Here is a 57,671-nt window from a genome sequence, read left to right on the forward strand (position 1 = left end):
CGTCCGTGACGCGTGCGGCCGTGCGGCCACCCTCGGCGTCCTGGCTCGACGCGGTCGCGGGCTTCTTCGCGGCCAGGTCGGCCGCCCCGTCCGGGCCGTAGGCGTGGAACGCGTACATCGAGTACCCGTAGGTCGCGTTGCCACGGATGCCCTTCATCCGCACGTAGCGGGCCTGGACCTGGTCGAACGGCAGGTCGTCGACGCGCGCCGCGTTGGCGTCGGCCGGGTCCGTGGCCGGGACGACGGGGTTGGCCGCGGTGACCTCTCCGTCGGACGTCGTGTAGGTGCGCGACCCGTCGAGCCCGTCGTACCCGCCCATGTCGAGGTTGCGGACCGTCACGGTCCCGTCGGTGGGACCCGCGCCCGTCGAGGCGTAGATCGCCGACCCCGTCGGGAGCGTCACCTGGCCCGCGTACCCGTCCCCGATCCGGAAGACCGAGGCGGTCCCGTCGAACCCGTCCCTGGCAGCGGTCGAGACGTCGACCGACCGGGCGCTCACCTGGGCCGATGCGTTCGGGTAGAGGAAGGGCGAGCTGCCCGAGAGGTGGAAGAGCCACGAGTCCTGCTCGGGGACCCAGGGGAACTTGACGAAGCCCTGGCGGCTGACCGCGCCGGCCCAGGCGTTCGCGGACTGCTGGACGACGAGGCCTGGGCCCGCGCCGAAGTCGCGGACTCCCGCGAGGCGCTCGAAGAGCTCGTCGGAAGGGGTCGGGACGACCGGACCCTCGGGGGACTCGGCGCTCGCGACGTGCAGGAGGTAGGAGATCGCGATCTCGGCGCGCGCCTCGGGCTCGTACTTGGCCTCGCCCGAGAACTTCGTCAGGCGGTAGACCGGCGCGTACATCTGGTAGTCCGCGAGAGCGTCCGCGAGGCTCGCCTCGGCGCGTGCCGCGTCAGGGTCACGCAGGACCTGACCGAGGAACGCCACGGGCAGCACGTCGCGGCCGTAGAGGAACTCGCGGTCGTTGACCATGGGCATGAACGGCTCGCCCTGCTCCGACATGACGAGCTGGATGGACCGCCACAGCTCCGCGGAGTTGGGCTGCTCGAGCAGGATCTCCGGGATCGGCTCGCCGGCCAGGAGGAAGTGGATCGCGTTGCGCGCCCCCGAGCGCCACACGTCCGACTGGTAGTGCGGCCCGAACGACCCGTGGTTCTCCACGATGTAGGTGTCGTAGATGTTCTGCATCGTGTTGTCCGAGACAGGAGCGCCCGCCACGACCGCGGGGTTGTTCTTGTCGGCCGTCGGCTGGCCCGCGGCGTTGCGCCCCCAGGTCGCGAGCTGGTCGGCCCAGCGGCCGGCGTCGGGGTCGTCGGGCGCCCAGGCGAGGCCCGGTGCGAGGGCCTGCGTGTAGACGCCGACCTCCTCCTGCGCGGTGTCGCCCTTGTACCCGCCCGTGGGCCAGTGGGCGTTCCAGCCACCCGACAGCGGGTCCTGGGCGAAGTTCAGGTCGGCCGCGTAGCGCGACTGCTCGGTCGCGATCGTCGTGAGGTTCGCACGCGTCGTCGCGTCGAGGTCGTCCCACAGGAGGCGGCCCGCGGCGAGGAAGTACGACTGGAAGGTCGACTCCCAGAACAGCTTGCGCCCCCAGGTGCCCTGGGGGTTCACGAGGCGGTTCGACGCCGCGTAGTGCGTGATCGTCGAGAGCGTGTGCGCCTTGAGGTCCTCGCGCGAGATGCCGGCGAGCTCGGCGTCGTACTCGCCCTGGGTCACGAGCACGGCGTTGCCGAGCACGACGGCGAAGTTCATGTCCTTGAGCTGGTAGACGCCTGCGGCAGGGTCGTAGACCGACTCGACCCAGCGGGTGTGGCGCAGCAGCGCCTCGTAGTACTTGGCGGCCGTCTCGTCGGGGGCGCCGTAGGCCGGGGCCGTGGATGCGGTGCTCGCGCCGGCGGTCGCGGGCACCCCGGTCGCGGATGCCGTGGTCGTGAGGCCCGCGAGGAGGAGCGAGCCCGAGGTCAGGGCGACGACGGCGGTCCGGAGCGCGCGTCGACCGGGTCGGCGCGAGGGCCGTGGCTCGGGAGCGCGGTCCGCCCGGGGACGGAGGGGCGTGCGGTGCATGGTCGGCTGCTTCCTGCGTCGTCGTCGACGCATCGGAGGGGTGGAGCCCCGGGGGCGGGAGGGCGGTCCCGCCCCCAGGGTCGTGCTCACTGTCCGCAGGTCACCGCCGCGTGCTCGACGTCGGTGACGGTCTCGCGCACGTCCTGCGCGTCGCTCGGCCGCGCGGTCACGGTGACGCTCCCGGCCTCGACGTCCGCGGACCGGGTCGAGAAGGTCTGCGCGGCGGACCTGCCGGGGGCGACCTGCGAGAAGGTCTTGGTGCCCCACGCCGTCGCCACGACGACGTCGAGGGGGACCGAGTCGTCGTTGACCATGCGGACCACGACGGCCCCGGTCCGGCCCGTGCACTGCGCCCTGGCGCTCGCGACGACCTCGACCCCCCGGTCGACGATCGGCTCGGAGGTGCCGACCGCGAACAGGTGCATCACGCCCTTGTCGGTCCCCTGCGGCAGGATCACCGACTCGATCGTGCGGGTCGGGTCGACCGACACCGGCACCGTCCCGAAGACCTTGGCCTGGGTCGTGTCCTTGGTGCCGTTGGCCTTGTTGCGACCCGTCGTGGTCACGACCGGGACGTTGCCGAACTGGTAGGTGGTCCCCGGGGTCCAGTCCGTCAGCTCGACCTGGACGTCCTGCCGGGTGCCGTCGGTGTAGACGACCGTCGCCGTGCCCTTGGCCGGCCCGTTGGTGGCCAGGCCGAGGAACGAGATCTTCTCGACCCGGACGCCCATCGGGACGCTCTGGCCGTGGGGGATCCAGTTGTCGGGCGCACCCGGCGCGGCATCCGGCCAGGTGTAGGTGACTCCCGTCGTGCCCAGGGGGAGGCGAGCGCCGGGAGTCGCGCCGGCCGCGGCAAGGTCGGCGCGGGACAGGGTGTTGTCGGACGCGTCGATCGAACCCGTCGCGCCCTTGCCGTCCGTCGTCGTGCCGATGTTGTTGAAGACGTCGCTCCCGTCGGTGAACGACGGCGGGACGTCGGCCTTCCCGGTGCCCCAGGTGCCCGGGGTCGAGCGCATGGTGAGGTCGAGCGTGCCGCCCTGCTGGGTGAAGGACTCCGGGAGCCACGAGGCCGAGGACGTGACACCGTCGACCCGGAGCGAGTCCACGTAGCGCGATCCGCTCGACGCGCCGGGCGCCGTGAGCGAGATGACCCGGGGCGCACCGTCGGCGACCCGGCTCGTGATGGTGACCTGGTCGAACGCGGGCGAGGACACGAGCAGCTCGGCGCGACCGAAGATCGCCGGGTAGAGGCCGAGGTTGGACCAGACGAACCAGGACGAGAGCGAGCCCAGGTCGTCGTTGCCGGGAACGCCCGTGGGAGCGGTCGTGAAGAGCTCGGACCGAGCCCGGTCCAGGGCGTCCGTCGTCTTCGCGGGCTGCTGGAGCCAGTGGTAGACCCAGGGCGTCGAGGTGCTGGGCTGGTTGCTCATGTAGGCGTACGGGGTGTTGTAGACGCCTGCGTCGAGCCGCGTGAGGTGCTTGTCGAGATCGGCCGTGACCTTCTCCACCCCGCCACGCTTGGCGATGAGAGTGCTCATGTTCTGCGGGACGGCCCAGCCGTACTGGTAGCCGGTCGCCTGGTCGAACTGGTTGCCCCGCTCACCGAGGTTGAACGCGCGGTCGAAGCCGTTGCGACCGCGGGGACGGATCTCGCGGGTGACGGGGTCGAACACGTTCTGCCAGTTCTGTGCGCGCTGCATGAACCGGTCGTACGCCGCGTCGTCGCCCAGACGCTGGGCGAGCTGGGCGATCGAGAAGTCGTTGGTCGCGTACTCGAGCGTCGTCGAGGTCGAGACGGCGTTCTTCGCGTTCTCGACGAACCCGAGGCCCGCGAACTGGTACCCGTTGTCGCGCTTGTTCCGCGCGGGGTCGAGAGGAAGGGCCTGCGAGGAGACGAGGTGCGCGAGCGCCGCCTCGCGGTCGTAGTCGGTGCTGCCGAACGCGTCGATGACCGAGAGGACGGTCGGCAGGGAGTCTCCGCTCATCTTCTGCTGCGCCACGCCGAGGTGCGGCCAGTTGGGCCAGTAGCCCGACTGGTCCACCAGGTCGACGATCGACTGGTTGATGTCGGACGCGACGTCGGGGAAGAGCATCGCGACGAGCTGTGCCTGGCCGCGGTACATGTCCCAGCCGGAGTACGTCGCGTAGTGGTGGCGCCCGGGTTCCACCTGGCGGACCGTGCCGTCGTAGCCGAAGTACTCGCCGTTGACGTCGTCGTAGGTGTTCGGGTGCAGCAGCGAGTGGTAGAGCGCCGTGTAGAGGGTCACCTGCTCGGCCTCGGTGCCCCCCGCGACGTCGATCGTGCTCAGGGCGTCGCGCCAGGTGGTCTCCGCCGAGGTGCGCGCCTCGTCGAACGTCACGTGGCCCGCCTCCGTGGTGGCGTTCTCCGCGGCGTTCTCGATGCTCACGTAGGACAGGCCCGCCTTGACCGTGACCTCGGCCCCGTCGGGGAAGGTCACGAAGACGCCCGCGCCGTGCCGCTTCTGTGCGGACGCGCTGGTCGAGCCGACCGTGACGTCCCCGCCGGTCCAGGTGCCGGACGAGACGATCGGCTGGTCGAACGTCGCCGAGTAGTACGCCTTGTAGCGCCCGCCGCCCTCGCAGACCGGCGCGGTCTCGACCCAGCCGGAGATCGTGCTGCCCTCGATGGTCACCCCGCTGCCGAAGACGCTGTTGTTCGAACCCGTGGTGTTGAAGATCAGGGTCGACGAGTCGGCGTCCGCGGGGAAGTCGAAGCGGCTGATCGCGGTGCGGGTCGTCGCGGTGAGCTCGGTGGACACGCCGTTCGCGAGGTCGACCGAGTAGTACCCGGGCTCGCCGACCTCGTCCGCGTGGTCGAACGCGAGGTAGTAGGGCTTGACGTCGGTGCCGGGGGAGGACGGGAGAGCACCCTGGGAGGTGAGGGGGCCCGCGTAGGGCAGGACGGGAAAGTCGAACGCGCCGTTGCGGTTGACGCATCCCGTCCCGGACAGGCGGTTCATGCCGAACCCGCGGATCTTGTCGGCGCTGTACTCGTAGCCGCCACGCATGTCGCCGTCGCGGCTGCGGAAGGTCGTGGGGCTCGACTGCACCATGCCGAAGGGCACCGTCGCGCCCGGCCAGGTGTTGCCGTACGCCGCGTTCCCCTTGTTCTGGGAGAAGTCCTCGGCGGTACCGATCCAGGGATCGACGGCAGCGAAGGGGTCGAGGTTCACGAGGTCGGCGCCGGCGGCGGGCTGGGCCGTGGCGGCGCTCGGGGCCGTGAGGCCGAGGCCCGTGACGAGGGCCGCCGCCGCGACCAGCGCGGGCAGACGGCCGCGGGTGCGGGAGGGGGAGGCTGGGACGGGCAAGGGACGTGTCCTCTCGGGGGTGCTGCCCACCCCGGGGCGCGCCCGGGAGCGGCGTCGCGCGTGGGGTGCGCGGCGCCGTCGGGCAGGTTCGGGGGTGAGGCAGGTGGTGCGAGGGTCGGGCGGGTGTCGGGTCTGTCGCCGCGGGTTGGGCGGCGGGCTGGTCCGCTGTCCTGTCTGTGTGCTCGTCTCGACTTGACAGCGCTGTCATGGTCGGGTGTACTCACCCTATACACACCGGGGTCGTCCTGACCAGCCCCTCGTTGCGACGAGTCGGTCAGGTGGCACTCCGGGCCGGGGCGCGCTGGGGTGTGGAAGAATCCCCGCCAGTCAATCGTGCGGGGGTGGATGTGGTGGCCAAGGACGGCCGAGCTGCACGCGGTGGAGGTCGACCGACCCTCGCCGCGGTGGCCGAGGCCGCAGGAGTGAGTCTCAAGACCGCCTCCCGCGTGCTCAACAACGAACCCAGCGTCTCCGAGTCGACCCGGCTCAAGGTCCGCGCAGCGGCCGACGCGCTCGGCTTCCGTCGCAACGCCGTGGCGGCCGACCTCGCGCGCGGAGGCGTCTCGCGGCTCGTCGGCTTCGTCACCGGTGACATCGCCAACCCGTTCTACTCGGACCTCGCGAGCGGGATCGAGCGCGAGCTGCGCAAGCACGGGCTCCAGCTCATCACGGCGAGCTCCGACGAGGACGTGGACCGTGAGCGCGAGCTGATCGACGCGCTCATCGAGCGCCGGGTCGCGGCTCTCTTCATCGCCCCGACGGCCGACGACCACTCGTACCTGCGCTCCGAGCTCGCCGACGGCGTGCCGATCGTCTTCCTCGACCGCCCGCCGGGCGGGATCGACGCTGACACCGTGGTGCTCGACAACCGGGCCGGGGCCGCGGCCGCCGCGCGCCACCTCGTCGACCAGGGGCACCGCAGGATCGCGCTCGCGGGGGACCTCCCGCGGCTCTGGACGTTCCGCGAGCGTCGTGAAGGCTTCGTCAACGCCCTGCGGGACGCGGGCATCGACGACCCCGAGCGCTACGTGCGCGACGGGCTGCACGACGCCGAGACGGCACGCGTCGCGGTCGAGGAGCTGCTGGCGCTCGACGAGCCGCCCACCGCGATCCTGACGGCCAACAACAAGATCACCCAGGGAGCGCTCCGGGCGCTGCACCCCGCGGCTCGTGGGGCGCGGCGCGACGTCGCGCTCGTCGGGTTCGACGACTTCGAGCTCGCGGACATCCTCGAGGTCAGCGTCGTCGGCTACGAGGTCTCCGCGATGGGCCAGGAGGCCGCGCGGCTCGCCGTGGCGCGCATCGAGTCGCCCGGGGAGCCCGCGCACCTGCGCGTCGTGCCCACGGTCCTCATCCCGCGCGGGTCGGGCGAGATCGCCCTGGCGGCGCCCCTGGAGGGCGTGCCGGCAGTCGGCTGAGGCGCACCCGTCGGCGGTGGCGTCTCGATCCTCGGGCGCCCGTGCGACCCGTGCTCCCGCAGGGCGCCGCGTCCGCGCGGTGCCCTGCGGCGCCGCCCCCCGGCACCGCTGCCCGCTCCCGTGCCCGCCCGTGCCCGCCGGTGCCCGCCAGTGCCTGCTCCCGCGGCGCATTCACGCCCTGGTGCCTGGTGGAGGTCGTGCGCGGCGGCGTCGGCTGAGCGGGACTGGGTCCCGCCCAGCGCAACGTGGATTCGATCAGCGCAACCCGTGCTGTCGGGAGTCAGGGGCGCCACCGGGTGATCCACGGAGCCTGCCCTGCCGCCCCTCGGGCGGTGAGGAACCGCGGGATGTCGGGGTTCGTGGGGGAGGCCGCTTTGTCGCCGACGTCCTCTTCGGGCCGCCCTGAGGTCTCCCCCAGGTAACGATTCGGCGCAGCTCTTTGACAAGTGCCGTCGGGCCGCCGTACGTTCGTCCTGTTCCTGACAGCGCTGTCAACACGAAAGTAGGATCCCATGCGTAACGGATTGCGTGTCGCTGGGGCACTGGTGGGCACCGCTGCCCTCCTGGCCCTCGCAGCTTGCAGCGGAGACACCGGCAACGACTCGACCGAAGGTGGCACGGACGCCGCCTCGGGCGGCAACGTCGAGGTCTTCACCTGGTGGGCAGCCGGTTCGGAGAAGGCAGGGCTCGACGCCCTCGTCACCGTCTTCGACGAGCAGCACCCCGACTTCACCTTCGAGAACGGCGCGGTCGCCGGCGGTGCCGGTTCGGCCGCGAAGGACCTCCTCCAGACCCGCCTCCAGGCCAACGACCCGCCGGACACGTTCCAGGCGCACGCCGGCAAGGAGCTCACGGACTACATCGACGCCGCACAGCTCGAGGACATCTCGGACCTGTACGACGAGTACGGCGTCAAGGACGTCTTCCCCGCGGACCTGATCGACCTCCTCACGGTGGACGGCAAGATCTACTCGATGCCCTCCAACATCCACCGCTCCAACATGGTCTGGGCCAACCCTGCCGTGCTGACGGAGGCGGGCCTCGACCCGGCCGCCACGTACGAGACCATGGACGACTGGTTCGTCGCCCTCGACGCCGTCAAGGCCACGGGCAAGACCCCGCTCTCGGTCGCCACGACGTGGACCCAGGTCAACCTGCTCGAGACGGTCCTCATGGCCGACCTGGGCGCCGAGGCATACAACGGCCTGTGGGACGGTTCGACCGACTGGGAGAGCCCCGAGGTCACGGCTGCTCTCGAGGACTTCGAGAAGCTCATGAGCTACACCAACACCGACCGTGACGGTCTGGACTGGCCCGAGGCGACGCAGCTCGTCATGGACGGCCAGGCAGCGTTCAACGTCATGGGCGACTGGGCCGTGGCGGCGTTCGAAGAGGCCGGCAAGACCGCCGGCACCGACTTCACGTACTTCCCGGTCCCCGGGACGGACGGCATGTTCGGCTTCCTCGCCGACTCGTTCACGCTCCCCGTGGGGGCCAAGAACGCCGACGGCGCCAAGGCCTGGATCGAGACCGTGTCCAGCCTCGAGGGCCAGACCGCGTTCAACAAGGCCAAGGGCTCCATCCCGGCCCGTACCGACGCGAACCCTGCTGACTTCTCCGAGTACCAGCAGACCGCCATCACGTCCTTCGCGGACGACACGATCGTCCCGTCGCTCGCTCACGGTGCGGCTGCCTCGATCGCCGTCCTGAACGGCATCTCGGACGCGACGAGCAAGTTCACCTCCGGCGCCTCCGACCTCGCGCAGTACCAGGCCGACCTGGCCGCCGCTGCAGCCGAGTAAGGACGCCTGACCCGGCCGACCGGGGTCGTCCGTCGCGGAGCTGCTCGCGCAGCTCCGCGACGGGCCCCGGACGGTCCGCCCCACCCCGCCGTACCCGCAGCTCGTTTCCACCGCACCGTCCCGGCAGGGCCCCGTCGCACCTCCGTGCGCCGTGAGAGCCGTCGGGAGGTGCCCACACCTTGGGAGGATCACCGGTGATCCAGTCCGCTCGACGATGGGGCCCGCCACTGCTCCTCGTCGCCCCGTCACTGATCTTGGTGGGGGTCTTCGTCTACGGCCTCATCGGGATCAACTTCTCCACCTCGACCACGGACATGCACAAGGCCGCGCAGTCCACGGGGCAGGCCCCCGTCTCGCGGGTCGGCTTCCAGAACTACCTCGACCTGCTCGCGAGCCCGGAGTTCCAGCACTCGCTGATGAACCTCCTGATCTACACCGTGGTCTTCCTGGTCGGCACCATGGTCGTCGGCTTCGTCTGGGCCTGGCTCCTCGACAAGCCCATCAAGGGCGAGGGCTTCTTCCGCGCCGTCTACCTCTTCCCCATGGCGGTCTCGTTCGTCGCCTCGGGTGTCGTGTGGCGCTGGCTCCTCAACTCCAACCAGGGCGAGAACGCGAGCGGCCTCAACCGGCTGTTCCAGATGATCGGTCTGGACGCCCTCCAGAACAACTGGTGGAACAACGTCACGTTCGGCATCGCGGCCATCGCGATCCCCGCGATCTGGCAGCTCTCGGGCTACGTCATGGCACTGTTCCTCGCCGGCTTCCGCGGGATCCCCGAGGAGCTGCGCGAGGCGGCCCGCATGGACGGCGCCAACGAGTGGAAGCTGTACCGCCACGTGCTGTTCCCGCAGCTCACGCCGATCGCCCTCTCGGCCCTCATCATCGTGGGCCACATGTCCCTCAAGGCGTTCGACCTCATCATGTCGATCTCCAAGCCCTCGAACTACCAGACCAAGGTTCCGGCCGTCGACATGTACGTCTTCAAGTCCAGCTTCGACTACGCGAACGCTGCGGCCGTCGGTGCGATCCTGCTGGTCATCGTGGCCTTCGTGATCGTGCCCTACCTGATCTCCCTGAACCGCAAGGAGAAGATCCGATGACCGCCGTCGCCACGCCCGTCGAGGCGCAGACCCCCGGCTCGGGATCGGGCTCCGGAGCGGCAGGCTCGCGCCGGCAGAAGAAGCCCGTCCAGCGCTTCTCCGTGGGGCGCACGCTCCGCTACGCGATCCTCATCCTGTTCGTGCTGATCGTCCTCGTGCCCGTCTACGTCCTGTTCGTGACGAGCTTCAAGGGGGCGGGCGACGCGGCCCCGAGCCGCGCGTGGAACCTTCCCCAGGTGTGGACCACGGAGAACTGGCAGGCGGCCTGGACCGCGTTGTCGCCGGCGATCCTGCGCACGCTGCAGATGGTGATCCCCTCGGCGATCATCGCGGCGTTCCTCGGGTCGCTCAACGGGTTCGTGCTCTCGCGCTGGACCTTCCGCGGGGCGAACCTCGTCTTCACGCTCATCCTGTTCGGCATGTTCATCCCGTACCAGGCGGTGATCATCCCGCTCAACCAGCTGGTCCAGGACCTCAACCTGCCGAGCGGCATCCCCACGCTGATCCTGCTGCACGTGATCTACGGCCTGCCGATCACGACCCTGATCTTCCGCAACTACTACCAGACCGTCCCGAACGAGCTCATCGAGGCCGCCCGCGTCGACGGCGCGGGCATGCTGCGCACGTACTGGTCGATCGTCCTGCCGATCTCGATCCCGAGCTTCGTGGTCGTGCTCATCTGGCAGTTCACCTCGGCGTGGAACGACTTCCTCTTCGCGGTGTTCTTCTCCTCGAGCCAGAACGGCCCGGTCACGCTCGCGCTCAACAACCTCGCGAACGGTGCCCTGCTCCAGAACTACGGCGTCTCGATGGCGGGGGCCCTGTTCGCCTCGCTCCCGACGCTCATCGTCTACATCCTGCTCGGCAAGTACTTCATGGGCGGCCTCATGTCCGGCTCCGTGAAGGGCTGACGCCTGGCTGCCGGTCCGTCCCGGGGAACCCCCGGGGCGGACCGGCAGCCGCGCCGAGCCCCAGACTTCCGGTGTCCGACGCTGTGCACCGGGGAACGGCGCTCCCTCGTCGACCCTCTGAGAAGGGTCGACGAGGGAGTTGCTTGCACCAACTTGACAGCGCTGTCGGCTTCCCGGGGGGACGGGAGGCCGAGACCCGCGGACCACCACCCGGTGGCCCGCACCGCACGGAAGAAGACCCCGCTGCACCAACTGTGGCCGGAACGATCGAAGGAGATCGCACGACATGAGCTGGTACCCACCCACGCACGAACGCCCGACGGCGGATGCGCCGTCGGGCAGCAAGCCCACCTCTCCCGGCACACCCGCGGGCAAGGGCCGGCGCCGCATCGCGGGCGTCCTCGCGGCCGGCCTCGCCCTGCCCATGCTCCCGCTCGGCGTCGGGACGGCCTCGGCCGCACCCGAGCCCGGAGACTTCTCGACGTCGTTCGAGACCGGTGACGCCGCCGCGCTCGACACGACCGTCGCCCAGCGCGACGGCGCCCCCTGGCAGTCCAACGTCACCGGACCCGTCAGCACGCTGCCCGGCAGCGCGCTCGGCAAGCTCGCGGGCGTGACCGCGAGCGGCGAGAACCTCCCCAACGAGGGCGCGGCCAAGCTCGCCGACGACAACTCCGGCACCAAGTGGCTCACCCGGACCACGACCGGCTGGGTCGCCTACGCGTTCACCGAGCCCGTGCGGATCACGGGCTACTCGATGACGTCGGGCGACGACGCCGAGGGGCGCGACCCCAAGAGCTGGACCCTGGAGGGGTCCACGGACGGCACCACGTGGGTCCCGCTCGACCAGCGGACCAACGAGGACTTCCCCCAGCGCAAGCAGGCCCGGGTCTTCGAGGTCGCGACGCCCGGCACCTACCAGCACTACCGCCTCAACGTCACCGCGAACTCGGGCGAGCCGCTCCTCCAGCTCGCGGACTGGAACCTCTCGACCGACCTGAACGCTGCGCCCGCGCAGACGCCCATGGTCACCAAGGTCGGTGCCGGCCCGTCGAGCGGCCCGACCATCAAGACCAACGTCGGCTTCACGGGCACCAAGGCCCTGCGCTACGCGGGCAGCCAGCTCGCCGACGGGCCGTCGAGCGCGACCAACATCCTGTACGACGACGTCGACGTCGCCGTGGGCGAGGACACGCGCCTGAGCTACACGATCTTCCCCGAGCTCCTCAACGACCTCGCCTACCCCTCGACGTACGCGTCGGTCGACGTGCGGTTCACCGACGGGACGTACCTGTCCGAGCTCGGCGCGCGCGACCAGCACGACACCCCGTTCTCGCCCGAGGGCCAGGGCACGGGCAAGATCCTCTACGCCAACCAGTGGAACTCCATCCAGGTGGACCTGGGCGGCATCGCGACCGGCAAGACGGTCGACGAGGTCCTGCTCGGCTACGACAACCCCACGGGCAAGGCCGGCACGCGCTTCCAGGGCTGGGTCGACGACATCGCGTTCACCGCGAGCCCCGAGCGGATCGACGGGTCGAGCCTGACCAACTACGTCGACACGCGCCGCGGCACGTTCGCGACCGGCGGGTTCTCGCGCGGCAACAACATCCCCGCGTCCGCGGTGCCCAACGGCTTCAACTTCTGGACGCCCATGACCGACGCGGCGTCCCAGAGCTGGCTCTACGCTTACCAGCAGCAGAACAACGCGAACAACAAGCCCCAGCTCCAGGGCATCGGGGTCTCGCACGAGCCCAGCCCCTGGATGGGTGACCGCAACCAGCTCGCGTTCCTGCCCGCGGCCGGCGGCGGCACGCCCAACGCCACGCTCGGCACGCGCGCGCTCGAGTTCACGCACGACGACGAGACCGCGCAGCCCGACTACTACGGCGTGAGGTTCACCAACGGCATCCAGGCCGAGGTGACCCCGACCGACCACGGCGCGGTGCTCCGCTTCTCCTACGCGACCGACCAGGGCCAGGTCCTCGTCGACAGCGTGAGCGGCGACGCCAAGCTCGCCTACGACGCCGCGAGCGGCACGCTCTCCGGCTGGGTCGACGGCGGCAGCGGACTCTCCGCCGGACGCTCGCGCATGTTCATCTCCGGGACGTTCGACCGCCTGCCCAGCGCGGTCGGGACGGCCGCGGGCAACCGCGCCAACGCCCGGTTCGCGACGTTCGACACCTCGTCGGACAAGACCGTCGAGCTCCGCGTGGCCACGTCCTTCATCAGCCAGGCGCAGGCCCGCAAGAACCTCGACCTCGAGGTCACGGGCAGGTCCTTCGAGGACGTGCGCTCCGCGGCGCAGTCCGCCTGGAACGACCGACTGAAGGTCGTCGAGGTCGAGGGTGCCAACGAGGACAAGCTCACGACGCTCTACTCCAACCTCTACCGCCTCAACCTCTACCCCAACTCGCAGTTCGAGAACACGGGCACGGCCGAGGCGCCGAAGTTCCAGTACGCGAGCCCCGTCGCCGCCAAGACGGGCAGCGCGAGCGACACCACGACGAACGCCAAGATCGTCGACGGCAAGATCTACGTCAACAACGGTTTCTGGGACACCTACCGCACGGCCTGGCCCGCCTACTCGCTCCTGTACCCGGAGCTGGCGGCCGAGCTCGTCGACGGGTTCGTCCAGCAGTACCGTGACGGCGGCTGGGTCGCCCGCTGGTCCTCCCCGGGCTACGCGGACCTCATGACCGGCACCAGCTCGGACGTGGCCTTCGCCGACGCGTACCTCAAGGGCGTGCCGCTCGCGGACCCGCTCGCGACGTACGACGCCGCGCTCAAGAACGCGACCGTCCTGCCGCCGAACAACGCCGTGGGCCGCAAGGGCCTCGACACGTCGCAGTTCCTCGGCTACACCCAGGCGTCCACGCACGAGTCCGTGTCGTGGGGCCTCGAGGGACTCATCAACGACTTCGGCATCGGCAACATGGCCGCGGCCCTCGCCGAGGACCCCGCCACGCCCGACGAGCGCCGCGAGCAGCTGCGCGAGGAGTCCGAGTACTTCCTCGAGCGTGCGACGCACTACGTCAACCTGTTCGACCCGGCCACGGGCTTCTTCCAGGGCCGCAACGCCGACGGGACGTTCGAGAAGTCGCCCGAGACGTTCAACCCCGAGGACTGGGGCGGTCCCTTCACCGAGACCAGCGGCTGGAACTTCGCGTTCCACGCCCCCCAGGACGGTCAGGGCCTCGCCAACCTCTACGGCGGTCAGGACGGCCTCGAGGCCAAGCTCGACCTGTTCTTCAGCACCCCGGAGAAGGCCCCCAACGGCGGCATCCACGAGCGTCTCGAGGCACGTGACGTCCGCATGGGCCAGTGGGGCATGAGCAACCAGGTCTCGCACCACATCCCCTACCTCTACGACGCGGCCGGCGCCCCGTCCAAGGCGCAGGAGAAGGTCCGCGAGTCGCTGCGCCGCCTGTTCGTGGGCAGCGACATCGGCCAGGGCTACCCCGGCGACGAGGACAACGGCGAGATGTCGTCGTGGTGGATCCTGTCCTCGCTCGGCATCTACCCCTTGCAGGTCGGCTCGGAGGAGTACGCGATCGGCTCGCCGCAGTTCACCAAGGCGACCGTGCACCTCGAGAGCGGCGACCTGGTCGTCAACGCCCCGCAGAACAGCGTCGACAACGTCTACGTCCAGTCGCTCACGGTCGACGGCGAGGCACACACCTCGACGTCGATCAAGCACTCCGACCTGGTCGGCGGCACCACGCTCGACTTCGAGATGGGCCCCGAGCCATCCGCGTGGGGCACGGGCGAGGACGACGCACCGCCGTCCTTGACCACCGGTGACGAGGCGCCCGAGTCCGACACGGACGTGACGACGTCGGGCCTGGGGACGGTGACCGTCTCCGACGGCACGCCGGCCGCCCAGCTCGCGTCGCTCACCGACAACACGTCGCAGACCCGCACGACCTTCACGACGGGCACGCCCGTCGTCACCTGGAAGGCCGCAGGCCTCCAGCCGACGGTCACGTCCTACACCCTGACCTCGGGCGCGACCGGCACGGCCGCACCCAAGGCCTGGAAGGTCGAGGGCTCGAACGACGGCCAGACCTGGACGACGCTCGACGAGCGCACCGACCAGCAGTTCCGCTGGGCAGTCCAGACGCGGCCGTTCACGCTCGCCGAGCCCGCCGCGTACTCGCAGTACCGCGTGGCGATCACGGCGACCTCGGGCGAGGGGGCGCTCGCGCTCGCCGAGCTCGAGCTGCTCGCCGACCCCAAGGCCTCGACCGGCGCCGAGCTCACGCTCACGGCCGGCCAGGACGTGGCGACCACCACCGGCACCGAGGTCAAGGCGTCGCTCGCGACGCTCGTCGGGGTCACGCCCGAGGAGATCGCCGCAGGCGACGTCTCCACGACCGTGACCTTCGGGGACGGCAGCGAGCCCGCCACCGGGATCCTCACCAAGGTCCAGCTCGGCGGGTACACCGTCACCGCACCGCACACCTTCGCCGCACCGGGCGTCTACCCGGTCACGGTCACGGTCACGCGCGGCGACAAGACCGTCACGGCCTCGCTCGACGTGTCCGTCGAGCTGGTCCGGGAGGGCTCGCTCCTCGCGGCCTACGACAACGTGTGCATCGGCGACGTCGGGACCACGTTCGGCAGCTGCGACGGCCAGGGCGTGTTCTTCGACCGGGCCCAGCTCGCGGCGAAGGGCTTCGTGCAGGGCCAGCGCGGCACGGTGCCGGGCACGGACCTCGCGTTCGACGTCCCGGCGGTCCCGGTGGCGCAGCCCGACAACGCGACGGGCGACGGCCAGACCATCGAGATCGACGTCCCCGCGGACGCCGAGCAGCTCTCGGTGATCGGTACGGGCACGGAGAAGAACCAGGTGGCCTCCGGGACGCTGACGTTCGACGACGGCTCGTCGCAGCCCATCGACCTGAGCTTCGGCGACTGGTCGGGCGCTGCCCGCAACCCGGTGTACGGCAACATCCCCGTCGCGGTGACCGACCACCGCCTGCGCGGTGGCAGCCCGCAGACCGGCACCCCCGCCGCGATCTTCGCGACGGCGCCGGTCACGCTCCCCGAGGGCAAGCGGCCCGTGAGCCTCACGCTCCCGGACCAGCCGGGGTCGCTCTCGAGCGACGGACGCATCCACGTCTTCACGGTCGCCTCCGACGGCACCCCGGTGGAGCACGCTCCGCTGGTCGTCGAGGCGGCAGCGGGCGTGAGCGTCGCGGCAGGTGCCTCGCTCGAGGCGACGCTCGCCACCGTGACCGGTGGACGCGCGACGGCCGGTTCGCCGCTGCGGGCGGCGATCACGTGGGGCGACGGCAGCGACGTGACCCCCGGGACGGTCGTCCCGGGTGACGTCGCCGGCACGGTCACGGGTGCGCACACCTACGCGCAGCCCGGGACCTACACCGCGTACGTGACCGTCGACGACGGGTACGCGAGCAAGAGCACCCCGGTGACCGTCACGGTCACCGAGGCCGCTCCGACGCTCGACGTCGCGACGACCGTCAAGACGCAGTGCACGGCCAAGAAGGTCACGCTGTCCGTCACCGCGGTCAACGGGGAGTCCTTCCCCGTGACGATCAAGGTCGTCACCCCGTTCGGCACCAAGACGTTCACGAACGTCGGGTCGGGCAAGAGCGCGCACCAGTCGTTCGCGACGCGTGCGGGCTCGATCGAGGCGGGCACCGCGACGGTGACCGCCACGGCGACGGTCGACGGTGAGGAGGTCGTCGTCACCAGCGAGGTCGCCTACGGTGCGGCCACCTGCGGCTAGCCGCAGAAGTACCTGAGCGGGTGCCCCGCCGCCGGACGTCCGGCGGCGGGGCACCCACCCGGGGGAACATCATTGACAGGTACGAGGAACGGGGAACCATGACCACCAGGGACGACGCAGCCGGAGCACCGGACGCTGCCACGTGGCGCCGGAGCCAGCTCGACGGGCTGCTCACCTTCGCGGAGGCGTCGCTGGGAGCGGACGGCGGGGCTCGCTGGCTCGACGACAAGGGCGCGCCGGACCCCCGCGAGCCCGTGCACACGTGGATCACGGCGCGCATGGCGCACATGTACTCGCTCGGCTCCCTGCTGGGCGTCCCTAGGGCGGACGAGCACGCCGACCTGGCGCTCGAGGGCCTGCGGACCTACCTCGCCGACCCCGTGGACGGCGGCTGGTTCGCCTCGCGAGGGCCGGGGGACGCGGTGGACGACACCAAGAGCGCCTACGCGCACGCGTTCGTGGTCCTCGCGGCCGCGAGCGGGACCGTGGCCGAGCGGCCGGGCGCACGCGAGCTGCTCGACATCGCCCTCCGGATCCTGGAGCAGGAGTTCTGGGAGGCGGAGCAGATGCTGTGCGACGAGTGGGACCGCGCCTGGACGACCTGCGCTCCTTATCGTGGTGCGAACGCGAACATGCACGGGGTCGAGGCGATGCTCGCGGCGCACTCGGCGACCGGTGACCCGCTCTGGCTCGCTCACGCGACGGCCGTCGCCGACCGGGTCGTCGCGGTGGCCGCCGAGTGGGAGTGGCGCGTCGTCGAGCACTTCGACGAGTCCTGGAACCCCGAGCCCGAGCTCAACGCCGAGCGCCCCAACGACCAGTTCAAGCCCTACGGCTCGACCCCGGGGCACGGCTTCGAGTGGGCGCGGCTGCTGGTGCAGCTCGACGCCGCGAGCGACTCCGCGGGTGCGGGCGCGTCCGCGGGCATCCCGGGACCGCACCTCGAGGCGGCCCGCCACCTGTTCGACCGGGCGCTCGCCGACGGCTGGGACCCGGACGAGGGCGGGTTCGTCTACACCGTCAACTGGCACGGCCGCCCCATCGAGCGGCGTCGCTTCCACTGGGTCGCGGCCGAGGCGATCGGTGCCGCCGAGGTGCTCGCCAAGGCCACGGGGGAGGAGCGGTACGCGCGGCTCGCCCAGGAGTGGTGGGCGTACGCGCAGGCTCACCTGGTCGACGTCGAGCACGGCTCGTGGCACCACGAGCTCGACGTCCACAACCGCCCGTCGGGCGTCGTGTGGGACGGCAAGCCCGACATCTACCACGCGGGGCAGACCCTGCTCCTGGCCGACGTGCCCGTGACGGGGAGCCTCGCGGAGTCGGTCAAGGCTGCCGTCTCGCGCTGAGCCTCCTGCCGGCCCCCAGCCGGCTGCGGAGCCCGTGCGCGGCACGCCGGGCGCGTCGCGCACGGGCTCCGCACTCAGCGCGTGCCGTAGATCTGCACCTCGGCGGCCTTGACGGCGAACCACACGCGCTCGCCCGGGGCGAGGCGCAGGTCGGCGACCGAGCGGGGGGTCAGGTCGGCGGCCAGGTGCCCGACGGCGTCACGCACCTCGCGCGGGCCCGGCACCTCGCCCCAGGCCCGGAAGAGCTGCCCGTGCGGCTCGATCGAGGTGATGGTCACCGCGAAGGCGTTCCGCGGGCTGCCCGACGGCGCCTCACGGTGGATGGCGACCGCGCGGGGCTCGAACACCGCGACGGCAGGATCGCCGGGGACCAGGTCGGCCGCGTCGGCGACGACGCCCGCGACCGTGAGCGCCGGTCCGTGGCCCAGGTGGCCGGTGCCGGTGCCGCCGCGGGGCGCGGTGTCCTGGACCGGGCTCGTGGTGACGGTCGGACCGCCGACGGGTCCGTCGCTGGTCGTGAGCAGCAGCCCGCCGTCGTCGGTCGCGACGCCCGCGAGGAGGTTGATGCCCGCGAGGCGCGCCGCGAAGCGGGACCGGGGACGGGTCAGGACCTCGCGTGCCGGGCCGTCCTCCACGACCCGGCCCTCCTCGAGCACGACCGCCCGGTCGGCGAGCAGGAGGACGTCGAGCAGGTCGTGCGTCACGAGCAGCGTCGTGCGCGGAGCGGCGCGCTGCGCGTCGTGCAGGACCCGGCGCACCTGCTGCGCGACCCCGACGTCGAGCGAGGCCAGCGGCTCGTCGAGCAGCAGGACGCGCGGGTCGGTCGCGAGCGCCCGCGTGATCGAGACCCGCTGGGCCTGGCCACCCGAGAGCGCGCCGGGGCGACGTGCCGCGAGCGGTCCGGCACCGAGCCCGTCGAGGCGCTCACGGGCGTCGACCCGTGCGGCACGGCGGGGCACACCCCGAGCCCGTAGGCCGAACGCGACGTTGTCCGCCGCGTCGAGGTGCCCGAACAGCAGCGGCCGCTGGGTCAGCCAGCCGACCCCGCGGCGGCGCGGCGGGACCGAGAGGCCGCGCGAGGTGTCGGTCAGGACCTCGCCGTCGACCGTGACGCGGAGCTCGTCGGGCGGGGACCCCGGCGCGGGTGCGTTCGTCCGCGAGCCGGGAGCGGCGCCGTCGGGCAGGGAGCGCCGCGCGCGGCGGGATCCCGCGCGACGCGGGTGGTGCGCGCGGTGGGGGAGCAGGCCCGTGACGGCCTGGAGGACGGTCGACTTCCCGGCGCCGTTGGGCCCGAGGATCGCGACGACCTGGCCGGGCTCGACCGTGAGGTCGAGGTCGACGCCGCGTTCGGCGAGGCGCACGCGCACGCCGAGGGTGACGGGCTCGCCCGCTATGGGGCTCGTGCCCGGCTGCCGGGGGTGACCGGGCCGGTCGTCGTCGCCAGGACGCTCGTCGGCCCCGGTGAGCCCCCGGTCACGCCCGGTGCCCCGGTCGGGGTCGAGACCCCGGTCGTCCTCGGCGGACGGCCCCGCCTCTCGGACGCGAGGCTCCGTGCTCCCGAACGGCCCGCCGTGCACGGCCGCCGTGACGACCACGGCCACGACCACGAGCAGGAGCGAGAGCGCTACCGCTGCGTCGGGGTCGGCGCTGCGCTGCAGGTAGATCTCGAGCGGCAGGGTCTGCGTGACGCCCTGGAGCGCCCCGGCGAACGTGATGGTCGCGCCGAACTCCCCGAGGGCGCGCGCGAACGCGAGCACCGCCCCGGACACGAACCCGGGAAGGACGAGCGGCAGGGTCACGCGGCGCAGCACGGTCGTGGGGGAGGCACCGAGCGTCGCGGCGACCTCCTCGTAGCGCGCGTCGTGGGTCCGCAGCGACCCCTCGAGGCTCAGCACGAGGAACGGCAGCGCGACGAAGGTCTGCGCCATGACCACCGCGGTGGTCGTGAACGCGACCTCGATCCCCAGGACGGACAGGTGCTGGCCGATCAGCCCGCGCCGCCCGAACGTGTAGAGCAGCGCGATCCCGCCCACGACGGGCGGCAGGACGAGGGGGAGCAGCACGAGCGCACGGGCCACGCGCTGCCCGGGGAACGTGGTCCGTGCGAGGACCAGGGCCATGGGTGCGCCGAGCAGCACGCAGCACGCGGTCGCGACGAGCGAGGTCCGTACCGAGAGCCACAGGGCGTCGGTCGCGGTGGGCGAGGTGAGCAGGTCCCAGATCCCGCCGAGCCCCCCGGACACGTCGAGGCGCGCGACCATCGCGACCACGGGCACGACGACGAACAGGGCGCCGAGCAGCGCGGGCGCGAGCACCCAGCGCGGCAGGCCGCGCATCAGTCGGCCTCCCGCTGCCGCCCGAGGCCCCGGCCCCGGGCGCGCCCGAGGATCGAGCCGAGACCGGTCCCGCCCCCGCGTCCTGGCCTCACGGTGCCCCGAAGCCCGCCTTCGCGAGCGCGGCCTGGCCGACGGGGCCGGTCACGAGGTCGAGCCACTCCTGTGCCAGCGCGGCGTCCGCGGCGCCCGACGTCACGGCGATCGGGTAGGTGTTGACGACGGTCCTGGTCTCGGGCACGTCGATCACCTCGACGTCGTCGCCCGCGAGGGTCGCGTCGGTCACGTAGACGATCCCGGCGTCGGCCTCCCCGGCGGTGACCTTGGCGAGGACGTCGGTCACGCTCGCCTCCTCGCTCACGCGGTGGACGGCGGTGCCGGCAGCGGCCTCGACCTTGGCGGTCGCGGACCCGCAGGGCACCTCGGCCGCGCACACGACGACCTTGAGGTCCTCGCGCGACAGGTCGGCGAACGACGTGACGCCGCCGGGGTTCCCGGCGGGGACGACGACCGTGAGCGTGTTGGTCGCGAACACCACGGGGTCGGCCGCGTCGCCGCCCTCGACGACGCGGTCCATGTTCTTGGTGTCGGCCGACGCGAACACGTCGCCGGGGCTGCCGGCGAGGAGCTGGTCGGCGAGGTCGGCCGACCCGGCGAACGACAGGGCGACGGTCACACCGTCGTGCTCGGTCTCGAAGCCCTCGGCGAGCTCGGCGAACACGTCGCGCAGCGACGCGGCGGCGAGCACCGTGAGGGTCTGCTCCTCGACGGCCGCGTCGGGTGATGAGGTGGCGCCGGCGGCGGGGGCCTCGCTGCCCGACGACGTCCCGCACGCTGCGAGGGCAGCCGTCAGCAGGGCGGTGGTCGCAATGGCGAGCGCGCGCCGCGTGGCTCGCCGGCGGGGAGCGGTGGACGACCGTGCGGTCCGGGGAGCGGGGGTGGTGCGGTTCACGCGATGCCTCCTGGCGTCTCGACGATCACGGTGGTGGCCTTGACGACGGCGACCGCGAGGCTGCCGGGCTCGAGCCCGAGCTCGCGCACGGCCTCGGTGCTCATGAGCGACACGACGCGCTGCCCGCCGCACAGCATCTCGACCTGGGACATGACGGTGTCGCTCACGACGTGGGTCACGATCCCGACGAACCGGTTCCGGGCCGAGCGGGCCACGCCCGAGGGGTCGCTCGTGGGGGACTGGGCGTTCCGGGTCGCGAAGCGCGCGAGCTGCGCACCGTCGACGACCTTGCGCCCGGAGTCGTCGAGGGTGACGTCGAGGTCTCCGGCGTCGACCCAGCGGCGGACGGTGTCGTCGCTGACACCGAGCAGGTCGGCAGCTTCGCGAATCCGATAGTGCGGCATGAGAGTGAGCATAGTGCCGCAGATGCGGAAACGTTGCGACACGATGTCACGATACGAACGGGTTGGCGGTGATATGCCTGATTCTGCGGGTCGTGCGTGGCATGCTCCGAGAGGCGTGCGGGGCGCGCGCCGGGGAACCGGGAGGGGTGCTTGTCGTGAGTCGGTACTGGAGCTCGCTGGCCCTGGTCGTGATCGGTGCGATCTGGGCCGTCGGAGGAGTCGTCACGGCGATCGCCGGAGGTGACGAACCCGGGTCGCCGATGCTCTGGGTCGTGCTGGGCGTGGTCGCGGTCGTCGCCGGGGTCGCGAGCTACGTGGTGCGTGCTCGGCGCGACGTCTGACGAACCCTCAGGCCTCAGGGACGCGAGAGGCCCCGCACCGTGTCGGTGCGGGGCCTCTCGAGCGGAGCGGATGACGGGAATCGAACCCGCGCTATCAGCTTGGGAAGCTGAAGTTCTACCATTGAACTACATCCGCATGACGTGGAACCCTGCAGCTCGCAGGCCGTCTCCGGCCGGTGCGAACCGGTCAGGAACCGGCGTGCGTCCACGATCATACCCAACACGGGCCATGATGCCAGCATCCGAGCCTGCACTACGCCTGAGGAGGCGCCTTGTCCGAGAACCCGTACCAGCAGCAGCCCACTGATCCTGCGGCTGGAGCGGACCCGTACGCGGCGCAGCAGCCCGCGTACGGCCAGCCGGCCCAGCCCGGCTACGGCACGCCTGCCGGTTCGCCCGCGGCCCCGGGGGTTCAGGGCTACCCGCCCGTCGACCCGACTGCGGGCCAGCAGGGCGGCTACGGCGAGCAGGCCGGCTATGGGTACGCCGCCCCGGCGGACCCCTACGCCCAGCAGGCCCAGCCCGGCTACGGCGCCCCCGCGGACCCGTACGGCCAGCAGCCCGGCTACGGCTACGGTGCCCCCGCGGACCCGTACGGCCAGCAGGGCCAGCCCGGCTACCAGCAGCCCTACGGCGCGTACGGAGCCCAGCAGACCGGCTACTACGAGGACCCGAACGCCAAGTCGCGGCTCGCGGCAGGTCTGCTCGGCATCTTCCTGGGCAGCCTGGGGATCCACCGGTTCTACCTGGGGTACACCGGGGTCGGCGTGACCATGCTGCTCATCTCGGTGCTGTCGCTGGGGATGCTCAGCTGGGCCGTCGCCATCTGGGGGCTCGTCGAGGGCATCCTCTACCTGACGTCCAAGACGGGGCAGTACGCGGTCGACTCGACGGGTCGCCCGCTGCGCAGCTGACGCAACCGGCTCCGCGAGAGTCGGACCCGAGGCCGGTCAGGCGTCCGAGCCCACCTGCCTGACCTGCCTCGGGACCGGCGCCTCGGGACACCGGCTCACGCCCGGCTCGCGGGGGCAACCGCCGCGGAGGCAGTGCTCCCGCAGGCCGCCCCGGACCGCCTCCCGGCGGCGACCCGGCGCGGAGTACCGTTGCCCCGTGCTCCTCTCCGACCGCGACATCACTGCCGAGATCGACGCCCAGCGGGTCCGCCTCGACCCCTACGACCCCGCGATGCTCCAGCCGTCGAGCATCGACGTGCGCCTGGACAAGTTCTTCCGGCTGTTCGACAACCACAAGTACCCGTTCATCGACCCGTCGACGGACCAGCCGGACCTGACGCGCCTCGTCGAGGTCGAGCCGGGCGACCCGTTCATCCTGCACCCGGGCGAGTTCGTCCTGGGCGCCACCTACGAGCAGGTCTCGCTGCCCGACGACGTCGCGGCCCGCCTCGAGGGCAAGTCCTCCCTGGGGCGCCTCGGGCTCCTCACCCACTCGACCGCCGGCTTCATCGACCCCGGGTTCAGCGGCCACGTGACGCTCGAGCTGAGCAACGTCGCGACGCTCCCCATCACGCTGTGGCCCGGGATGAAGATCGGCCAGCTGTGCTTCTTCCGGCTGTCGTCGGCGTCGGAGCACCCGTACGGCTCGTCGATCTATGGTTCTCGCTACCAGGGTCAGCGGGGCCCGACGGCCTCGCGCTCCTGGCAGAACTTCCACCGCACCGACGTGTGATCCCCAGCCGGCTCACCCGAGCCCGCCAGATCGGACGTTCTCACCGCAGAGAGGCTGACACCACCGTGTCCCAGGCGCCCAGCTCGACCCTCCAACCGTTCCCCGCGTCGTCGGCGCAGGGCCACCAGGCGCGGCACCTGCTCGCGCTGCCGGGGGACGTCGAGATCGACGAGGTCGAGACCCTCGCCGTGTCCAGGTTCGCCGGGGCGCGGTGGGACGTGGCGCCGTCGGGCACGGACCCCCTGACCCCGGCGCCCCGCACGGCCAAGCCGGGCGAGCCCGGGGTCCTGCGCACCTCGCGCCACTCGACGCTCACGGGGCCGTACTCGCCGTGGTCGGCGGACGGCACCAACCCGGGCCTGCCGCCCGGCACGGAGCAGGTGTACGACGTCGTGTGCCCGCGCGAGCGAGGCGACGTCCCGTTCCCCGGTGGTGGGGACCGCGACGGCGTCGGGCGAGCTTTCCCCGCGGGCCTGCCCACGCGCGAGGAGGAGCGCGTCATCGCGTGGCTCGTCGAGGTCGCGCGCCGCCTGGGCGGCTCGATCCGGGTGGACGCGGGCAACCCGGCCGCACCTGCGGTCGTGCTCACCCCGGACCCGGGCGTCGCGGTCGACATGTCGGTGTTCTCGGACGTGTGGCTCGACCCGGAGGCCGCGCTGTCGGTCGTCTCGAACGTCCACCCGCGCGTGGTGCTCGCGACCGAGGGGCGCTCGTACGGAGGGCCGCCCCAGGGCATCGGTGAGCTGCCGCTGTACCGGGGCGAGAAGATGGACCCCGAGCTGAGGCGCGCCCTGCACGCCCAGGCCGACGACATCGACATCGCCGCACTGACGAGCGGCAAGGTGCTCGACGGCTACGGCCTGATCCTCGACATGGGGGTCGACGGCCTGGTGGCCGTGGAGATCGGCGGCGAGGAGCAGCTCCCGCTCCTGCTGCGCAACCTCCCGTGGGCCTCGCAGGGCGCTGTCGCCTACCGGTTGCGCTGGGAGCCGCGCGACCTGGTCGAGGCACAGATGGAGTCGCCGTCGTTCGAGCTGAAGATCGCGCGCAAGCGTGCGGCCGAGCTCATCGCGACCGTCACGCGGGCGCTCTACGCCGCGGTCGGTGGCGAGATCGCCGACGAGGCCGACTTCCTCGTCGACCCGCAGGACATCTGAACGACGGGTGCGGGCCGGCCCGCGGTCCGCACCCGCCGGGGGCCCGGGGGCGTGGTTGCGCTCCCAGGGGCCCGCGAAATACTCTGTGCCGAGTAGTCGAAGACGGGCGAGAACGGGCGAGGCGGACATGGTTGACGACGCAGCGTCCGGCGACGCGGCCACAGTGCGGCGCCGCGCGAACGCCCTGGCGCTCGCGGTCCTCGCGCAGCTCGCGGAGCGGCCCATGCACCCGTACGAGATCGCCCGCACGCTCAAGGACCGCCGCAAGGTCGAGTCCGTGCGGCTCAACTACGGCTCGCTCTACTCGGTCATCACGGCGCTCGTGCGCGACGGGTTCATCGAGCCTGCGGGCACCGAGCAGGACGGGAACCGCCCGCAGCGCACCGTCTACCGGCTGACTTCCGCGGGGCGCACCGAGCTCGACGACTGGATGCGCGCCCTGCTGGGCGCGCCCGTCAAGGAGTACCCGCAGTTCATGGCGGCGCTCAGCTTCCTCCCGCTGCTGGAGCCCGACGACGTCGCGGACCTCCTGCGCACCCGCCTCGTCGCTCTGCGGGTCAAGGTCCGCAGGATCGAGGACGACCTGGAGGACCTGGACGACGACGACGCCGCCGACGGGGCGCGGGGCGAGACGTCCGAGCTCGCGGTCGCGGGCTCGCGGTACGAGCTCGCGATCCTGCGCGCCGAGCTCGCGTACACCGACGTGCTGGCGCGACGCATCGTCGACGGGACCCTCGGGGGGATCGAGGCGTGGCGGTCGGCCGTCCGCTGACGCCCTCCGCGGGCACCGACGCCTCGCCACGTCGTGGCCCGCTCGTGTGTTCCCGCTGAACCTGTGACATCACCCACCGATCCTCGGGGCGCCGAGTGGTCACCAGGGCCTCGTTGAACGGTAAAATACCTACCGGACCCGGTGTGTCTCCGGGCCGTCCTCTGCATGCGCGCTGTCGCGTCGTCCTGGTCGGTCCTGACGGCAGCCCCTGGTCCACGTTCTCGCCCACCCGCCCCCGACCAGGACGGAGCGGACGTGCTCTATCTGCTCGTTGCGCATCTGGCAATGGCACTCGGCGCGCCCGCACTCGTGTCGGTGCTGGGCCGCAAGGCGTTCTTGGTGATGGCCCTCGCGCCCGCCTCCGCCGCTGTCTACGCCCTCAGCTGGACCACACGCGTCATGGACGGCGTGCACCCCACCGAGGTCACCCAGTGGGTGCCCGGGCTGGGGCTCGAGCTCGCCTTCCGCATGGACACCCTGTCCTGGCTCATGCTGCTGCTCGTCGGCGGCGTGGGGGCCCTGGTCCTCGTCTACTGCTCGGCCTACTTCTCTCCCACCGCGTCCGGCCTCGGGCGCTTCGGTGCCGTGCTCACGGCGTTCGCGGGGGCCATGGTCGGCCTGGTCACGGCCGACGACATGCTGCTCCTGTTCATCTTCTGGGAGCTCACGACCGTCTTCTCCTACCTGCTGATCGGCCACTACGCCGATCGCAAGGCGAGCCGGCGAGCCGCGATGCAGGCCATCATCGTCACGACCGCAGGCGGTCTGGCGATGCTCGTGGGCGTCGTGATCCTGGGGGTCCAGGGCGGCACCTTCCGTCTCTCGGAGATCATCGCCGACCCTCCGACGGGCGGGGCCGTGACGGCCGCGACCGTGTGCCTGCTGGCCGGGGCCGCCAGCAAGGCCGCCCTCATCCCGCTGCACTTCTGGCTCCCCGCGGCCATGGCCGCGCCCACCCCGGTCAGCGCCTACCTGCACGCCGCGGCCATGGTCAAGGCCGGCGTCTACCTCGTGGCGCGGTTCGCCCCCGCCTACTCCGACACCACGGTCTGGCGCACGATCGTCATCGTCCTGGGCGTGGGCACGCTGCTCGTGGGCGGCTACCGCGCGCTGCGCCAGCACGACCTCAAGCTCGTCCTGGCGTTCGGGACCGTGAGCCAGCTCGGCCTGATCGTCCTGCTCGTCGGGCTCGGGACGCGGTCCGCCGCCCTCGCGGGCCTGGCGATGATCGGCGCGCACGCCATGTTCAAGGCCTCGCTCTTCCTCGTGGTCGGCGTGGTCGACGCCGCGACGGGCACCCGTGACCTGCGCCGGCTGACGGGCGTCGGGCGCGCGCTGCCGCTGACCGCGCTCGCGGGCGGCCTCGCGACCGCGTCCATGATCGGCCTGCCCCCGCTCGCGGGCTACGTCGCCAAGGAGGCCGCGCTCGAGGCGCTCCTGCACGGCGAGGGACCCACCTGGGTCGACGCCGTGGTGCTGATCGGCGTCGTCGTGGGCTCGATGTTCACGGTCGCCTACGGTGCCCGCTTCTTCTGGGGCGCGTTCGCGACCAAGAAGCACGTCGCGGCGGCCGTGGCCCGGGCCAACGAGCACGTCCGCCTCAACGCGACCGGCAAGCAGCTCGTCGCCCAGCGCGGCGCGGGGCTGCCGCTGCCCGACGAGGCCCCGATCGACCCGGCCCGCATCCACCGCCAGCCCGTCCTCCTCGTGTGGCCTGCGCTCGTCCTGGCGCTGCTCGGCCTCGCGGCCGCGCTCGTCCCGCACTTCGGCGAGAACCTGCTCGCGCCCTACGCCGACACCTACCCGACCGGCGAGCCCGGGCACCTGACGCTCTGGGCCGGGTTCACGCCGGCCCTGGGGCTCACGGTCCTGATCCTCGCCGTCGGCGCGCTGCTGTTCTGGCAGCGCAAGGCCGTCGAGCGGTTCCAGGCCTCGCTCTGGACCGGCCCGGAGGCCGACCGCACCTACCGCCGGATCATGCGCCGCCTCGACGACGTCGCTGCCGACGTCACCGCGGTCACGCAGCGTGGTTCGCTGCCGTTCTACCTCGGCGCGATCCTCGTCGTGCTCGTCGTCGGGCCCGGCCTCCTGATGTTCATCGGCGGGCAGTGGCCCGAGCAGGTCAAGGCGTGGGACCGCCCGGCGCAGATCGCCGCGGTCGCGGCCATCTGCGTCGCGTCCGTCCTCGCGGCCCGCTCGCGCCGTCGCCTCAAGGCCGTGATCCTCGTGGGCATCGCGGGCTACGGCAACGCCATGCTGTTCCTGCTGCACGGCGCCCCGGACCTCGCGCTCACGCAGGTCCTCGTCGAGACCATCACCCTCGTGGTCATGGTCCTGGTGCTCCGCAGGCTCCCTCCGTACTTCTCCAACCGGCCGCTCGCGACGTCGCGCTGGGTGCGGCTCGTCCTGGGCGTCGCGGTGGGCGTGGTCATGATGGGCTTCGCCCTCACGGTCCCGCTCGCCCGCGTGGCCAGCCCCATCTCGCTCGACTTCCCGGCCGAGGCGTTCATCCACGGGTACGGCAAGAACATCGTCAACGTGACCCTCGTGGACATCCGCGCCTGGGACACCATGGGCGAGATCTCGGTGCTGCTCGTCGCGGCGACCGGTGTCGCGTCCCTGGTCTTCCTGCGGACCCGCAGCGGCGAGATCCTGCGCGAGCGCAACGCGACGTCGTCGGGCGCCGCGACCCCCGGGATCTGGGCCAACGAGGAGGACCCGGGCGCCGCGCTGCGCCGCCGAGGCGTCGACGAGGCGACCGCGGAGGGCAAGCAGCCTCGCATGCTCGTGTGGCTGAGCGCGGGGCGCACGCTCGCCCCGCAGCGACGCTCGGTCATCTTCGAGGTCGTCACGCGCGTGCTCTTCCACTCGATGATCGTGTTCGCGATCTTCCTGCTCTTCTCGGGGCACAACGCCCCCGGTGGCGGCTTCGCGGCCGGGCTCGTGGTCGGGATCGCGCTGATCGTTCGCTACCTCGCGGGCGGACGCTACGAGCTCGGCGAGGCCGCTCCGGTCCACCCCGGTCTGCTGCTGGGCACGGGGCTGTTCCTGTCCGTCGGGGTCGGGTTGATCGGCCTGATCATGGGCGGGAGCGTGCTGCAGAGCGTCGCGATCGACCTGACCCTCCCGCTCGTCGGGACGATCCACCTGGTCACGTCGCTGTTCTTCGACATCGGGGTGTTCCTCGTGGTCGTCGGCCTGGTCCTCGACATCCTGCGCACGCTCGGTGCCGAGATCGACCGGCACGGTGAGGCCGCGGCCCGGGAGGACGCGGGCCCCATGGAAGCGATGGAACCGGACCAGATCGGAGGGGGGCGACGATGAACCCGACGAACCACCTGCTCGCGCCGCTCCTGCTGCCGGCAGCCGACATCGACCCCGCAGAGGTCGCGCGGACCACCGACAGCATCGACATGACCCCGAGCCTCGTCCTGGTCCTGGCGATCGGCGTCCTGTTCGCCACGGGTGTCTACCTGCTCCTCGAGCGCAGCCTGACGCGCGTGCTCATCGGCTTCATCCTCATCGGCAACGGCGCGAACCTCATGTTCCTCGTCGCCGGAGGGCGGGCCGGGGGCGCACCGATCATCGGGAAGACCGAGCCGGCCCAGATGAGCGACCCGCTCGTCCAGGCCATGGTCCTGACCGCGATCGTCATCACCCTGGGCCTCACGGCCTTCGTGCTCGCCATGGCCTACCGGTCGTGGCAGCTGCACGGCCACGACGAGGTGCAGGACGACCTCGAGGACCGCCGCGTCGCGCGCCACGCCGCGCGCAACGCCCCGGCGTTCGAGGACAGCGACACCGAGGAGAGCGGAGCCACCCTGGACGACGAGGCCGCCGAGGTCTACGACGAGACCGACGGCGACGGGGACGGGGAGACCGACGCGCGCGACGGGAACCGTCCTGGGCCGGACAAGGCGGCACGCAGACAGGGCAGACCGGGCACCGGAGGAGGTGAGGGCCGATGACCTTCCCCTACAGCTTCGCGACCCTCGTCCCGCTGCCCGTCGTCCTGCCGCTCTTCGCGGCGGGCCTCGCCCTTGCGCTGTGGCGTCACCCGCGCGCCCAGCACATCATCTCGGTCGCCGCGCTGACGCTGGTCCTGGCCGCCTCGATCGGGCTGCTCATCGGCGCCGACAGCGGCCCGATCGTGGTCGACGTCGGGGAGTGGGCCGCGCCCGTCGGCATCGACCTGGTCGCGGACCGGCTCTCGGCGCTCATGCTCACGGTCTCGAGCTTCGTGCTGCTGTGCGTCCTGCTCTACTCGCTGGGGCAGGGCGTGGCCGACGGGCACGACAAGGCCCCCGTCTCGATCTACCACCCGACCTACCTGGTCCTGGCCGCGGGCGTCGCCAACGCGTTCCTCTCGGGCGACCTGTTCAACCTGTACGTGGGCTTCGAGATCCTGCTCGCCGCGTCCTACGTCCTGCTGACGCTCGGCGGGACGGGCGAGCGCATCCGCGCCGGGTCCATCTACGTGGTCGTCGCGCTCCTCTCGTCGGTCATCTTCCTCGTCGCGATCGCGCTGACCTATGCCGCGACGGGCACGGTCAACCTGGCCCAGCTCGCCGAGAGGCTCCCGGACGTGGACCCCGGGGTCCGCATGACGCTGCAGCTCCTGCTGCTGCTCGCGTTCGGGATCAAGGCGGCGATCTTCCCGCTCTCGGCCTGGCTCCCCGACTCGTACCCGACGGCGCCCGCCCCGGTCACGGCAGTGTTCGCGGGGCTGCTCACCAAGGTCGGCGTCTACGCGATCATCCGCACCCAGACGCTCCTGTTCCCCGACAACCGCCTCGACACCGTGCTCATGTGGCTCGCGCTGCTGACCATGGTGATCGGGATCCTGGGCGCCGTGGCGCAGAACGACATCAAACGTCTGCTGTCGTTCACCCTGGTCAGCCACATCGGCTACATGATCTTCGGCATCGCGATGGCGTCCGAGGCCGGGATGGCGGCGTCGATCTTCTACGTCGTGCACCACATCACCGTGCAGACGACGTTGTTCCTCGTGGTCGGGCTCATCGAGCGGCGGGGCGGATCCACGTCGCTCGACAAGCTGGGCGGCCTCGCGAAGATCGCGCCGGGGCTCGCGATCCTGTTCTTCGTCCCCGCGATGAACCTCGCGGGCATCCCGCCGCTGTCCGGATTCCTCGGCAAGGTCGGCCTCCTCCAGGAGGGCGTCGCCCAGGGCACGCCGCTCACGTGGGCGCTCGTCGTGGGCAGCGTCGTGACCTCGCTCCTGACGCTCTACGCGATCGTCAAGGCATGGAACAAGGCGTTCTGGCAGACGGCACCAGTCGAGCTTCCGTCGACGGGCACCCCGCGCGGCATGGTCGGGCCCACGACGGCGCTCGTCGCGTTCGGTCTGGCCCTCACGTTCGCCGCGGGCCCCCTCTACTCGTACGCCGAGCGCGCTGCAGGGAATCTCATGCAGCCCTCGACGTACGTCGACGCGGTGTTCCCCGACGACTCGGGGCGTGGGCAGGGAGTGTCGAGCGACCTCGTCGAGGAAGAGCAGCAGGGAGGTGAGGACTCATGAGCCTGCACCGTCGGAGAGGACCGCTCGCGGGCGGCTGGTTCGGCCGGCTCACCGCGCAGTGGCGGACCGTTGCCTGGCTGACGGTCGTGTGGGTCATGCTCTGGGGCGACCTCTCGTGGGGCAACCTCATCGCGGGCGTGATCATCGCGAGCCTGCTCATCACCTTCATGCCGCTGCCGTCGATCGCGACGAGCGGGACGGTCCGTCCTTGGCCCCTGCTCGTGCTGGTCTCCCGGTTCGTCGCCGACCTCGTGGTCGCCTCGTTCCAGGTGAGCATGCAGGCCTTCCGCTTCCACCACACCCCGCACGGGGCCGTGGTCGGTGTCAGGCTCCGCAACCCCTCGGACATCTACATGACCATCACGGCCGAGCTCAGCTCGCTCGTGCCCGGATCGCTCGTCATCGAGGCGCACCGGCTCACGGGCATGCTCTACCTGCACGTGCTCGACCTCGACGCCGCGGGCGGCGCCGACAAGGTCCGCCAGGACACGCTCGACCTCGAGGCGCGGGTGCTGCGCGCGTTCGCGTCCAACGAGGAGCTCAAGGCCGCCGGGCTGTACCACCACCCGGGTGAGCCGTCCGTGCCCGCGGGAGCGGCGCCGTCGGGCACGCGCGGGGCGGGCGACGCTGCCGACGACGCTGCACGCCGGACCGATCGACGTACCGACCGACGGGAGGGGAAGCGATGATCGTCGTCGTCCTGATCTGCGCCGTGCTCCTCGCATCGGCCGCGACGCTCGCCGTCGTGCGTGCCGAGAAGGGGCCGTCGATGCTCGACCGCACCATCGCGCTCGACGTCTTCACGACCACGCTCGTCGGCACCATCGCGCTCGAAGCCGCCTGGTCGCGGCGCACCGAGACCATCCCGATCCTCGTCGTGCTCTCGCTCGTGGGCTTCGTCGGGTCCGTGACCATCGCGCGCTTCGCGTCGGTCGAGCCCGAGGGCGAACGACGCATCAAGACCCGCGAGGAGATCGCGGCCGAGGAGGCCGAGCGGCTCGCGGCCGAGGACGACGAACGCGACATGGCTGCCGACCCCGAGCACGGCGCGGAGCACGAGCCCGACGACCTCGCGGAGGCGGAGCCCGCCGCCGCCCCCGAGGTCGACGGCACGACCGGACCCGAGGAGGCACGCTCATGAGCTGGACCGTGGTGGCCGACGTCCTGGCCGCGATCTTCCTGCTGTGCGGGGCGTTCCTCGCGTTCGCCGCGGGCGTGGGCGTCGTGCGGTTCCCGGACCTGCTCGCACGCATGCACGCCGCGACCAAGCCCCAGGTGCTGGGCCTGATCCTCGTGCTCATCGCGCTCGCGCTGCGGATCCGCAGCTGGTCCGCCGTGGGCATGCTCGTGCTCGTCGTGATCTTCCAGCTCATGACGTCGCCCGTCGCGGCGCACATGGTCGGGCGCGCGGGCTACCGGACCGGGAAGGTGCGTCCGGACCTGCTGGTGCTCGACGACCTCACGGCCGACCAGGAGGCCGCAGACCGGGAGAAGGTCGAGGCCGACCGCGACGCGGCGCAGGCCGCGACCGACGCCGAGGGGGACGGCCGGCCCGTCGAGGGGGACGGGGACACCCGCCGAGGGTGACCTGTCCCCGCGCGCCCCGCCGGGTCCGGTGATAGACCCGCTACATGACCTCGTCGTCCCAGCCGCCCTCGACCACCCCCGTCGCCGACAGCCCCCGGGTCGTCAAGACCGAGGAGCACGCCGAGAGCGCGCTCACGGTGATCGTCGCGTTCGGCGCGAACCTGCTCATCGCGGTGGCCAAGTCGGGCGCCGCGGTGATCACGGGCTCGGCCTCGATGGTCGCGGAGGCCGTGCACTCGTGGGCCGACACGGGCAACGAGGTGTTCCTCCTGCTCGCGAACAAGCGGTCGCGCAAGCCCGCGGACCACGACCACCCGCTGGGGTTCGGGCGCGAGGCGTACGTGTGGTCCATGTTCGCGGCGCTCGGGCTGTTCGCGGTGGGCGCGGGGGTCTCGATCACGCACGGCATCCAGGAGCTCGTGCACCCTGAGCCGGCCGACGACTTCGGGATCGCGTACGCGGTGCTCGGCGTCGCGTTCGTGCTCGAGGGGGTCTCGTTCCTGCAGGCGAACCGGCAGGCGCGCAAGGGGGCGAAGGCGGCCGAGCGAGACCTGCTCCAGCACGTCCTGGTCACGTCCGACCCGACGCTGCGGGCCGTGTTCGCGGAGGACGCCGCGGCGCTCATGGGGCTCGTGGTCGCGTTCGTGGGCATCTTCCTCCACCAGGTCACGGGGTCGCCCGTCCCGGACGCGATCGGCTCGATCGTCGTCGGCCTGATCCTCGGGGTCATCTCGTGGATCCTCATCGACCGCAACCGGCGCTTCCTCGTGGGCGAGCCCGCGGGGGCCGCGACGCGCGACGCCGCGCTGCGCGAGCTGCTGGCCGACCCCGAGGTCGACCGGGTGACCTACCTGCGTCTCGAGTACGTGGGTCCGCGCTCGCTCTACCTGGTCGCGAGCGTCGACCTCGTGGGGGACGACGACGAGCACGTGGTCGCCGAGCGCATCGACGCGCTCGAGCGTCGGGCGACCGCTGCGCCCGTGATCGCGGGGGCCGTGATCTCGGTGTCCCCGGCGAGCGAGCGGTCGCTCGTGCCGTCGGACGAGCCGGGCCGGCGCGACCTCGCCTGATCCTCGGCTAGGTCCGGCCCGGTGCGGGTTCCAGGTCTACCTCGTCGTCGCGGATGACGACCTGCTGTTCTGGGCACACAGGCCCGGAGACCACCACGACCTGCCCCGAGGAGAGCTCGATCGTGATGTCGCCCGGCGTGCAGCCGTAGTCGAGCAGGACCGCTCCCTCGCTGGAGGCGACCTCGAACTCCTCGTCCCCGGTCGAGACCGTCACGTCCCCTGCGCTCGAGTTGTAGAAGCCCAGGTCGCCCGCAGGCGCGCAGGCGGTCAAGGTCGCCGTGAACGTCAGGACGAGGAACCCGCTGCGGAACCCGCTGCGCGCCGCTCGTGTCCGCCCACTCATCCCACTCATCGAGTCCCCCTGCTCACCATCGACCTGCTCACCATCGACCGACCGGGGACGAGGCGCGACATCAGCCGGCACGAGGAGCGCGCATCCGGGCGGCCGCGCATCAGCCGGGCAGCCGCGTGTCGAGCCAGCCGAACACCTCGTCGAGGAACGCGCTGCGCGCCGGCTCGGGGGACAGGACCAGGTCGTGCGCGCCGCCCTCGATCTCCACGAGCGTCACGTCGTCGCCGAGCCCGGGGGCGCGGTCCTTGATGTGCTGGACGTCCAGGACGCTGTCCGTGGTGATGACCTCGGGGTGCCAGCCCTTGTTCGGGCCGGACCGTGTCGAGGTCAGGACGAGCACGGGGCACCCGATGTGCAGCCCGCGCGCGATCTGCGCGTGCCCGCGGCGGATCTCGCGCAGCCAGCCGGCCCGGACGGGGAAGCCCTCGTGGGGCTTCCAGCCCAGCTCGTAGTCCCACTCGCCTCCGGTGCCGGCGTGCAGCGCCTGCCCGTAGGCGTCGTCGAGCGACCCGACCTTCAGGCGAGGGGCGAAGCGCCCGACGACGTCGATCACCCGGGTGGAGACCACGCGGTCGAACCAGCTCGAGTTGAGGTCGAACCACGGGCTGTTGAGGACGAGCGCGGCGATCCTGCCCGGTCGCGCGTTGGCCCACAGGCTGGTGACGAGACCGCCCGTCGAGTGCCCCACGACGACGAGCTCGTCGTGGCCCTCGGCACGGATCGTGGCGGCCGCGGCGTCGAGGTCCTGGGCGTAGACGCTCAGGTCGTCGACCATGTTGGGGTCCTTGCCCGCCTCGGTCCACTGCGCGAGCGAGCGGCCGTAGCCCCGCAGGTCGATCGCGTAGAACGCGTAGCCGTGGTCCTCGAAAGCATCCCCGAGGTGGGCCTGGAAGAAGTAGTCGACGAACCCGTGGACGTACAGCACGGCCCGACGGCGGCGCTCGCCTCCCGCGGGAGGCGTCGCCTTGCGGACGAGCGTCGCGGTGTCGCCGTCGGGGAGGTCGAGCGTGCGGGCGACCCACTCGGGGCCGAGGACGTCCTGGTGCCAGCCGTTCGTCATGGTGCAGCCCTTCGCCCGCGTACTCGGGCGGTATCGCGGTGCCGCCATTGTGCCCCTTGCGGGGTGCCCTGTCAGGACGAGCGAGGAGGCGTGCCTCGCTCGTCCTGAAGCCCCTTCCGAGAGGGCTGCCCTCGGTCGGTACGACCGGGTTCGCGCGGTCGCTCCCGCCTCGCGAGCGGGAGCTTCCCGCCCTGCTCGCCGGACGGGAGCCGCGGATCAGGCGGGTGGTGCGGGGCTCGCGGGCGGAGCCGGAGGAGCAGCAGGCGCCGCGGGCGGTGCCGGGCGGAGGTCCTCGCGCAGGCGTGTGGTCTCGTCGAGCTCGGAGTCGTCGGCCTGCTCGGTCCAGGGCTCGGTGACCTCGGCCGTCCAGGTCTGCGCGGGCTGCGGGTGGGCAGCCGGCGGTGCGTACTGCGCCGGCGCCTCCGGCTGTGCGACCGGTGCGACCGGTGCGGCCGGCGGGACCGCGGAGGCGGGCGCGTCGGGAACCTGCGGGGCCGGCGCGCGCGGCGGTGCGAACTGCTGCCCGGCTGCCGGCGCAGGCGGTCCGGGCGGGGCCGGCGGGGTCTCCTGCGGTGCGTACTGGTCGACCGGGACGGCCTGGGCCCCGGCCTCGACCGCGTGCGGAGGCTGCGCCGGGTACGACGGCTGCCCGGGGTACGGAGGCTGTGCCGGGTACCCCTCGACGGGGGCGCCGTGCCCGTACGGCTGGGCGACGGGTGCCTTGCGGGGGCGCAGGAGCAGCCAGGTGACGAGCCCGATGACGACGAGCCCGAGGAGCACGATCACCACGATCGCGACGAGTGCGAGGTTCACAGGGCACCCCCGGTGGCGAGGTCGGAGGAGAGCTGGTCTCCCGGGTGGGCCGGTGCCGTCGTGCGGTCGCCGCGGTCCGGTGCGAGGGTGGCGGAAGGTTCGAGCCGTCGTGTAGTCACGCCCCCAGCATCCCGTGGATCACGGGACGAGAAAAGGGGAACCACCGGCTGGTACGGCAGCCGTCAGACACAGTTGCCGACATGACGGACAGACTTGAGTGGAATACGCTCAAGTTTGGTCGCGTTGATCCAGGTAGACCCAGACCCCAGAAGTACCGGAGACCCCATGGACACCAAGTTCACCACCATGTCCCAGCAGGCCATCGGCGAGGCCATCCAGACCGCCTCGGCCGCCGGCAACCCCCAGCTCGAACCCGTCCACCTCCTTGCCGCACTGCTCACGCAGGAGGGCGGCGTCGCCGTCGGGCTCCTCGACGCCGTGGGCGCGAACGCCCAGGCCATCGGCCAGAAGGTGCGCGCGGCGCTCGTCTCGCTGCCCACCGCGAGCGGATCGGCCGTCGCGCAGCCGACGGCGTCGCGCGCGACGTCGACCGCCCTCGACCTGGCCTCGAAGGAGGCCCAGGGCATGGGGGACGAGTACGTCTCGACAGAGCACCTGCTCATCGGCATCGCCGCAGGTTCCTCGCCCGCCGCGCAGATCCTCACGGACGCCGGGGCGAGCGCCGACGCGCTGCGCTCGGCCCTGCCCGCGGTCCGCGGCTCGGGCCGCGTCACGAGCCCCAACCCCGAGGGCACCTACAAGGCCCTCGAGCAGTACGGCCAGGACCTCACCGCGGCCGCGGCCGAGGGCAAGCTCGACCCCGTGATCGGGCGCGACTCGGAGATCCGGCGCGTCGTGCAGGTCCTGTCCCGGCGCACCAAGAACAACCCTGTCCTGATCGGTGACCCCGGCGTCGGCAAGACGGCCGTGGTCGAGGGGCTGGCCCAGCGCATCGTCGCGGGCGACGTCCCCGACTCGCTCAAGGGCAAGAAGCTCATCTCGCTCGACCTCGCGGCCATGGTCGCGGGCGCCAAGTACCGCGGTGAGTTCGAGGAGCGGCTCAAGGCCGTCCTGGAGGAGATCAAGTCCTCCGACGGCGAGGTCGTGACCTTCATCGACGAGCTCCACACCGTGGTCGGTGCGGGCGCGGGCGGAGAGGGCGCCATGGATGCGGGCAACATGCTCAAGCCCATGCTCGCCCGCGGCGAGCTGCGCCTGGTCGGTGCGACGACCCTCGACGAGTACCGCGAGCACATCGAGAAGGACCCGGCCCTCGAGCGCCGCTTCCAGCAGGTCTTCGTGGGCGAGCCCTCGGTCGAGGACACCGTCGCGATCCTGCGCGGGCTCAAGGAGCGCTACGAGGCGCACCACAAGGTGACCATCGCCGACTCGGCGCTCGTGGCTGCCGCCGCGCTCTCGGACCGCTACATCACGGGCCGCAAGCTCCCCGACAAGGCGATCGACCTGGTCGACGAGGCCGCGTCGCGCCTGCGCATGGAGCTCGACTCGTCGCCCATCGAGATCGACGTGCTCCAGCGCGCCGTCACGCGCCTCGAGATGGAGGAGGTCGTGCTCTCCGAGTCCGACGACCCCGCCTCGCGCGAGCGCCTCGAGAAGCTGCGTGCCGACCTGGCCGACCGCCGCGAGGAGCTGTCTGCGCTGACCGCGCGCTGGGACGCCGAGAAGGCGGGCCACAACCGCGTCGGCGACCTGCGCGCCAAGCTCGACGAGCTGCGCGTCCAGGTCGAGCGGGCCATCCGCGAGGGCGACCTCGAGACCGCAGGGCGCATCCAGTACGGCGAGATCCCGCAGCTCCAGGAGCAGCTCCAGGCGGCCGAGCAGGAGGAGGCGTCGATCGACAGCGACGAGTCCGCCACGGCGCCGCCCCAGGCGCCGATGATCGCCGACAAGGTCGGTGCGGACGAGATCGCCGAGGTCGTGTCCGCGTGGACCGGCATCCCCGCGGGCCGCATGCTCCAGGGCGAGTCCGAGAAGCTCCTCCACATGGAGGACGTGATCGGCAAGCGCCTGATCGGGCAGAAGGCTGCGGTCGCCGCGGTGTCGGACGCCGTACGACGTTCCCGCGCAGGCGTCGCCGACCCCGACCGCCCCACGGGCTCGTTCCTGTTCCTCGGCCCCACGGGCGTCGGCAAGACCGAGCTCGCGAAGGCGCTCGCGGACTTCCTGTTCGACGACGAGCGCGCCATGGTGCGCATCGACATGTCGGAGTACAGCGAGAAGCACAGCGTCTCGCGCCTGGTCGGTGCCCCTCCGGGGTACGTCGGCTACGAGGAGGGCGGCCAGCTCACCGAGGCCGTGCGGCGCAGGCCGTACTCGGTCGTGCTGCTCGACGAGGTCGAGAAGGCGCACCCCGAGGTGTTCGACATCCTGCTCCAGGTGCTCGACGACGGTCGCCTGACCGACGGCCAGGGCCGCACGGTCGACTTCCGCAACGTCATCCTGGTGCTGACGTCGAACCTGGGCTCGCAGTTCCTCGTGGACCCGCTGCTCGACGACGCGGCCAAGCGTGAGGGCGTCATGTCGGCAGTGCGGGCGAGCTTCAAGCCCGAGTTCATCAACCGGCTCGACGACGTCGTGATCTTCGACCCGCTCAACCTCGACGAGCTGGGACGGATCGTGGACATCGCGGTCGACCGGCTCGGCGAGCGGCTCGCGGACCGTCGTCTGACGCTCGAGGTCACGGCCGGGGCACGCGAGTGGCTCGCGCTCGAGGGCTTCGACCCCGCATATGGAGCACGCCCGCTGCGCCGCCTGGTGCAGCGCGAGATCGGCGACCGCCTCGCGCGCAAGCTGCTCGCGGGCGAGATCGCGGACGGCGACACGATCGTGGTCGACCGCTCGCAGGTCGAGGGCGAAGGGCTCGAGCTCCGCGTCCAGCAGTGACGCCCCGGTGAGGTGCGTGCCGTCGGGCAGGGGGATCCTCCTGCCCGACGGCGTCGCTCGCCTCGTGCGTGGAAGGCCCGGTCCCCTGAGGGGGCCGGGCCTTCGTGCGTGCACAGCCTGGTCTCGCTCCCACGGAACGGGCATACTGGACGATCAGCCCACGTTCCCTCGACGGAAGGTCATTCGTGCTGCCGGACTCTCCCGTGCCCGACCACCTTCCGCAGACCCGCGCCGCCCGCCGCCGTGCCGAGGAGATCGCGTCCTCGCCGTCGCGCGCGGCCAGGCGTCGGCGCCGTGCCGAGGCCGTCCGGCACGCACGCCCCGGCGCCGAGGTGCGTCGCGCGAGCGCGCTGCCTCAGGTCATGGTGGTCACGCTCGGCCTCGTGGGCGGTCTGCTCGCGGTCCCGGCCGTCCAGGAGCTCGACGGCGAGGGGCCGGGCCTCGAACCGATCGGAGCACGCTGGGACGCCGCGCTCGGGCGGGACGCCGACCGCGCCAGCCGGAGCGACGGCCCCCGCGGAGCGGTCCTCGCCGAGGCGGACCCCGCTGCGCAGGCGCCTGTGGCGCCGACGGTCGAGCGACCGGGTGGGCAGGGATCCGGGGCTCCGCCGGAGACGACCCCCGCCCCCGACCCCGCGCCGACCACCGAGGCCGCGCCCGAGGCGCCCGCCCCGACCGGCCCGCCGCAGCTCGGCGCGACCGGACCCGAGGTCCAGGCGATCCAGGAGCGGCTGCAGGTGCACGGGGCCACGGTCCTGGCCGACGGCGAGTTCGGTGCGGGGACCGACCATGCTCTGCGCACGTTCCAGGCGGCACAAGGCCTCGAGCCCGACGGCGTGGCCGGTGCGGCGACCCGGGCCGCGCTGCTCGCCGACCCCACCACCTCGACGGGCGGAGCCGGCTCGACCGGGGGAGCGCCGTCGTCGGGCACCGGGGACATGGCCGCGGTGCTGAGCCTCGTCAACGCGCAGCGCACGGCCGCGAGCTGCCCGGCCCTGCGGGCCGACGACCAGCTCGCCCGCGCCGCGACCCTGCACGCGCAGGACATGGTCGACCAGGGGTACTTCAGCCACACGAGCCTCGACGGGCGGACGTTCGGCGACCGCGTGACCGCTCAGGGGTACGCGCGACCCGGCGGTGAGAACATCGCCGCGGGCCAGCAGACCGCCCAGGCCGTGGTCGACGCGTGGATGGCGTCCGAGGGGCACCGTGCGAACATCCTCAACTGCGACTTCACCGCGATGGGGATCGGGCGCGTGGGCAACACCTGGGTGCAGGTCTTCGGGTACTGAGGACGCCCGGAAGGTCCGAGGTGTCCGCTTGCCGGGCGAGCCGGCGCGCGCCGCGACATACTCAGGTGTGAACCCGTCCCACGAAGCAACGCCCGAGCCCGCCGCCCAGCAACGTCTCGACCACGCACCGCTCCGTTCCGCGGTCATCGTCAACCCGAACCGGGTCGAGGGGCTCGACGAGCTCCGCCGGACCATCGAGGCCCAGCTCGCCGACGCGGGCTGGCCCGCCCCCGCCTGGCTCGAGACGACCGCCGAGGACCCCGGCACCGGCCAGGCCCGGCAGGCCGTCGAGGGCGGCGCCGAGGTCGTGTTCGTGAGCGGCGGCGACGGCACCGTGCGCGCCTGCATCGAAGGGCTCGTGGGGACCGAGGCGGCGCTCGCGGTCCTGCCCGGCGGCACGGGCAACCTCCTCGCGACCAACCTCGGTATCCCGCCCAGCCCGGAGGACGGCATCCGCCTCGCGCTCGACCGCGGGCGCCGCGCCGTCGACATCGGCGAGGTCGACGGGCAGGCGTTCGCCGTCATGGCAGGCATGGGGCTCGACGCCGCGATGATGGAGGACGCGCCGACGGCGCTCAAGGCCAAGGCTGGTGCGCTCGCGTACGTCGTCTCCGCGTTCAAGCACCTCGCCGACGACGAGATGAAGGTCGAGGTGCGCGTCGACGACCGGCCGGTGCTGCGCCGTCGGGCACGCAGCGTGCTCGTCGGGAACGTCGGCAAGCTCCAGGCGGGCGTCAACCTGCTGCCCGACGCGGTGCCCGACAACGGGCAGATGGACGTCGCGATCCTCGCGCCCCGCAACCTGGGCCACTGGGTCCAGCTCCTCGTCGGAGTGCTGCGAGGGCGCAAGCGCGTCCCCAACATGGAGGTGCTGCGCGGGTCACGGATCTCCGTGATCTCCGACCGGCCGCAGCCGCGCCAGCTCGACGGCGACGTGATTGAGCCGTCGAAGAAGCTCGAGGTCAGCGTGCGCGCCGGCGCGCTGTGGGTGTGCGTCTACCAGCCCGACACGTCCGACGACATCGCGGAGGGTGCGCCAGCGGACGGGTGATCCGCGGCTGGTAGCTGAGGAGAGGGTGTCCGGGCGCTCATCTGGTGAGACTGGGCTTGGCTCCCCCGGTGCGGTGATCGTGCTGGGCGGCACTGAAGGCGGCCTGGGCGCTACTGGGTCGTACGTCCAGTTCAGATAGTGAGAAGTCCTGACGTATCCCTTGCGAGGCTGCGTCGGATGCTGCCAGGGTTGGCGGTGCAGGGGCTTCCCAAGGGGGGGAGGTCTGCAGAAGGGGAACGCAATGAAGCGAAAGATCATGGCAGTCCTGACGGCCACGGTGGTGGCGTTCGGCGGAGTCGTCGTCGCGGGGGCTCCGGCGCAGGCGGCAACCGGACCGTACGGTTGCATCTTCCAGAACAACGGCTATCCGACATTCACCGAAACGTTCACCGGGACCTGTGGGATGTCGCGTGCGCGATTCACCGGGAAGACGGCGACCGGCGCACCCGTCGATGACGTGGCCTACTGGTCGAACGGGTACTCGGTGACCAGCACCTATCCGAGCTGGATGCGCACCCAGAACTACGGGCAGGCGATCTTCCGTGGTGCGACGTCCGCGTGGAAGGTCTCGACCTGAGAGTGAGTAGAGGGCCGTCTTGGGTGGTGGTCGCCGCACTGGTTGTGCTGGGCGGGTGCTCGACGGCGCCGTCAGAGTCCGAGGGTCGGTTCGCGGCCGAGTTTGCTCAGGCGCGCAACCAAGCCACGACCGATTTCGAGCGGGAAGTCCTTGAGGACGACGAGATCGCTGAGGCGGAGCTGGACGAGGCCAGGCAGAGGTTCGAGCGATGTGTCGAGGACCTGGGGTATCTCGTGACATTCGGTGAGCACGGGATGCGTATCGAGTACCCGGGTGTCGATGCGTCAAACGCGGCTGAGACCGAAGCTGCTTCCGAGAAGGCGTTTGAGTGCGAGGTCGGATCGACGTCGGTGATCGAACCGCTCTACGCGGCGGTGAGATCGAATCCGGAAGGTGGTGACTACCGGCAGAACGCGGTTGATTGCCTCATTCGGCACGGTGTCGCGCCCGAGTCCGCACGGGCTGAGGATCTCGAGAGCTATTCGCTGTCAAATGCCGATTCGAACGGACCTTCCGAGGAACTTCGTGAAACCGTCATCGCTTGCCTTGACGACACGTCGTTCTGACCCGTCAGCCCCTCGGGTGAGCTGCCGTCACGGTGAACTTACCCGAGGGGCTGGCGGCGTGCTGCTCGCTCTGGTCTTCGCTCTGGTCCTCGCCGCGTGCTCGTCTCCACGGGTGAACCTCCAGAGCGATCGAGGAGAGCCTCTCTCGGCCGACGAGGTGGCGGCGTTGCTCGAGGACGCGGCGGTGAACACCCATGTCGTGCCGCCAGGATTCCATTCGTCTCCTGGAGTCATGGCGCGAGGCATGGAGAAAGTGGACGAGCTCCTTGAATCAGCCGGATGGAAGTTCACGGAGACCTGGAGTCTGGAGCTCGACCGTCCCGTCTGGGCGATCTCACGACACGTCTTCTCCTGCGCGACCGACAACGCAGGCGTGGCGTCGGAGGGGTGGGGGGTCGTCTACGTGGAGGACATCGACGCGACCTGCCTGCATGAACCGACTGCAGCCGATGCCCTGGCCGCGACCACCCGGATGCTCGAGGAACGCGGTCTCCTGGGGACGGATCCTGTCATCGTCACGCTCGATGGTGACGATTCTGAGGTGCTTCAGCCGGGGCTCGACATGGATACGCCGTGAAACCTCGCCCGACCGCGAGGGTTCCACATGATGAGATTGGCCAGCAGTCCGTGGGGAGGGAGGTGCGTTGAAGGTGGTTTCGTTGTCACGGACCGTACGTGCCGTTTACATAGTGAGAAGTCCTGACGAATCCCTTTGCGGGATGGGGTCGGGTGTTGCCAGTCTAGCTGTGCAGGGCCTCCTCAAGGGGGGGCTTTGCACGCGAGCGCGAGCACGCCGGGGTACGCGATGGTGACGAACTACACCTGTTCAGCGGCCCGAGCCGGGATGACGTATCAGAACCCCGCGACAGGCGCGAAGGTGACGACATGGTCCACGTACGCGCTCGCGGGCCAGGCCAGGTCGACCGGGTCGGTTACGCCGTCGTGGGTGACCAACCGACACATCGGGGTGATTCCCTGACGTTTCCGATGGTGGGTGTTGCCAAAGCGGCCGACCTTCTGCGGGGTCGGCCGCTCGGGCCTCTGGAGAGGATGTGTGATTGTGCGGAGAGTGGGTTGTCTGGGAGCCGCATTCGCCCTGGGCGTGCTCCTGAGCGGATGTACCGCTGGTGAGGACGAGCAGTCGGAGTCGCCCTGGGAGTCGGATGTTCGCGCTCTCGCGTCGTTGTCGCCCGTCGCGCTCGTGCAGGACGTCGCTCAGGACGGCGTCATCGAGGAGCTGGAGTATCGGGAGGTGCAGGACACCTACCTGGCCTGCCTCGGCGACCTGGGTTTCGCGGCCTCCACCTGGGTGGATGAAAACGGGCTCGAGTCTTATCAGACTGCGGGCGAGTGGACCGACGAACTCGAGTCGGCGTTCACGACGTGCGGCGAGAGCACTGGGTTGGATCCCGTCGAGAATCTGTACCGGCAGATCGTGACAAACCCGAACAGGGTGGACTTCAACGAGCTGATCGCGCAGTGCCTCCGCGAGTTCAAAGTCGTCGACGAGTCGTACACGGGTGAGCAGTACAAGGAGGACCTCTTGGCGCAGAAGAGGCCGGGAACCGATCCCGGCGCACCGGACCTGCTGCGGTGTGAGGACGACCCCTTGGGCGCGATGGCCGACAGATGATCGGGGCTGCTCGATGACAGGGAGAGACATCCCGGCAGCCCAAGTCCACCCGCACCAAGAACGCCATCAGCAGTAGCTCGAGGAGCAGCAGTGACCAGAGATCGACGCCCCGCCCGGCCCAAGGCGGCCGGCTCAGGAGCAGCCCGTGCAGGCGTGCTCGCGCTCGCGGCGGTCGTGCTGCTCGCGGGAGGTGTCACGGCGGGGATGGCGTTGGCGCCGCAGTCGGAGCCGCAGAGTGTGCGGAGTTCGACGCCGCCTGCGGCGGTCCCGGTCTCGCGTCAGGTGTTCGACGATGCGCGCAGGGTCAAGGTCACCCCGGTCGTCGCGGAGGAGGGAACGCTCCAGGTGGCGGACACGGGTAAGGTCACGCGTTCGGTGTGCGCCCCGGGGGCGGTGATCGAGTCGGGATCGAGCCCGGTCACGGTCGACGACCGTCCGGTCGTGGCGCTCGCGACGTCGATCCCGTTGTGGCGGGACCTGGCTCCCACGGCCAAGGGTGACGACGTCAAGGCCCTGCAGGTCGAGCTCGCTCGCCTCGGGCACAAGGTGAGTGCGGACGGGACGTACGGTGACGCGACCAAGGCCGCCGTGACCAAGCTGTTCAAGGCCGCGGGCGTGGCCAAGCCGACCGGCGACCTGCCGGTCGCCTCGGTGCTGTGGCTCCCGGCGACGTCGGTCACGGTGAAGACGTGCGAGGTGCCCGTGGGAGCCGCGACGTCCGAGGAGGCGTTCGCGACGACGGCCGGGACGCTGGTCTCGCTGGGCCTGTCGGACACGCTCTCGAACGTCACGCCCGGTGACCGGGTGCTGCGTCTGGGTGAGCTGAGTGCGTTCGTCGGGGAGGGCGGTGTGGTCACCGATCCGGCGTTCCTCGAGGCCGTGCGCGGCAGCATGGAGTTCGCCGGCTGGCAGCGCTCCGAGGGTTCCGAGCCGTTGACGCTCGAGTACGTGCTCGCCGCGCCGCTGGACGTCTCGGTCGTGCCGCCCGGGGCGCTGTTCGCGCTGAGCGGCGCCGCGGGGTGCGTGTCAGCGGACGGCACGGCGTACCCCGTGACGGTCGTCGCGTCGAGCCTGGGGCAGACCCTCGTGACGTTCGACGGCCTCGACGCCGCCACGGCGCCGACCGAGGTCGAGCTGACCTCGCAGGCCGAGGGGCAGACGTGCCGGTAGGGGGCAAGCGGCTGGTCGGGACCGATCTGGGGCACGCTTTTCCCGGCACGGGCCTGCTGTTCACCGGGCTGGACCTGGAGGTCGTACCGGGAGAGGTCGTCGCGCTCGTGGGCCCCTCGGGCAGCGGCAAGTCGACGTTGCTGAGCATCGTCGCGGGCTGGGAGCGCCCCACGCAAGGGCAGGTCGAGCGTCTGGGCGTCGCCACGACCGGGTGGGTCTTCCAGAACCCGCACGGTGTCGCGCGCCGGGCGGCCCTGGACCACGTGGTGCTCCCGCTCCTTGCGCGCGGTCTGCGCCGTCCCGACGCGGAGGCCCGTGCTCTCGAGATCATGGCGCGCTTCAACCTGGCGCCCGTCGCGGACCGCCCATTCCGGGCGTTGTCCGGTGGCGAGGCCCAGCGGCTCATGCTCGCGCGCGCGGTGGCCCTGGCGCCGGACCTGCTGCTCGTCGACGAGCCCACCGCGCAGCTCGACCTGCGCACGGCCGCGACCGTCAACGAGGTCCTGGCCGGCATCGCCCAGGACGACTCGATCGTCGTGGTCGCCACGCACGACCCGCACACGCGCGACGCCTGCACGCGCGTGATCGACCTCGCCGACTTCCAGCACGCGCAGGACGCGGCATGATCACGCCCGACGACGGCGCGCGGCCCGGTCTCGCGACTGCCCCAGGCGACGCTCACCGCCCCGCAGGACCCGGTCGTCAGGACCCGCCCGCAGGAGCGTCCACTTCGCCTGACGACGGCGCTGCCCTCAACGTCGGTGCGCCCCCGGACACGTCGAGCCTGCCCGCCAGCCTCGGCTTCGACGCCCCCACCCTGCCCGACGACGGAGCGCACCCCCGCGCGGAGGTGAGCGGCGCCGTCGGGCACGGCGGGGAACCTGCACGGGCCGGACGGACTCGCACGATGCGGGCCGCGTCCGTGGTGTCCGAGGCGTGGCGCAGTGTCGCGACCGGCACGACCCGCGCGACCCTGTTCGCGGCGGTGCTCGTGGTGGTCGTCGGCGCGCTGGCCGCGGTCGACGTGCGGGCGATCGTCGGCGTTATCGAGGGAGCCCGCGAGTACCGCGACGCGGGCGCGAGCGTGCAGATCCTCGAGGCTACCGGGCAGGTCGACGGGGCACGCTGCGAGGCCCTCGCCAGGGTCGACGGCGTCAACGCGGCCGGCGCCCTGCGGACCGGGGAACCGCTGCGGGCGCTCAACCTCCCCTCGAGCGAGCTCACCGGCCTCGAAGCAACCCCTGGGCTGCTCGGCGCGCTCGACCGCGGACGGGTCGCCGGGGCGGGCCTGTGGCTGTCCGCGGACCTGGCCGAGGCGCTCGGCGCGGTCCCCGGTGACTCGATCGCGACGACCACCGGGCCCGCGCGGCTCGGCGCGGTCTACCCGTACCCCGACGACGGACGCGACCGCGCCCTGGGCTACGCAGCCGTCGCTCCCGTACCCGCCACGGGGCTGTTCGACTCGTGCTGGGTCGAGATCTGGCCCGTCGACCCCGAGACCGCGACGCTCCTGCGCACGACTGTCGTCGCCGACCCGTCCTCCGAGGTGCAACCCACCCAGAAGCAGCTCAACGGCCGGCTCGGTGCGACCTACGACGCGAGCGCCGAGTTCTCCGGCCGCCTGACCGAGCCCACCCCGATCGCCACGGCCGCCCTGGGCCTGGCCCTGGGATACGTCGCGATACGGCTGCGCCGCCTCGAGCTCGCCGCGGCCCTGCACGCCCGGGTCCCGCGTGCCGCCCTGACCTGGCAGATGCTCCTCGAGACCGCCGCCTGGACCGGTGCCGGGATCGTCGTGACCGTCCCCGCGCTGTGGTGGCTCGCGGGAGCCGGAGGTGACGGGCTCGCCACCGACCAGGTGAGCACCTGGATCATCGGCATGCGGACCGTCCTCGCCGGAGCAGGAGCGGTGCTCGTCGGGGCCGTGGCCGGGGCGCTCACGACCCGCGAGAAGCACCTCTTCAAGTACTTCAAGGAGAGGTGAGTACAGAGAGCTGCAAGATTCGTGAGGGGCCGGGACGGTGGGCTCGGGTGTGAGGAACAGCCGTAGAGTCGCCCACGCGTTCCAAGGTGAGGAACGACACTTGCTCGAGCGCGCGAGCAGGAATGTCATGGAAGAACCCCGCGACCGGCAGCGGTGCAACGGTCTATGGCGGGTGGGCATCTGCAAGGAGCATTTCTCAGACCGGCACGATCACGACCTCGTTGATCACCTACCGCTACCTCGACGTGGTTCACTGAGCGAACCCGATCTGTTCTGGCCAGGCCGACCTTGCGATGCAGGTCGGCCTGGCTGGCGTCGCCACTGGCCTGCTGAGTGTGCTGGTGGTTGGCTGTTCGGCGGCGCCTGTTGCCAACGAGGGTCAGTGGGTACCGGATGTCCTCGCGCTCGGGCAGGCGACGGACGTCGACTTGGTGAGGACGATCGCCGAGGACGGACAGATCACCGAGGTCGCTGCTCGAGCAGTGAGGCCGTGAGCGCCGAACGCGGGACAGGTGCGCCGACGCCCGGCGCCGTGCGCTACGGTGACGACCGCACCACCCAGCACCACCGCACCACCAGCACGACCCACAACTCCACACACACCCACGGGAGCTCGCAGCAGCGAGCTGAGAGGGCGGCTCAGCGCCGCCGACCGTTCGAACCTGTTCGGATCATGCCGACGTAGGGAGAGAGCAATGAGCTCTGAGACCGCTGTGCCCACAACCACCGGGCCCGCCGCCGCTGCACCAGCTGCACCCACCGTGCCCGCCGCGACCACCGGGTCGTCCGCGCACACCATCACGACCGGACCCATCGCGGGGTCCGCCAAGGTCCACCACCCGGTCCCGGGCGAGGAGCACCTGCGCGTCCCCGAGCGCCGCGTGCTCCTGAGCAACGGCGAGCACCTGGACCTGTACGACACCTCGGGCCCCTACACCGAGTCGGACGACCCCGCGGCGTTCGACCTCGCGGGCGGCCTGCCCGCCCTGCGGGCGTCCTGGCTCCGGCCCGACGTCGTCCCCACCGAGCGCGGTACGGGCGGCGCCCGGACGCAGCTCGCCTGGGCGCGCGCCGGGGTCGTGACCGACGAGATGCGCTTCGTCGCTGCCCGCGAGGGCGTCGACGTCGAGCTCGTGCGCGACGAGGTCGCGCGTGGCCGGGCGGTGATCCCGGCCAACCGTCGGCACCCCGAGATCGAGCCCATGATCATCGGCAAGGCGTTCGGCGTGAAGATCAACGCGAACATCGGGAACTCGGCCGTGACGTCCTCGATCGAGGAGGAGGTCGAGAAGATGGTGTGGGCCGCGCGCTGGGGCGCCGACACCCTCATGGACCTCTCGACGGGCAAGGACATCCACGAGACCCGCGAGTGGGTGCTGCGCAACTCCCCGATCCCCGTGGGGACGGTGCCGCTCTACCAGGCGCTCGAGAAGGTCAAGGGGGACCCCGCGAAGCTCACGTGGGAGATCTACCGCGACACCGTGATCGAGCAGGCCGAGCAGGGCGTCGACTACATGACCGTGCACGCGGGCGTCCTGCTGCGCTACGTCCCGCTGACCGCGCGCCGTGTCACGGGCATCGTGTCCCGCGGCGGCTCGATCATGGCCGCGTGGTGCCTCGCGCACCACCAGGAGTCGTTCCTGTACACGCACTTCGCGGAGCTGTGCGAGATCCTGCGCGACTACGACGTGACGTTCTCCCTGGGTGACGGCCTGCGACCGGGGTCCATCGCGGACGCCAACGACGCGGCCCAGTTCGCTGAGCTGCGCACGCTGGGCGAGCTGACCAAGGTCGCGAAGTCCTACGGCGTGCAGGTCATGATCGAGGGCCCGGGGCACGTCCCCATGCACAAGATCGTCGAGAACGTGCGCCTCGAGGAGGAGCTGTGCGAGGAGGCGCCGTTCTACACGCTCGGACCGCTCGCGACCGACATCGCGCCCGCCTACGACCACATCACGTCCGCGATCGGGGCCGCGATCATCGCCCAGGCCGGGACCGCGATGCTCTGCTACGTCACGCCCAAGGAGCACCTGGGGCTGCCCGACCGTGACGACGTCAAGACGGGGGTCATCACGTACAAGATCGCGGCGCACTCCGCCGACCTCGCCAAGGGGCACCCGCGTGCGCAGCTGCGGGACGACGCGCTGTCCCGTGCCCGGTTCGAGTTCCGCTGGCACGACCAGTTCGCGCTCTCCCTCGACCCCGACACCGCCCGCGCCTTCCACGACGAGACGCTGCCGGCCGAGCCCGCCAAGACCGCGCACTTCTGCTCGATGTGCGGGCCCAAGTTCTGCTCGATGCGGATCTCCGCGGACGTGCGCGAGTACGCCGAGAAGAACGGCCTGACGTCGGTCGAGGCGATCGAGGCCGGCATGGCGGAGAAGTCGAGCGAGTTCACGGACGCGGGCGGCCGGGTCTACCTGCCGGTCGCGGGCAGCTGAGCCGCTGCCTCGGCCACCTGCCCGACCGCTGAGTGCGGAGTACTCGTCGTCGAACGAGCCGATCGGCGACGAGTACTCCGCACTCAGCGGGGTCGGGCGGGGTCAGCTCGTGCCGGGCGCCGCGATCCCGTGCTCGTACGCCCACACCACGAGCTGGACGCGGTCGCGCATGCCCGTCTTGGTCATGATGCGGCTCAGGTGCGACTTCACGGTGCTCGCCTCGAGGTAGAGCGTCGCCGCGATCTCGGCGTTCGACTGCCCCCGGCACAGCAGCGCCAGGATGTCGTGCTCGCGCGAGGTGAGCAGGCCCGAGGCGACCTCGTCGGGCGCGGCGGGGGACCGCCGTCGGGCGAACTCGTCGATCACGCGCCGCGTGAGCGTCTGGTCGACGAGACCCTCGCCCGACGCCACGCGCCGCACCGCGTCGACCAGCACGTCGGGCTCGGCGTCCTTGAGCAGGAACCCGCTCGCCCCGGCCTCCAGGGCGCCGAACACGTAGTCGTCCAGGTCGAACGTGCTCACCACGAGCACCGGGACCGGGTCGACGACGCCGGGCCCCGCGAGCGCGCGCGTCGCCGTGATGCCGTCCCCACCGGGCATGCGCACGTCCATGCACACGACGTCGGGGCGCTCGCGGCGCGCGACGCGCACGGCGTCCGAGCCGTTCGCCGCCTCGCCCACGACCTCGAAGCCCTCGCTCTCGAGGATCACGGTGAAGCCTGCGCGGACGACGGCCTGGTCGTCGACCAGCACCACTCGGGTCATGGGGCCTCCTGCCCGACGGCGGAGCCCGGCTCGTCCGTGGACGTCGCCGAGCGCTCGGGGATGGTGGGGGTGGGAGCGGCCGCTTCGGCCGCTGCGGGCCGGGGGACCGTGAGCCGGACGCGCCAGCCGTCGCCCGGGACCGTGCCCGCGCTGAGCGTCCCGCCGACGAGGGTCGCGCGCTCGGTCATGCCGATGAGGCCGTGCCCGGGCGCGGCCTGGGCGACGGCCGTCGCGCTGGTCGACCTGTCGGACACCGCAGCGGCCGCCGGGGCACCGTGCCCCTCGCGCGGATCGAGGTCACGGCCCGCGCTCCGACCGGTCCGGCCGCCCGAGATCGCCGCGACCGGCAACCTGTTGGTCACCGTGAGGACGAGCGCGGCCTGCTGGTAGTCGGTCACGACCTCGATCGCGCGCCCCGGGGCGTGGCGGCGCGCGTTGCTCAGCGCCTCCTGGAGCACGCGGTACACCGTGAGCTGGACGGCGGGGGAGAGCCCGAACGGCGAGCCTCGACGGACGTCACGCACCTCGGCGCCAGCGCTGCGTGCGAGGTCGAGCAGCTCGCCCGCGTCGTCGAGCGTGGGCTGCGGTGCGGCCGGGGCGTCCTCGCCCGGTTCGCCGGGACCGGCCTGCGACGAGCTGCGCAGGATGCCGACGACCAGGCGCAGGTTGTCGAGCGTCTCGCGCCCCTGGGTGCGGATCCAGCGCATCGACTCCTTGGCGCGCTCGGGGTCGCGGTCGACCAGGCGCTCGGCCGCGGCCGCCTGGACGACGATCCCCGACAGGTGGTGCGCGGCGACGTCGTGCAGCTCGCGGGCCATGCGGCCGCGCTCCTCCAGGACGGCTTGCGCCGCGAGCATGTCGCGCTCGCGCTCTGCCTGGGCCACGCGCCCCTGGAGCTGGGCGAACAGCTCGCGGCGCGTGCCGACGTACGCACCCACGAGCGCCGAGGCCACGTAGGTCAGGAGCGCTGACGCGAGGCCGCCCCAGACCTGGACCGCGACCGGCGCGGGACCCGTCGAGGTGATCGGCACGGGCCCGCCGAGCACGAAGCTCAGCAGGACCTGCACGCCCGCTGCGGCCGCGGCCGCCCACAGGGCCGTGCGGCGCGGAGCGTACGCACCGACCGAGTAGGCCGCGACGAGCGTCGCGGGCGCCTGGAACGAGACGAAGGCGGGAAGCACGGGCACGAGAGCGACCTGGCCCACCACGGTCAGCGCGAGCGCGAGCAGAGGGGCCCGACGGCGCAGCGTGAGCGCCATGGCCTGGGCGACGACGAGCACGATCGCGGCGACCCGCCCGCCGGTCGAGAACCGCAGGGAGTCGGGCCCGCCCTCGACCACGATGCCGAGGTCGGTCAGGGCGACCCGCTCGACGGCCAGCAGGAAGCCGACCGTGAGGACCGCGACGACCACGCCCAGCAGGGCGTCGCGACCCGTCGAGGTACGGATGCCGACCGCGGCGAGACGGCGGTGCAGTGTGTCGAGCACGGGGTGTCCTCTCGGGTCGGGCGGTCGGGCGGTCGGTGGCCGGTGGTCGGGCAGAGCGGCGTGCGGGGTCACCGGTGCGGGGAGGCCCCGGCTCAGGTGCCCCGCACCCAGGCGACCCGCCCACCGGGGGGAGCGGCGCCGTCGGGCACCACGGTACGTGGCCGTGGCGCCCGACGAGCCGCCCCTCGGGGGCAAGACGTCAGACGAGGTCGCGGCGACGGAAGGTCACCGCGCCCGACCCGAGCGCGACCGCGACCCACGCGGCCAGGCCCAGCACCGCGGCCCCGACGCCCAGAGGGGCGAGGCCGCCCAGGACCGACGTCGCGCTCTGGCCGGTCGACGCGAGCGACCCCAGCCCGAGCGGCAGCCACGCCGCGGCGTTCGACGTGCCCCCCGAGAGCAGCAGGACCGCGGCCTGGACCAACGGCTCGACCACCACGAGCCCCACGACGACGAGGATCGCCGCGACCTGCCCGCGGATCAGCGTCCCGATGCCCAGCCCGAGCCACGCGAACAGCACGAGGACCACGAGCCCACGCCCCCACACGCCCAGGACGTCGCCCGCGCCGACCATGAGCTGAGCGCCCGGTGTCGACGCGACGGCCACGAACAGGCCCAGGGCCGTGAGGACCGCGAGCGCGGCGCCGGTCACGAGCGCGACGACCGCGGTCGCGCCCGCCTTGCCCCCGAGGATGCGCAGCCGCGACGGGACCACGAGGGCCGTAGGGACGATGCCGCCCGTGCGGAAGTCGGTCGTGACCGCGAGGACGCCCAGCAGCAGCATGCAGATGACCGACACGCCCGCCGAGCCCGAGCCCGCGGGGCCGTTGCCCAGCAGGTCCAGCATCGCGCGCTGCACGGGTGCCGCGCCCAGGTCGGTCAGTCCGGTGAGGTCGGGGGCGAGGTCCGCGGTCAGCTCGGGCGAGGCCTGGAGGCCCACGGTGGCACCGCCACCCAGGCCCTCGAGGCCCGACAGGACGCGCGGCAGGGCGATCGTCAGGGCCTGGACGAGGACCATGCCCGCGAGGGCGACGATCCCCAGGATCCAGGGCGTGCGGGTCGTGCGTAGCTTGAGCAGCTCGGCGCGGAACATCAGCGCACTCCTTCGGTCTCGGCGGTCAGGTTCAGGTAGAAGTCCTCCAGGGACTCGCCCCGGACGAGGTCCGTGAGCGGGCCGTCGGCGATGACCTGGCCCTGGCCGATCACGACCAGGTCGTCGGCCACCTGCGTGACCTCGGCCAGGACGTGGCTCGCGAGCAGCACCGCCCCGCCGCCGTCCGCGAACGAGCGCAGCACCTCGCGCATCCACCGCATGCCCGCGGGGTCCAGGCCGTTGGCGGGCTCGTCGAGCACCAGCACCTGCGGGTCGCCCAGGAGCGCCGCAGCCAACCCGATGCGCTGGCGCATGCCGAGCGAGTAGGTCCTGACGCGCCGGTCGGCGGCACGGTCCATCCCGACGAGCGCGAGCACCTCCTCGACCCGTCGGCCCCCGATCCCGGCCGCGGTCGCGAGGACCCGCAGGTGGTCTCGTCCGCTGCGCCCCGGGTGCAGGCCGCCCGCGTCGAGCAGCGCGCCGACGACCTGGCCGGGCTTCTCCAGCGCCGCGTACGGGCTGCCCTGGATCGCCGCGGTCCCGGCGCTCGCGGACGCGAGCCCCAGCAGGACGTTGAGCGTGGTCGTCTTGCCCGCGCCGTTGGGGCCGAGCAGCCCCACGACCCTCCCGGGCTCGACGACGAAGCTCACGTCGCGGACGGCGTCGAACGTCCCGTAGGACTTGCGCAGGCCCACGATCTCGATGGCTGGCATCGGGGATCCCTTCTCCTCCGGTGCGCAGCCGGGGTGCCGCGCGCCGTGCCTCCAGCCTGGCTTCTGGGCTGTGGCGGGCGCTTCTGGCGGAGGGGGGAAGGAGGGTTGCGACTTCCGGCGGAAGTGGCGTCGGCTGGATGCCACCCGCCCGCGTAGCGCCGAGGTAGAACGTGCTGCGCGAGGTAGAGCGCGCCACGTCCTACCTCGGCGCAGGACGTTCTACCTCGCGTACGCCGGGCCGTGGCGGCGGCCCTGCGGGACGATCCAGCCGCAGGAACCGCTGCGGCGGTAGGGTCACGGAATCGGAACATCGCGGTACGCACCGCAGGACCGTTCACGCAAACACTCATGGGGGAGGGCGCATGCCCAGCAGGACGTCAGAGACCACGCAACCACGCGAGGGTGCCCGCGGGGTACCTGAGCGCGCGCCCGACACGTCGGCGACGCGCGAGGCCCCTGGGCGAGGCTCCGGCGCTGCACCCCGTGGCTACGCGAAGGGCCGCGCCAAGCGCGACGAGATCCTCGAGGCGGCGACCGGGCTCTTCGGCGAGGTCGGCTACCACTCGGCGTCGCTCCGCGAGATCTCCTCGCGCGTCGGCATCTCCCACCCCGGTCTGCTGCACCACTTCCCGACCAAGGAGCTGCTCCTCCAGGCGGTCCTCGAGCACCGTGACGAGGTGGACTTCGCGCTGCTCGCGGACGACCTGGCGCAGGGTGTCGCGTACTTCGACGCCCTGGTCAACGTCGTCGAGCGCAACGCGGCCCGCCCCGGGATCGTCGAGCTCTACTGCATCCTGTCGGCCGAGGCCACGGCCCCCGACCACCCCGCGCACGAGTACTTCCAGCGCCGATACGACGACGTGCTCGCCCGGAGCCGGCGTGAGCTCACGGACCGCGCGGCCCAGGGCCGGCTGCGGCCCGACGTCGACATCCCGGCCACCGCGCGAGCGATCGTCGCCCTCATGGACGGGCTCCAGGTCCAGTTCCTGCTCGAGCGCAACGGGCCGCGCCCGCCCGTCGACATGGCGGCCGGCCTCCGTGCCTACCTCTCGCTGATCCTGCCGGACGCGGCACCGGCAGAGGCCGAGACCTCCGACTGAGGTCGCAGGCATGACGCCTGGCGCTTGAGGAGCTGGTGGCTGGTGGCGGCCGACGGCTGGCCGCTGACGCAGCTCGCCGGCGGCGGCGGCTGACCTCCGACCGCTGACGGCCGGGTCGCTGTCGGCCGGACACCCGAACGGGCGCCCCCGGATCCGTCGATCCAGGGGCGCCCGTCGGACGTCCGGTCAGGCCTTGCCGGACGCAGCGAGGAGCTGGTCGAGCTGGGCCTCGTCGAACAGCATGCCGTCGAAGGCCGCGATGACCCGCAGCGGCATGTCACCGGCGAGCGCCAGCATCCCCTCGTCCAGGGGCATCGCGGAGGTGTCGTCGGTCTGCGCCATGGCGGTCCGGATGATCTCGCCCGCGACCGGGTGGGCGAGGGCCTCGCTCAGCGTCGACGACGGGGTCAGCGGCGGGGTGATGTCCTCGCCGACCACGGTGACGGTGGCGGACCCGCGCAGGTCACGGGACGAGGCGCCCACGGACACCACGAACTCGCCGCCCTCGACGACCCAGCGCCGCAGCACGGGGTGCCAGTACGACAGGTCGCGTGCGTCGAGCTCGAACGAGAGGGTGCGCGTCCCGCCCGGAGCGAGCGCGACCTTCCCGAACGCCTTGAGCTCGCGCTCGGGGCGCTCGACCGCGGCCTGCGGGTCGCCCACGTAGACCTGGACGACCTCGGCTCCCGCGACGGCCCCCGTGTTGGTGACGGTCACGTCCACGGTGAGCGACGCCGTCGGGCCTTCGCCCGAGACCGTGACCGACAGGTCCTCGTACGCGAAGGTCGTGTACGACAGGCCGTGGCCGAACGGGAAGGCGACGTCCATCCGCTTGGCGTCGTAGTAGCGGTACCCGACCAGGACGCCCTCGCCGTAGCGGACGTGGCCGAACTCGCCCGGGAAGTTTCCGTACGACGCGTTGTCCTCGAGCCGGAGCGGGACGGTCTCGGTCAGCTTGCCCGACGGGTTGCGGACGCCGAACAGCAGGTCCGCGACCGCGCCGCCGCCCGCCTGGCCGCCGAGCCAGCCCTCGAGGATCGCCGCGGTGTGGTGCTGCCAGGGGGTGATCGTGACGGCCGACCCGTTCGCGAGAACCACGACGACGCGCGAGCACACGGCCGCCACGGCCTCGAGGAGCGCAACCTGGTTCGCGGGCAGGTCCATGTCGTCGCGGTCGAAGCCCTCGGACTCGTGGCTCGCGGGCAGGCCCAGGAAGAGGACGACGGTCTCGGCGCCCCGTGCCAGCTCGACGGCCTCGGTGCGGAGGGCGTCGTCGGCCGCCGACGTCTCGGCCGTGATGCCGAAGCCCGCCGCGAACGGGACCTCGGTGCCGGCGATCGCGCGGATCTCCGTCAGGGCGTCGTCGAGGCGCGTGGGCTGGACCTGGCTCGACCCGGCGCCCTGGTAGCGCGGGGTGCGTGCGAACTCGCCGACGACGGCGAGCGACGCCGCGGCGGCCGGGTCGAGGGGGAGGACTGGCGTGCCGTCGACGGGCTCGTTGCGCAGGAGGACCGCGCCCTCGGCGGCGGCCTCGCGGGCGAGGGCGTGGTGCTCGGCCACGTCGAACGCGCCGGGCTCGGCGAGCGCGGGCAGGGCGCGGTTCAGGAGCGTGAGATGGCGGCGGACCGCCTGGTCGAGGATCGCCTCGTCGAGCTCGCCGGCGCGGACCGCGGCGACGACCTGCGCGTCGGTGCGGCCGCCCGTGGCGGGCATCTCGAGGTCGAGACCGGCGGCGAGCGCGGCGACGCGGTCGGAGACCGCTCCCCAGTCGGAGACCACGACACCGTCGTAGCCCCACTCGTCACGCAGGACCTCGGTGAGCAGCCAGTGGTCCTGCGACGCGTACGTCCCGTTGATCTTGTTGTACGAGCACATGACGGTCCACGGCGAGGCCTTCTTCACCGCCCGCTCGAAGCCCGTCAGGTAGATCTCGCGCAGCGTGCGCTCGTCGACGTCGGCGGAGACGCGCATGCGGTCGGTCTCCTGGTTGTTGGCCGCGAAGTGCTTGAGCGAGGTGCCCACGCCCTGGCTCTGGATGCCCCGGATCAGCGCGGCGCCCAGGTCGCCCGAGACCACGGGGTCCTCGGAGAAGTACTCGAAGTTGCGGCCGCAGAGCGGGGAGCGCTTGATGTTGATGCCAGGGCCGAGGAGCACGGCGACGTCGTTGGCGCGGGTCTCGCGACCGAGCGCCTTCCCGATGCGGTCGAGGAGGTCGACGTTCCACGTGGAACCGAGAGCGGCGGCCGTGGGGAAGCACGTCGCGGGGACCGAGTTCGCGAGGCCCAGGTGGTCCGAGGCCCCGCTCTGCTTGCGCAGGCCGTGCGGGCCGTCGGTGACCATGACCGCAGGAACCTCGGCACCCGCTCGCTCGACGGGCTGCGTGTGCCAGAAGTCCAGCCCCGACGTCAGCGACGCCTTCTCCTCGAGCCTGAGCTCCTGGACGAGCCGCTCGACGTCGAGCGGTCCGGCGGCGCGTGCAGTGGTGGGGATGGCGGTGTTCTCGTTGCTCACGGTGCACTTCCTCGAGGGTTCGCGGCCAAGCCGCTCTGCTTGTTCCTCCGAGACTATCCGAGAAACCTACCGAGTGGTAGGTGTGTCGCGGCGGGCGTCAGTCGATGAGCGATCCTTCGGTCAGCACGGGCGTCGCGGCCAGGCAGAGGCCCGTCCGGTCACCCTCGGTCCACGACTCCTCCGAGGGGGTCCAGACCGACAGCTCGATCCCCGCGGGGTCGACGTCGTCCGCCAGGACCGCCGGCACGCAGACGCGCGAGACCCTCGACTCGACGTCGCCCTGCCCGGGCCAGAGCGAGTCCGCCGAGAAGTCGGTGCGGGCCACGACCTGGGCCTCGTGAGGTTCCGCGCACGGGACGACGCGCACCGTGGTGACGGGGCCGTCGTCGGGCAGGTCGGCGAGGCAGTTCCCCAGGACGAGCTGCCGCGCGTGCGCGTCCTGCGGTGCGCTCACGTCGGCGGGCAGCGCGCGCGTCGCGGCGCCGCCCAGCAGCAGGGCGACGCTGACGGCGATCGCCGTCAGCGTCGTGGCCAGACCCAGCGCGATCCCCGCCCAGGCGAGCCCGACGCCTCGTGTGCCGTTCCGTCGGATCCG

At 72.0% G+C, this 57,671-nt stretch carries 44 protein-coding genes, 1 tRNA gene and 1 riboswitch (2 of these 46 only partly in view); of the genes, 30 read left to right on the forward strand and 15 right to left on the reverse strand.

Annotation, left to right across the window (positions count from 1 at the left end; translation table 11 throughout):
• Both ASE15_RS16935 and ASE15_RS16940 read right to left on the reverse strand, forming a co-directional pair.
• Window positions 1-2,062, reverse strand: the 5' portion of a protein-coding gene (locus ASE15_RS16935) for a discoidin domain-containing protein (protein WP_056764559.1). The gene continues 1,937 nt to the left of window position 1, outside the view; 2,062 of the gene's 3,999 nt are visible here — the first part of the coding sequence; the start codon lies at window positions 2,060-2,062; its stop codon lies beyond the left edge, outside the window.
• An 86-nt stretch (window positions 2,063-2,148) separates the two neighbouring features.
• Window positions 2,149-5,391: a GH92 family glycosyl hydrolase gene (locus ASE15_RS16940; RefSeq protein WP_200960569.1), complete on the reverse strand. Its 3,243-nt coding sequence runs from the start codon at window positions 5,389-5,391 to the stop codon at window positions 2,149-2,151.
• A gap of 206 nt (window positions 5,392-5,597) precedes the next feature.
• On the opposite strand from ASE15_RS16940, the gene ASE15_RS16945 reads away from it, so the two are divergent.
• From ASE15_RS16945 to ASE15_RS16970, 6 genes are all read left to right on the forward strand, one after another.
• A complete protein-coding gene (locus tag ASE15_RS16945) occupies window positions 5,598-6,809 on the forward strand; it encodes a LacI family DNA-binding transcriptional regulator (RefSeq protein ID WP_082609025.1) in 1,212 nt (403 codons plus the stop codon).
• A gap of 512 nt (window positions 6,810-7,321) precedes the next feature.
• Window positions 7,322-8,611 (forward strand): ABC transporter substrate-binding protein, encoded by a 1,290-nt coding sequence (locus ASE15_RS16950; RefSeq protein ID WP_056652737.1) that lies wholly within the window; start codon window positions 7,322-7,324, stop codon window positions 8,609-8,611.
• Between the two features lie 194 nt (window positions 8,612-8,805).
• Window positions 8,806-9,711 (forward strand): carbohydrate ABC transporter permease, encoded by a 906-nt coding sequence (locus tag ASE15_RS16955; RefSeq protein WP_056652734.1) that lies wholly within the window; start codon window positions 8,806-8,808, stop codon window positions 9,709-9,711.
• A complete protein-coding gene (locus tag ASE15_RS16960; protein WP_082609024.1) occupies window positions 9,708-10,622 on the forward strand; it encodes a carbohydrate ABC transporter permease in 915 nt (304 codons plus the stop codon). The genes ASE15_RS16955 and ASE15_RS16960 overlap by 4 nt, the downstream gene beginning before the upstream one ends.
• A 286-nt stretch (window positions 10,623-10,908) precedes the next feature.
• Window positions 10,909-16,377, forward strand: coding sequence for a GH92 family glycosyl hydrolase (locus ASE15_RS16965; protein WP_056764561.1), 5,469 nt, complete (start codon window positions 10,909-10,911; stop codon window positions 16,375-16,377).
• A gap of 98 nt (window positions 16,378-16,475) precedes the next feature.
• Entirely contained in the window at window positions 16,476-17,723 is a 1,248-nt protein-coding gene (locus ASE15_RS16970; RefSeq protein WP_056764562.1) for an AGE family epimerase/isomerase, read from the forward strand.
• Between the two features lie 74 nt (window positions 17,724-17,797).
• Here the strand turns inward: ASE15_RS16970 and ASE15_RS21255 are convergent, their stop codons facing one another.
• The 3 genes from ASE15_RS21255 to ASE15_RS16985 all read right to left on the reverse strand — a co-directional run bounded on the left by ASE15_RS21255 (window position 17,798) and on the right by ASE15_RS16985 (window position 21,412).
• Window positions 17,798-20,059: an ABC transporter permease gene (locus ASE15_RS21255; protein ID WP_056764563.1), complete on the reverse strand. Its 2,262-nt coding sequence runs from the start codon at window positions 20,057-20,059 to the stop codon at window positions 17,798-17,800.
• A gap of 88 nt (window positions 20,060-20,147) precedes the next feature.
• Window positions 20,148-21,008, reverse strand: a complete 861-nt coding sequence (modA, locus tag ASE15_RS16980; protein WP_082618538.1) for a molybdate ABC transporter substrate-binding protein — start codon at window positions 21,006-21,008, stop codon at window positions 20,148-20,150.
• Window positions 21,005-21,412 (reverse strand): molybdopterin-binding protein, encoded by a 408-nt coding sequence (locus ASE15_RS16985; RefSeq protein ID WP_056653484.1) that lies wholly within the window; start codon window positions 21,410-21,412, stop codon window positions 21,005-21,007. Before ASE15_RS16985 ends, modA begins: the two co-directional genes overlap by 4 nt.
• Window positions 21,413-21,567: 155 nt before the next feature.
• Between ASE15_RS16985 and ASE15_RS16990 the strand changes: the two genes are divergently transcribed.
• Window positions 21,568-21,753 (forward strand): hypothetical protein, encoded by a 186-nt coding sequence (locus ASE15_RS16990; protein WP_056764564.1) that lies wholly within the window; start codon window positions 21,568-21,570, stop codon window positions 21,751-21,753.
• A 65-nt stretch (window positions 21,754-21,818) separates the two neighbouring features.
• Here ASE15_RS16990 and ASE15_RS16995 read toward each other — a convergent pair.
• Window positions 21,819-21,889, reverse strand: a tRNA-Gly gene (locus ASE15_RS16995).
• Window positions 21,890-22,025: 136 nt separating this feature from the next.
• On the opposite strand from ASE15_RS16995, the gene ASE15_RS17000 reads away from it, so the two are divergent.
• The 11 genes from ASE15_RS17000 to ASE15_RS17050 all read left to right on the forward strand — a co-directional run bounded on the left by ASE15_RS17000 (window position 22,026) and on the right by ASE15_RS17050 (window position 33,564).
• Complete coding sequence (locus ASE15_RS17000) at window positions 22,026-22,667, forward strand: TM2 domain-containing protein (RefSeq protein ID WP_056764566.1); 642 nt, start codon at window positions 22,026-22,028, stop codon at window positions 22,665-22,667.
• Between the two features lie 196 nt (window positions 22,668-22,863).
• Window positions 22,864-23,439: a dCTP deaminase gene (dcd, locus tag ASE15_RS17005; RefSeq protein ID WP_056764568.1), complete on the forward strand. Its 576-nt coding sequence runs from the start codon at window positions 22,864-22,866 to the stop codon at window positions 23,437-23,439.
• A 65-nt stretch (window positions 23,440-23,504) separates the two neighbouring features.
• Entirely contained in the window at window positions 23,505-24,596 is a 1,092-nt protein-coding gene (locus tag ASE15_RS17010; RefSeq protein WP_056652704.1) for a hypothetical protein, read from the forward strand.
• 127 nt (window positions 24,597-24,723) lie between these two features.
• Entirely contained in the window at window positions 24,724-25,368 is a 645-nt protein-coding gene (locus ASE15_RS17015) for a PadR family transcriptional regulator (protein WP_056764569.1), read from the forward strand.
• 285 nt (window positions 25,369-25,653) lie between these two features.
• Window positions 25,654-28,692 carry a Na+/H+ antiporter subunit A gene (locus tag ASE15_RS17020; RefSeq protein WP_231907869.1) on the forward strand — a complete coding sequence of 1,013 codons (3,039 nt, stop codon included), beginning with the start codon at window positions 25,654-25,656 and terminating at the stop codon, window positions 28,690-28,692.
• 89 nt (window positions 28,693-28,781) lie between these two features.
• A complete protein-coding gene (locus ASE15_RS17025) occupies window positions 28,782-29,336 on the forward strand; it encodes a Na(+)/H(+) antiporter subunit C (RefSeq protein ID WP_056653481.1) in 555 nt (184 codons plus the stop codon).
• Window positions 29,333-30,907, forward strand: coding sequence for a Na+/H+ antiporter subunit D (locus ASE15_RS17030; protein ID WP_056764573.1), 1,575 nt, complete (start codon window positions 29,333-29,335; stop codon window positions 30,905-30,907). The genes ASE15_RS17025 and ASE15_RS17030 overlap by 4 nt, the downstream gene beginning before the upstream one ends.
• Entirely contained in the window at window positions 30,904-31,596 is a 693-nt protein-coding gene (locus ASE15_RS17035; RefSeq protein WP_082609021.1) for a Na+/H+ antiporter subunit E, read from the forward strand. Before ASE15_RS17030 ends, ASE15_RS17035 begins: the two co-directional genes overlap by 4 nt.
• On the forward strand, window positions 31,593-32,048 hold the full coding sequence (locus ASE15_RS20485) for a monovalent cation/H+ antiporter complex subunit F (protein ID WP_082609020.1): 456 nt from the start codon (window positions 31,593-31,595) through the stop codon (window positions 32,046-32,048). Before ASE15_RS17035 ends, ASE15_RS20485 begins: the two co-directional genes overlap by 4 nt.
• Entirely contained in the window at window positions 32,045-32,494 is a 450-nt protein-coding gene (gene mnhG, locus ASE15_RS17045) for a monovalent cation/H(+) antiporter subunit G (protein ID WP_082609019.1), read from the forward strand. Before ASE15_RS20485 ends, mnhG begins: the two co-directional genes overlap by 4 nt.
• Window positions 32,495-32,538: 44 nt before the next feature.
• Entirely contained in the window at window positions 32,539-33,564 is a 1,026-nt protein-coding gene (locus ASE15_RS17050; RefSeq protein ID WP_082618539.1) for a cation diffusion facilitator family transporter, read from the forward strand.
• A 7-nt stretch (window positions 33,565-33,571) separates the two neighbouring features.
• Here the strand turns inward: ASE15_RS17050 and ASE15_RS17055 are convergent, their stop codons facing one another.
• The 3 genes from ASE15_RS17055 to ASE15_RS17065 all read right to left on the reverse strand — a co-directional run bounded on the left by ASE15_RS17055 (window position 33,572) and on the right by ASE15_RS17065 (window position 35,789).
• Entirely contained in the window at window positions 33,572-33,916 is a 345-nt protein-coding gene (locus tag ASE15_RS17055) for a hypothetical protein (RefSeq protein WP_157277264.1), read from the reverse strand.
• 100 nt (window positions 33,917-34,016) lie between these two features.
• Window positions 34,017-34,976, reverse strand: a complete 960-nt coding sequence (locus ASE15_RS17060; protein WP_056764576.1) for an alpha/beta hydrolase — start codon at window positions 34,974-34,976, stop codon at window positions 34,017-34,019.
• Between the two features lie 216 nt (window positions 34,977-35,192).
• Entirely contained in the window at window positions 35,193-35,789 is a 597-nt protein-coding gene (locus ASE15_RS17065) for a hypothetical protein (RefSeq protein WP_056764579.1), read from the reverse strand.
• Between the two features lie 285 nt (window positions 35,790-36,074).
• On the opposite strand from ASE15_RS17065, the gene clpB reads away from it, so the two are divergent.
• The 11 genes from clpB to thiC all read left to right on the forward strand — a co-directional run bounded on the left by clpB (window position 36,075) and on the right by thiC (window position 49,407).
• Window positions 36,075-38,693, forward strand: a complete 2,619-nt coding sequence (clpB, locus tag ASE15_RS17070) for an ATP-dependent chaperone ClpB (protein ID WP_056652684.1) — start codon at window positions 36,075-36,077, stop codon at window positions 38,691-38,693.
• A 203-nt stretch (window positions 38,694-38,896) separates the two neighbouring features.
• Complete coding sequence (locus ASE15_RS17075; protein WP_157257669.1) at window positions 38,897-39,985, forward strand: CAP domain-containing protein; 1,089 nt, start codon at window positions 38,897-38,899, stop codon at window positions 39,983-39,985.
• 67 nt (window positions 39,986-40,052) lie between these two features.
• Entirely contained in the window at window positions 40,053-41,036 is a 984-nt protein-coding gene (locus ASE15_RS17080) for a diacylglycerol kinase family protein (RefSeq protein ID WP_056764581.1), read from the forward strand.
• 241 nt (window positions 41,037-41,277) lie between these two features.
• Window positions 41,278-41,613: a hypothetical protein gene (locus tag ASE15_RS17085; protein WP_056764583.1), complete on the forward strand. Its 336-nt coding sequence runs from the start codon at window positions 41,278-41,280 to the stop codon at window positions 41,611-41,613.
• Window positions 41,595-42,179, forward strand: a complete 585-nt coding sequence (locus tag ASE15_RS17090) for a hypothetical protein (protein ID WP_157257668.1) — start codon at window positions 41,595-41,597, stop codon at window positions 42,177-42,179. The genes ASE15_RS17085 and ASE15_RS17090 overlap by 19 nt, the downstream gene beginning before the upstream one ends.
• A gap of 58 nt (window positions 42,180-42,237) precedes the next feature.
• Window positions 42,238-42,756, forward strand: a complete 519-nt coding sequence (locus ASE15_RS20965; RefSeq protein ID WP_157277265.1) for a hypothetical protein — start codon at window positions 42,238-42,240, stop codon at window positions 42,754-42,756.
• Window positions 42,757-43,281: 525 nt separating this feature from the next.
• Window positions 43,282-43,812, forward strand: a complete 531-nt coding sequence (locus tag ASE15_RS17105) for a hypothetical protein (protein ID WP_056764595.1) — start codon at window positions 43,282-43,284, stop codon at window positions 43,810-43,812.
• A 90-nt stretch (window positions 43,813-43,902) separates the two neighbouring features.
• Window positions 43,903-44,982, forward strand: a complete 1,080-nt coding sequence (locus ASE15_RS17110) for a peptidoglycan-binding protein (RefSeq protein ID WP_157257666.1) — start codon at window positions 43,903-43,905, stop codon at window positions 44,980-44,982.
• On the forward strand, window positions 44,973-45,608 hold the full coding sequence (locus ASE15_RS17115) for an ABC transporter ATP-binding protein (protein WP_056652652.1): 636 nt from the start codon (window positions 44,973-44,975) through the stop codon (window positions 45,606-45,608). Before ASE15_RS17110 ends, ASE15_RS17115 begins: the two co-directional genes overlap by 10 nt.
• A complete protein-coding gene (locus ASE15_RS17120; protein WP_056652649.1) occupies window positions 45,605-46,966 on the forward strand; it encodes a hypothetical protein in 1,362 nt (453 codons plus the stop codon). Before ASE15_RS17115 ends, ASE15_RS17120 begins: the two co-directional genes overlap by 4 nt.
• 595 nt (window positions 46,967-47,561) lie before the next feature.
• Window positions 47,562-47,671, forward strand: a riboswitch (TPP riboswitch).
• Window positions 47,662-49,407, forward strand: a complete 1,746-nt coding sequence (gene thiC / locus ASE15_RS17130; protein ID WP_082618540.1) for a phosphomethylpyrimidine synthase ThiC — start codon at window positions 47,662-47,664, stop codon at window positions 49,405-49,407. It overlaps the preceding riboswitch by 10 nt.
• A 102-nt stretch (window positions 49,408-49,509) precedes the next feature.
• Here thiC and ASE15_RS17135 read toward each other — a convergent pair whose 3' ends face one another.
• From ASE15_RS17135 to ASE15_RS17150, 4 genes are all read right to left on the reverse strand, one after another.
• Window positions 49,510-50,172, reverse strand: a complete 663-nt coding sequence (locus ASE15_RS17135) for a response regulator transcription factor (RefSeq protein ID WP_056652641.1) — start codon at window positions 50,170-50,172, stop codon at window positions 49,510-49,512.
• On the reverse strand, window positions 50,169-51,659 hold the full coding sequence (locus ASE15_RS17140) for a sensor histidine kinase (RefSeq protein WP_056764603.1): 1,491 nt from the start codon (window positions 51,657-51,659) through the stop codon (window positions 50,169-50,171). The genes ASE15_RS17135 and ASE15_RS17140 overlap by 4 nt, the downstream gene beginning before the upstream one ends.
• Before the next feature lie 199 nt (window positions 51,660-51,858).
• Window positions 51,859-52,752 (reverse strand): ABC transporter permease, encoded by an 894-nt coding sequence (locus tag ASE15_RS17145; protein ID WP_056652637.1) that lies wholly within the window; start codon window positions 52,750-52,752, stop codon window positions 51,859-51,861.
• The gene (locus ASE15_RS17150; RefSeq protein ID WP_056652635.1) at window positions 52,752-53,465 is read right to left on the reverse strand and encodes an ABC transporter ATP-binding protein; all 714 of its coding nucleotides are present in this window, start codon (window positions 53,463-53,465) and stop codon (window positions 52,752-52,754) included. Before ASE15_RS17150 ends, ASE15_RS17145 begins: the two co-directional genes overlap by 1 nt.
• A gap of 362 nt (window positions 53,466-53,827) precedes the next feature.
• On the opposite strand from ASE15_RS17150, the gene ASE15_RS17155 reads away from it, so the two are divergent.
• The gene (locus tag ASE15_RS17155; protein WP_082609014.1) at window positions 53,828-54,565 is read left to right on the forward strand and encodes a TetR/AcrR family transcriptional regulator; all 738 of its coding nucleotides are present in this window, start codon (window positions 53,828-53,830) and stop codon (window positions 54,563-54,565) included.
• Between the two features lie 186 nt (window positions 54,566-54,751).
• Here ASE15_RS17155 and ASE15_RS17160 read toward each other — a convergent pair whose 3' ends face one another.
• Both ASE15_RS17160 and ASE15_RS17165 read right to left on the reverse strand, forming a co-directional pair.
• A complete protein-coding gene (locus tag ASE15_RS17160) occupies window positions 54,752-57,076 on the reverse strand; it encodes a glycoside hydrolase family 3 C-terminal domain-containing protein (protein ID WP_369800636.1) in 2,325 nt (774 codons plus the stop codon).
• 97 nt (window positions 57,077-57,173) lie between these two features.
• A protein-coding gene (locus ASE15_RS17165; protein WP_082618541.1) for a DUF4190 domain-containing protein crosses the window boundary here: on the reverse strand, window positions 57,174-57,671 show its 3' portion. 162 nt of this gene lie beyond the right edge of the window; 498 of the gene's 660 nt are visible here — the last part of the coding sequence; its start codon lies beyond the right edge, outside the window; its stop codon occupies window positions 57,174-57,176.

The organism is Oerskovia sp. Root22 (assembly GCF_001429135.1).
Lineage (GTDB): Bacteria > Actinomycetota > Actinomycetes > Actinomycetales > Cellulomonadaceae > Oerskovia > Oerskovia enterophila.

What these genes read in the sequence shown, in the direction of transcription:
- ASE15_RS16945 (WP_082609025.1), top strand. Translation starts at nt 5,598, where the DNA reads ATGGTCGGGTGTACTCACCCTATACACACCGGGGTCGTCCTGACCAGC.
- ASE15_RS16950 (WP_056652737.1), top strand. Translation starts at nt 7,322, where the DNA reads ATGCGTAACGGATTGCGTGTCGCTGGGGCACTGGTGGGCACCGCTGCC.
- ASE15_RS16960 (WP_082609024.1), top strand. Translation starts at nt 9,708, where the DNA reads ATGACCGCCGTCGCCACGCCCGTCGAGGCGCAGACCCCCGGCTCGGGA.
- ASE15_RS16965 (WP_056764561.1), top strand. Translation starts at nt 10,909, where the DNA reads ATGAGCTGGTACCCACCCACGCACGAACGCCCGACGGCGGATGCGCCG.
- ASE15_RS16970 (WP_056764562.1), top strand. Translation starts at nt 16,476, where the DNA reads ATGACCACCAGGGACGACGCAGCCGGAGCACCGGACGCTGCCACGTGG.
- ASE15_RS21255 (WP_056764563.1), bottom strand. Translation starts at nt 20,059, where the DNA reads ATGCGCGGCCTGCCGCGCTGGGTGCTCGCGCCCGCGCTGCTCGGCGCC.
- ASE15_RS16985 (WP_056653484.1), bottom strand. Translation starts at nt 21,412, where the DNA reads ATGCCGCACTATCGGATTCGCGAAGCTGCCGACCTGCTCGGTGTCAGC.
- ASE15_RS17015 (WP_056764569.1), top strand. Translation starts at nt 24,724, where the DNA reads ATGGTTGACGACGCAGCGTCCGGCGACGCGGCCACAGTGCGGCGCCGC.
- ASE15_RS17020 (WP_231907869.1), top strand. Translation starts at nt 25,654, where the DNA reads ATGGCACTCGGCGCGCCCGCACTCGTGTCGGTGCTGGGCCGCAAGGCG.
- ASE15_RS17025 (WP_056653481.1), top strand. Translation starts at nt 28,782, where the DNA reads ATGACCCCGAGCCTCGTCCTGGTCCTGGCGATCGGCGTCCTGTTCGCC.
- ASE15_RS17030 (WP_056764573.1), top strand. Translation starts at nt 29,333, where the DNA reads ATGACCTTCCCCTACAGCTTCGCGACCCTCGTCCCGCTGCCCGTCGTC.
- ASE15_RS17035 (WP_082609021.1), top strand. Translation starts at nt 30,904, where the DNA reads ATGAGCCTGCACCGTCGGAGAGGACCGCTCGCGGGCGGCTGGTTCGGC.
- ASE15_RS20485 (WP_082609020.1), top strand. Translation starts at nt 31,593, where the DNA reads ATGATCGTCGTCGTCCTGATCTGCGCCGTGCTCCTCGCATCGGCCGCG.
- mnhG (WP_082609019.1), top strand. Translation starts at nt 32,045, where the DNA reads ATGAGCTGGACCGTGGTGGCCGACGTCCTGGCCGCGATCTTCCTGCTG.
- ASE15_RS17050 (WP_082618539.1), top strand. Translation starts at nt 32,539, where the DNA reads ATGACCTCGTCGTCCCAGCCGCCCTCGACCACCCCCGTCGCCGACAGC.
- ASE15_RS17055 (WP_157277264.1), bottom strand. Translation starts at nt 33,916, where the DNA reads ATGAGTGGGATGAGTGGGCGGACACGAGCGGCGCGCAGCGGGTTCCGC.
- ASE15_RS17060 (WP_056764576.1), bottom strand. Translation starts at nt 34,976, where the DNA reads ATGACGAACGGCTGGCACCAGGACGTCCTCGGCCCCGAGTGGGTCGCC.
- clpB (WP_056652684.1), top strand. Translation starts at nt 36,075, where the DNA reads ATGGACACCAAGTTCACCACCATGTCCCAGCAGGCCATCGGCGAGGCC.
- ASE15_RS17085 (WP_056764583.1), top strand. Translation starts at nt 41,278, where the DNA reads ATGAAGCGAAAGATCATGGCAGTCCTGACGGCCACGGTGGTGGCGTTC.
- ASE15_RS17120 (WP_056652649.1), top strand. Translation starts at nt 45,605, where the DNA reads ATGATCACGCCCGACGACGGCGCGCGGCCCGGTCTCGCGACTGCCCCA.
- thiC (WP_082618540.1), top strand. Translation starts at nt 47,662, where the DNA reads ATGAGCTCTGAGACCGCTGTGCCCACAACCACCGGGCCCGCCGCCGCT.
- ASE15_RS17135 (WP_056652641.1), bottom strand. Translation starts at nt 50,172, where the DNA reads ATGACCCGAGTGGTGCTGGTCGACGACCAGGCCGTCGTCCGCGCAGGC.
- ASE15_RS17145 (WP_056652637.1), bottom strand. Translation starts at nt 52,752, where the DNA reads ATGTTCCGCGCCGAGCTGCTCAAGCTACGCACGACCCGCACGCCCTGG.
- ASE15_RS17150 (WP_056652635.1), bottom strand. Translation starts at nt 53,465, where the DNA reads ATGCCAGCCATCGAGATCGTGGGCCTGCGCAAGTCCTACGGGACGTTC.
- ASE15_RS17155 (WP_082609014.1), top strand. Translation starts at nt 53,828, where the DNA reads ATGCCCAGCAGGACGTCAGAGACCACGCAACCACGCGAGGGTGCCCGC.